General features: G+C 21.7%; 51 protein-coding genes and 5 tRNA genes (1 of these 56 cut by a window edge). 22 read left to right on the top strand and 34 right to left on the bottom strand.

Translation table 11 applies throughout. The annotated features are described in order from the left end of the window. A protein-coding gene (gene asd / locus D9V80_RS01755) for an aspartate-semialdehyde dehydrogenase (protein ID WP_158353634.1) crosses the window boundary here: on the top strand, positions 1-171 show its 3' end. The gene continues 939 nt to the left of window position 1, outside the view; the window shows 171 of its 1110 coding nt (coding positions 940-1110); its start codon lies beyond the left edge, outside the window; its stop codon occupies positions 169-171. 36 nt (positions 172-207) lie between these two features. On the opposite strand, the gene D9V80_RS01750 is transcribed toward asd, so the two are convergent. The 9 genes from D9V80_RS01750 to prfB all read right to left on the bottom strand — a co-directional run bounded on the left by D9V80_RS01750 (position 208) and on the right by prfB (position 12041). Next, positions 208-441 carry a sulfurtransferase TusA family protein gene (locus tag D9V80_RS01750; protein WP_158353632.1) on the bottom strand — a complete coding sequence of 78 codons (234 nt, stop codon included), beginning with the start codon at positions 439-441 and terminating at the stop codon, positions 208-210. Between the two features lie 254 nt (positions 442-695). Beyond that, positions 696-1694: a DNA polymerase III subunit delta gene (gene holA / locus D9V80_RS01745; RefSeq protein WP_158353630.1), complete on the bottom strand. Its 999-nt coding sequence runs from the start codon at positions 1692-1694 to the stop codon at positions 696-698. Positions 1695-1830: 136 nt separating this feature from the next. Further along, positions 1831-4437, bottom strand: a complete 2607-nt coding sequence (gene leuS / locus D9V80_RS01740; RefSeq protein WP_261978557.1) for a leucine--tRNA ligase — start codon at positions 4435-4437, stop codon at positions 1831-1833. A 107-nt stretch (positions 4438-4544) separates the two neighbouring features. Then, positions 4545-5426 carry a CNNM family magnesium/cobalt transport protein CorC gene (corC, locus tag D9V80_RS01735; RefSeq protein ID WP_158353628.1) on the bottom strand — a complete coding sequence of 294 codons (882 nt, stop codon included), beginning with the start codon at positions 5424-5426 and terminating at the stop codon, positions 4545-4547. Between the two features lie 86 nt (positions 5427-5512). After that, the gene (gene ybeY, locus D9V80_RS01730) at positions 5513-5953 is read right to left on the bottom strand and encodes an rRNA maturation RNase YbeY (RefSeq protein WP_261978556.1); all 441 of its coding nucleotides are present in this window, start codon (positions 5951-5953) and stop codon (positions 5513-5515) included. 35 nt (positions 5954-5988) lie between these two features. After that, entirely contained in the window at positions 5989-7320 is a 1332-nt protein-coding gene (miaB, locus tag D9V80_RS01725; protein ID WP_158353625.1) for a tRNA (N6-isopentenyl adenosine(37)-C2)-methylthiotransferase MiaB, read from the bottom strand. A gap of 762 nt (positions 7321-8082) precedes the next feature. Further along, on the bottom strand, positions 8083-9324 hold the full coding sequence (gene lysA, locus D9V80_RS01720; RefSeq protein ID WP_158353623.1) for a diaminopimelate decarboxylase: 1242 nt from the start codon (positions 9322-9324) through the stop codon (positions 8083-8085). Between the two features lie 96 nt (positions 9325-9420). Further along, positions 9421-10944 carry a lysine--tRNA ligase gene (lysS, locus tag D9V80_RS01715; RefSeq protein ID WP_158353620.1) on the bottom strand — a complete coding sequence of 508 codons (1524 nt, stop codon included), beginning with the start codon at positions 10942-10944 and terminating at the stop codon, positions 9421-9423. Between the two features lie 13 nt (positions 10945-10957). Next, positions 10958-12041, bottom strand: a protein-coding gene (gene prfB, locus D9V80_RS01710; RefSeq protein WP_410051797.1) for a peptide chain release factor 2 whose coding sequence is annotated in 2 segments (ribosomal slippage) — positions 10958-11968 and positions 11970-12041 — 1083 coding nt in all. Because the reading frame shifts where the segments join, the coding sequence is not laid out codon by codon here. A 163-nt stretch (positions 12042-12204) separates the two neighbouring features. On the opposite strand from prfB, the gene D9V80_RS01705 reads away from it, so the two are divergent. Together D9V80_RS01705 and gmk are read left to right on the top strand one after the other, a co-directional pair. Continuing rightward, on the top strand, positions 12205-13164 hold the full coding sequence (locus D9V80_RS01705; protein ID WP_158353618.1) for a hypothetical protein: 960 nt from the start codon (positions 12205-12207) through the stop codon (positions 13162-13164). A 73-nt stretch (positions 13165-13237) separates the two neighbouring features. Then, positions 13238-13861 (top strand): guanylate kinase, encoded by a 624-nt coding sequence (gene gmk / locus D9V80_RS01700; protein ID WP_158353911.1) that lies wholly within the window; start codon positions 13238-13240, stop codon positions 13859-13861. A gap of 113 nt (positions 13862-13974) precedes the next feature. On the opposite strand, the gene typA is transcribed toward gmk, so the two are convergent. Beyond that, positions 13975-15795, bottom strand: coding sequence for a translational GTPase TypA (gene typA / locus D9V80_RS01695; RefSeq protein WP_158353615.1), 1821 nt, complete (start codon positions 15793-15795; stop codon positions 13975-13977). 214 nt (positions 15796-16009) lie between these two features. Here typA and yihA point away from each other — a divergent pair, with 214 nt between their 5' ends. Then, complete coding sequence (gene yihA / locus D9V80_RS01690; protein ID WP_187306485.1) at positions 16010-16609, top strand: ribosome biogenesis GTP-binding protein YihA/YsxC; 600 nt, start codon at positions 16010-16012, stop codon at positions 16607-16609. Positions 16610-16625: 16 nt separating this feature from the next. Here yihA and D9V80_RS01685 read toward each other — a convergent pair whose 3' ends face one another. The 3 genes from D9V80_RS01685 to D9V80_RS01675 all read right to left on the bottom strand — a co-directional run bounded on the left by D9V80_RS01685 (position 16626) and on the right by D9V80_RS01675 (position 20059). Further along, a complete protein-coding gene (locus tag D9V80_RS01685; protein WP_158353611.1) occupies positions 16626-18179 on the bottom strand; it encodes a DNA polymerase in 1554 nt (517 codons plus the stop codon). A 241-nt stretch (positions 18180-18420) separates the two neighbouring features. Continuing rightward, positions 18421-19338, bottom strand: coding sequence for a 5'-3' exonuclease H3TH domain-containing protein (locus D9V80_RS01680; protein WP_158353609.1), 918 nt, complete (start codon positions 19336-19338; stop codon positions 18421-18423). A 79-nt stretch (positions 19339-19417) separates the two neighbouring features. Beyond that, positions 19418-20059, bottom strand: coding sequence for a DsbA family protein (locus D9V80_RS01675; protein WP_158353607.1), 642 nt, complete (start codon positions 20057-20059; stop codon positions 19418-19420). A gap of 373 nt (positions 20060-20432) precedes the next feature. Here D9V80_RS01675 and D9V80_RS01670 point away from each other — a divergent pair, with 373 nt between their 5' ends. The 7 genes from D9V80_RS01670 to cysC all read left to right on the top strand — a co-directional run bounded on the left by D9V80_RS01670 (position 20433) and on the right by cysC (position 29318). Then, complete coding sequence (locus D9V80_RS01670; RefSeq protein ID WP_158353604.1) at positions 20433-22262, top strand: assimilatory sulfite reductase (NADPH) flavoprotein subunit; 1830 nt, start codon at positions 20433-20435, stop codon at positions 22260-22262. Further along, a complete protein-coding gene (gene cysI / locus D9V80_RS01665; protein WP_158353602.1) occupies positions 22262-23986 on the top strand; it encodes an assimilatory sulfite reductase (NADPH) hemoprotein subunit in 1725 nt (574 codons plus the stop codon). Before D9V80_RS01670 ends, cysI begins: the two co-directional genes overlap by 1 nt. Positions 23987-24007: 21 nt before the next feature. Then, on the top strand, positions 24008-24745 hold the full coding sequence (locus D9V80_RS01660; RefSeq protein WP_158353600.1) for a phosphoadenylyl-sulfate reductase: 738 nt from the start codon (positions 24008-24010) through the stop codon (positions 24743-24745). Between the two features lie 178 nt (positions 24746-24923). Continuing rightward, positions 24924-26330, top strand: coding sequence for a siroheme synthase CysG (gene cysG / locus D9V80_RS01655; protein WP_158353598.1), 1407 nt, complete (start codon positions 24924-24926; stop codon positions 26328-26330). Between the two features lie 18 nt (positions 26331-26348). After that, complete coding sequence (gene cysD / locus D9V80_RS01650) at positions 26349-27260, top strand: sulfate adenylyltransferase subunit CysD (protein ID WP_158353596.1); 912 nt, start codon at positions 26349-26351, stop codon at positions 27258-27260. A gap of 12 nt (positions 27261-27272) precedes the next feature. Then, positions 27273-28685 carry a sulfate adenylyltransferase subunit CysN gene (gene cysN, locus D9V80_RS01645; protein WP_158353594.1) on the top strand — a complete coding sequence of 471 codons (1413 nt, stop codon included), beginning with the start codon at positions 27273-27275 and terminating at the stop codon, positions 28683-28685. A 30-nt stretch (positions 28686-28715) separates the two neighbouring features. Then, a complete protein-coding gene (gene cysC / locus D9V80_RS01640; RefSeq protein ID WP_158353592.1) occupies positions 28716-29318 on the top strand; it encodes an adenylyl-sulfate kinase in 603 nt (200 codons plus the stop codon). Between the two features lie 215 nt (positions 29319-29533). On the opposite strand, the gene eno is transcribed toward cysC, so the two are convergent. The 3 genes from eno to glnS all read right to left on the bottom strand — a co-directional run bounded on the left by eno (position 29534) and on the right by glnS (position 34288). Continuing rightward, on the bottom strand, positions 29534-30835 hold the full coding sequence (gene eno / locus D9V80_RS01635; RefSeq protein ID WP_158353590.1) for a phosphopyruvate hydratase: 1302 nt from the start codon (positions 30833-30835) through the stop codon (positions 29534-29536). Between the two features lie 19 nt (positions 30836-30854). Next, positions 30855-32495 carry a CTP synthase gene (locus tag D9V80_RS01630; protein ID WP_158353588.1) on the bottom strand — a complete coding sequence of 547 codons (1641 nt, stop codon included), beginning with the start codon at positions 32493-32495 and terminating at the stop codon, positions 30855-30857. A gap of 161 nt (positions 32496-32656) precedes the next feature. Next, positions 32657-34288, bottom strand: a complete 1632-nt coding sequence (gene glnS / locus D9V80_RS01625; RefSeq protein WP_158353586.1) for a glutamine--tRNA ligase — start codon at positions 34286-34288, stop codon at positions 32657-32659. Between the two features lie 263 nt (positions 34289-34551). Between glnS and D9V80_RS01620 the strand changes: the two genes are divergently transcribed. The 4 genes from D9V80_RS01620 to rpiA all read left to right on the top strand — a co-directional run bounded on the left by D9V80_RS01620 (position 34552) and on the right by rpiA (position 35568). Next, positions 34552-34626, top strand: a tRNA-Met gene (locus D9V80_RS01620). Between the two features lie 45 nt (positions 34627-34671). Continuing rightward, a tRNA-Leu gene (locus D9V80_RS01615) sits at positions 34672-34753 on the top strand. Between the two features lie 18 nt (positions 34754-34771). Beyond that, positions 34772-34843 (top strand) — tRNA-Gln (locus D9V80_RS01610). A gap of 68 nt (positions 34844-34911) precedes the next feature. After that, the gene (rpiA, locus tag D9V80_RS01605) at positions 34912-35568 is read left to right on the top strand and encodes a ribose-5-phosphate isomerase RpiA (protein ID WP_158353584.1); all 657 of its coding nucleotides are present in this window, start codon (positions 34912-34914) and stop codon (positions 35566-35568) included. A 206-nt stretch (positions 35569-35774) separates the two neighbouring features. Here the strand turns inward: rpiA and D9V80_RS01600 are convergent, their stop codons facing one another. The 7 genes from D9V80_RS01600 to alaS all read right to left on the bottom strand — a co-directional run bounded on the left by D9V80_RS01600 (position 35775) and on the right by alaS (position 42439). Continuing rightward, entirely contained in the window at positions 35775-36509 is a 735-nt protein-coding gene (locus D9V80_RS01600) for a 16S rRNA (uracil(1498)-N(3))-methyltransferase (RefSeq protein WP_158353582.1), read from the bottom strand. A gap of 5 nt (positions 36510-36514) precedes the next feature. After that, positions 36515-37267 (bottom strand): endonuclease, encoded by a 753-nt coding sequence (locus tag D9V80_RS01595; RefSeq protein WP_158353579.1) that lies wholly within the window; start codon positions 37265-37267, stop codon positions 36515-36517. A gap of 33 nt (positions 37268-37300) precedes the next feature. After that, positions 37301-38893, bottom strand: coding sequence for a glutamate--cysteine ligase (gshA, locus tag D9V80_RS01590; RefSeq protein WP_187306484.1), 1593 nt, complete (start codon positions 38891-38893; stop codon positions 37301-37303). A 130-nt stretch (positions 38894-39023) separates the two neighbouring features. Then, a tRNA-Arg gene (locus D9V80_RS01585) sits at positions 39024-39097 on the bottom strand. Positions 39098-39099: 2 nt separating this feature from the next. Continuing rightward, a tRNA-Ser gene (locus tag D9V80_RS01580) sits at positions 39100-39190 on the bottom strand. Between the two features lie 283 nt (positions 39191-39473). Then, positions 39474-39662, bottom strand: a complete 189-nt coding sequence (gene csrA / locus D9V80_RS01575) for a carbon storage regulator CsrA (RefSeq protein ID WP_158353575.1) — start codon at positions 39660-39662, stop codon at positions 39474-39476. 143 nt (positions 39663-39805) lie between these two features. Next, positions 39806-42439, bottom strand: coding sequence for an alanine--tRNA ligase (gene alaS / locus D9V80_RS01570; protein ID WP_158353573.1), 2634 nt, complete (start codon positions 42437-42439; stop codon positions 39806-39808). 254 nt (positions 42440-42693) lie between these two features. Here alaS and D9V80_RS01565 point away from each other — a divergent pair, with 254 nt between their 5' ends. Continuing rightward, entirely contained in the window at positions 42694-43593 is a 900-nt protein-coding gene (locus D9V80_RS01565) for an RluA family pseudouridine synthase (RefSeq protein WP_187306483.1), read from the top strand. Positions 43594-43674: 81 nt separating this feature from the next. Here D9V80_RS01565 and aroQ read toward each other — a convergent pair whose 3' ends face one another. Further along, positions 43675-44133 (bottom strand): type II 3-dehydroquinate dehydratase, encoded by a 459-nt coding sequence (gene aroQ, locus D9V80_RS01560; RefSeq protein WP_158353568.1) that lies wholly within the window; start codon positions 44131-44133, stop codon positions 43675-43677. A 256-nt stretch (positions 44134-44389) separates the two neighbouring features. On the opposite strand from aroQ, the gene tldD reads away from it, so the two are divergent. Next, positions 44390-45847: a metalloprotease TldD gene (gene tldD, locus D9V80_RS01555; RefSeq protein ID WP_158353566.1), complete on the top strand. Its 1458-nt coding sequence runs from the start codon at positions 44390-44392 to the stop codon at positions 45845-45847. Between the two features lie 139 nt (positions 45848-45986). Here tldD and rplS read toward each other — a convergent pair whose 3' ends face one another. From rplS to D9V80_RS01525, 6 genes are all read right to left on the bottom strand, one after another. Then, a complete protein-coding gene (rplS, locus tag D9V80_RS01550; RefSeq protein ID WP_158353564.1) occupies positions 45987-46331 on the bottom strand; it encodes a 50S ribosomal protein L19 in 345 nt (114 codons plus the stop codon). Beyond that, positions 46328-47041, bottom strand: coding sequence for a tRNA (guanosine(37)-N1)-methyltransferase TrmD (trmD, locus tag D9V80_RS01545; protein WP_158353561.1), 714 nt, complete (start codon positions 47039-47041; stop codon positions 46328-46330). The genes rplS and trmD overlap by 4 nt, the downstream gene beginning before the upstream one ends. 9 nt (positions 47042-47050) lie before the next feature. Beyond that, complete coding sequence (gene rimM / locus D9V80_RS01540) at positions 47051-47557, bottom strand: ribosome maturation factor RimM (RefSeq protein ID WP_158353559.1); 507 nt, start codon at positions 47555-47557, stop codon at positions 47051-47053. Positions 47558-47571: 14 nt separating this feature from the next. After that, positions 47572-47829 carry a 30S ribosomal protein S16 gene (gene rpsP, locus D9V80_RS01535; protein WP_158353557.1) on the bottom strand — a complete coding sequence of 86 codons (258 nt, stop codon included), beginning with the start codon at positions 47827-47829 and terminating at the stop codon, positions 47572-47574. A 29-nt stretch (positions 47830-47858) separates the two neighbouring features. Next, complete coding sequence (ffh, locus tag D9V80_RS01530; RefSeq protein WP_158353555.1) at positions 47859-49211, bottom strand: signal recognition particle protein; 1353 nt, start codon at positions 49209-49211, stop codon at positions 47859-47861. Between the two features lie 186 nt (positions 49212-49397). Further along, positions 49398-50537 carry a prephenate dehydratase domain-containing protein gene (locus D9V80_RS01525; RefSeq protein ID WP_187306482.1) on the bottom strand — a complete coding sequence of 380 codons (1140 nt, stop codon included), beginning with the start codon at positions 50535-50537 and terminating at the stop codon, positions 49398-49400. A 275-nt stretch (positions 50538-50812) separates the two neighbouring features. Between D9V80_RS01525 and rplM the strand changes: the two genes are divergently transcribed. Both rplM and rpsI read left to right on the top strand, forming a co-directional pair. Further along, a complete protein-coding gene (rplM, locus tag D9V80_RS01520) occupies positions 50813-51244 on the top strand; it encodes a 50S ribosomal protein L13 (protein WP_158353551.1) in 432 nt (143 codons plus the stop codon). Positions 51245-51264: 20 nt separating this feature from the next. Then, on the top strand, positions 51265-51651 hold the full coding sequence (gene rpsI, locus D9V80_RS01515) for a 30S ribosomal protein S9 (protein WP_158353549.1): 387 nt from the start codon (positions 51265-51267) through the stop codon (positions 51649-51651). 89 nt (positions 51652-51740) lie between these two features. Here the strand turns inward: rpsI and cgtA are convergent, their stop codons facing one another. From cgtA to D9V80_RS01495, 4 genes are all read right to left on the bottom strand, one after another. Continuing rightward, positions 51741-52763, bottom strand: a complete 1023-nt coding sequence (gene cgtA / locus D9V80_RS01510) for an Obg family GTPase CgtA (RefSeq protein WP_158353547.1) — start codon at positions 52761-52763, stop codon at positions 51741-51743. A gap of 139 nt (positions 52764-52902) precedes the next feature. Beyond that, positions 52903-53163 (bottom strand): 50S ribosomal protein L27, encoded by a 261-nt coding sequence (rpmA, locus tag D9V80_RS01505; RefSeq protein WP_158353545.1) that lies wholly within the window; start codon positions 53161-53163, stop codon positions 52903-52905. 14 nt (positions 53164-53177) lie between these two features. Further along, positions 53178-53489 (bottom strand): 50S ribosomal protein L21, encoded by a 312-nt coding sequence (gene rplU / locus D9V80_RS01500; RefSeq protein WP_158353543.1) that lies wholly within the window; start codon positions 53487-53489, stop codon positions 53178-53180. Positions 53490-53836: 347 nt separating this feature from the next. Then, positions 53837-54103, bottom strand: coding sequence for a BolA/IbaG family iron-sulfur metabolism protein (locus D9V80_RS01495; RefSeq protein ID WP_158353541.1), 267 nt, complete (start codon positions 54101-54103; stop codon positions 53837-53839). A gap of 400 nt (positions 54104-54503) precedes the next feature. On the opposite strand from D9V80_RS01495, the gene greA reads away from it, so the two are divergent. The 3 genes from greA (at position 54504) to ftsH (ending at position 57641) form a co-directional block, all read left to right on the top strand. Next, entirely contained in the window at positions 54504-54983 is a 480-nt protein-coding gene (gene greA / locus D9V80_RS01490) for a transcription elongation factor GreA (protein WP_187306481.1), read from the top strand. Between the two features lie 141 nt (positions 54984-55124). Then, positions 55125-55760 carry an RlmE family RNA methyltransferase gene (locus D9V80_RS01485; RefSeq protein ID WP_158353539.1) on the top strand — a complete coding sequence of 212 codons (636 nt, stop codon included), beginning with the start codon at positions 55125-55127 and terminating at the stop codon, positions 55758-55760. Positions 55761-55820: 60 nt separating this feature from the next. Next, positions 55821-57641 (top strand): ATP-dependent zinc metalloprotease FtsH, encoded by a 1821-nt coding sequence (ftsH, locus tag D9V80_RS01480; protein ID WP_158353907.1) that lies wholly within the window; start codon positions 55821-55823, stop codon positions 57639-57641. Positions 57642-57671 lie beyond the last annotated feature (30 nt).

The following is a 57671-nucleotide window of genomic DNA, read 5'->3' as shown; positions in this document are numbered from 1 at the left end:
ACTAAAGTAAAATTATCTCCAGTTAATGTGTCAGGAACTTTGTCAATACCTGTAGGTAGATTAAGAAAATTAAATCTTGGAAAAAAATATTTATCTATATTTTCTGTAGGAGACCAATTATTGTGGGGTGCAGCAGAACCTTTAAGAAGAATGTTACTGTTATTAATCTAATATTTTTTTCTTATTTTTTAAAATTTATTTATTTTATTATTGTCTTTCGATATAATATTTAATAATTTTTTTTTTATAAGTAATTTGAATAATATTATGACCCATACAATTACAAAATAACATGATTTCTCTTTTACTATATATATCATCAGATAATACAATTAATTTTTCTTTTTTTTTCATTGTTCTAATTTTATTTTTTAATTGCATAATAGGTATAGGGCATTTTAATCCCAATAAATTTAAAATTTTTATTTGATTTATCTTCATGTTTTACATTTATATTATGAGTAATGTTTAAATTAATTTTTTAATGTATATTTCAACTGATATAGATATGTAATAATAATTACTATTATTTTTTATGTCAGTTGAAAATGTATTTATATATTTTAAAAAGTTGATTCAAGTATTTTAAAAAAAAATATAAAATATATATTTTATATTTTTAATTTAAAAGATTTTTTTAATATTTTATTTTTATTATTAATAATATAGTTTTATAATTTAATTATAAATATTTTTTATTTTATATAATAAATAATTGATTGTAAAATTATCCATGTATAATATTGATTGTTTTTTTTTTCTGATATTTCTGCGATATATAATATTTTAATAATTTTATAAAAAATATTTATTTTATTATTTTTTATTAATCTAAAAAATAAATGATGTCTAGATTTCCATATTGTTTTTTGAAATAAAAAAGTACTATTTACATTTTTTTGTTGTTGCATTTCAATTAATATAATGATGTCTTTTTGTAACATTCTTATAATGTTTAATGGATGAATTTTACTTTGATGTAAAACATTTAAAATTTTTAAACTTTTTTTTTTATTTCCTAAAAAAAGGCAATCTATCCATTGAAATACAGTAAATTGAGAATTGAATGTTGTATTTTTTTTTAAATCATTTAATGAAATATTTTTTTTTTTTTGATATAGCAATAATATAATTTCTATTTCTTTTCTTAAAAATAAAAAATTATTATCAAAATGATTACATAAAAATTCTTTTGCTTCTTGTGTAAAGGTTACATTATTATATTTTTCTTTATTGTTAAACCAGACTAAAATTTTTTTTTGATTAAGAGTATTACAATAAATTGTAATAATATTTTTATATTTGGAATATTGAGACCATATTTTTTTAATTTTTATGTCAATTTTTGTAAAAAATGTAATTAAAATTACTTTTTCATTAAGATAAGGAAAAATATTTTCTATTTTTTTTAAAATTTTTTTATCAAAACAATTTGATTTAAAAGATATAAATAAAATTTTATTTTGATTAAAAAAATCATTAATTTGTAATATTTTAAGTATTAATTGATAATCTTGTTTTTTTTGAATAGAAATTTCAAATTTTTTAAAAAATTTATTTTTATTAATTGTATTAACAATAAAATTGATACTATCTTGTAATAAAAGAGTATCATTCCCTATAATAAAATAGCAAAAAACATTTTTTTTTTCTATATAGTAATTTTCTAATTCTTCATAAAAAATACATTTCATTAATATTTTACTCAAAATTTTTTTTAAATGTTTTTGTTAAAGTAATTAACAGTATTACATTGTATGTGTATCACATTAACAATTAGTACATTTTTATCAAAAATGTATATTAAAATATAAAAAATAAATTAATTATTTATTTTTCAGTTACTATATTAAAGATTTTAGATTTAATATAAATAATTTTTTTTATTTTTTTATTTTTTAAAAAAAGTGATATTTTAGATATTTTTGTTATTTTTTTCAAAATAATATTTTGAGGTGTATTAACGTCTGTAAGAATATTACATTTTTTTTTTCCGTTAATTTGAACAATTACAATATTTTTTTTTAAAATTAATGTTTTATCATATTGAGGCCATGATTCAAAATCAATAGTTTTTGAAGTTGAACATGATAAAAATTTTTCCCACATAAAAAAACAAATATGAGGAGAAAAAGGATACATCATTTTTACAATATTTAATAAACATATAAAAAGTATTGACTTACTTTGTTCAGTTTCAATTTTAAATTCTTCAATTTTTTTTACTAAAATAATTATAGAAGCAATTGCAGTATTATATGCATTTTTTTCATATATATCATAAGTTACTTTCATGATAGTTTCATGTAACTTTGATAATATATTTTTTTCTTGATGTGTTAAACTAACATAGTTGAAATTCTTATCATTTCTTTTATATTTTTTTTTGTCAATAACAAGATTCCATAATTTATTTAAAAAACGGGACATTCCTTTTACTCCATTTTCTTGCCATTCTAATGCATTTTCAATGGGAGCAGCAAACATCACAAATAATCTAATAGTATCAGCTCCATATTTTTCAATCATTAAATTTGGATCAATACCGTTATTTTTAGATTTGGACATTTTTATTATTCCAGCATTAATTACTTCAATTTTTTTTTTTTGATAAAAAAAAATTTTTTTTCCTTTTTTATTTTGTGTAATTTTTATGTTTTTTAAATTAACCCAATGTTTTTTTTTATATGAATCTAAATAGTAAAATGCATTAGATAATACCATACCTTGACATGTTAATTTTTGAACTGGTTCATTGGTTTTTACAAGATTTAAATCACGCAATAATTTATGAAAAAACCTAAAATATAATAGGTGCATAGTTGCATGTTCAATACCTCCAATATATTGATCTACTGGTAACCAATATTGTGCTGCTTTTTGATCGATCATTTTATCTTTTATATGTGGATTAGTATATCTAATATAATACCAAGATGATTCCATAAATGTATCAAATGTATCTGTTTCTCTTTGTACTATCTCACCATTAATGTTAATTTTTTTCCATTTACTATTGAGTTTTAATATATTGATATATTCCTGTTGAGCATTTAAATCATTATCAGGAAGTACTACTGGAAGATCACTTTCTGGTATTAATATTTTTTTTCCAGTTTTTGTAACTGCTATTGGAATTGGAGTTCCCCAATATCTTTGTCTTGAAATATTCCAATCTTTAATTTTATAAATAATTTTTTCTTTTGCTATTTTTTTTTTAAATAATATTTTTTTAATTATTTTAGTGGCTTCATCAGAATTTAAAGTATTTAAGTTATCTCCAGAATTATGAAGATATCCTTTTTTTATAATTGGTAATTGTACTGATTCTTTTTTTATTTTTTTAGATATGTTAATAACATTTTTAATATTAATATTGTATTTTAATGCGAAAGAAAAATCATGTATGTTATGAGCGGGGATAGACATTATTGCTTTAATATTGTGTTCTAAAGTAACATAATTAGTAATCCATATTGGAATTAAATTATTATTAATAGGATGAATAGCAAAATATTCAGTATTGATACCTATATAATCATATATTTTTTGATGATTATACATAACATTTTTTTCAATTTTTTCTTTTAAAAAATTTTTTATATGAATTTTTTTTTTCGCAATTTTTTTAGAAAATGGATGTTCAGGAGAAAGAGATAAAAATGTAACTCCCATAATTGTATCAATTCGAGTAGTGAATATTTTAATTGTCATTTTATCGTTGAATATTTTAAATTTTATTTCGATTCCTTTAGTTTCTCCAATCCATTGTTTTTGCATATTAACTACTTTGTTAGGCCATTGATGTAACATTTTTAAATCATGTAACAATTCTTTTGCATAATGTGTAATTTTAAGAAACCATTGAGAAATTTTTTTTATTTGTACTTCTGTTTGACATCTCCAACATGTTCCATGAATTACTTGTTCATTTGCTAATACTGTTTTGTCAATTGGGCACCAATATACAGTTTCTTTTTTTTTATATACTAATTTTTTTTTATATAGTTGAATAAATAACCATTGTTCCCATTTATAATATTCTGGATTAGATGTATTAATTTCTCTATTCCAATCATAGCTATATCCTAATTTATATAATTGTTTTTTCATTGCAATTATATTATTTTCAGTCCATTTTTTAGGATTAAGTTTATTTTTAATAGCTGCTTCTTCAGCAGGAAGTCCAAAAGCGTCCCATCCAATTGGATGTAAAACATTTTTTCCAAGCATTCTTTGACAACGAGAAATTACGTCACTTATAGTATAATTACGTACATGTCCCATATGTAAATTACCAGAAGGATAAGGTAACATAGCTAAACAATAATATTTTTTTTTTTTTGTATTTTCAGTCACACTAAATGTTTTATTTTTATACCAATATTTTTGTACATATTTTTCTATTTTTTTATAATTATATTTTTCATATATCATATTTTATTTTTTATTTTTAATATTTTAAAAGTAATGTTATTTTACATTTTAAAAAAAAATTTAAATAACTGTTATAAAGGTATTACATTTTTATACTAAATTTTTTTCTATTTTTTATGGTTATGTAATACTTTTAATTGTAATTGAACTATTCTTCTACTATTTACTATCATAATTTTAAATTGAAAATTATGAATAGTAATGATTTCATTGTTTTTTGGAAGTTTTCCAAATGCTTGCATAATTAAACCACCCACAGTGTCAATTTGTTGATTTCCAAAAGAAGTGTGAAATTTTTCATTAAATTCTTTAATTTCAGTTAATGCGCTAATATGAAATGTATTACTATTCATTGGTTTAATATTTAATTCGTTTTTTTTATCATATTCATCGTCAATTTTTCCTACTATTAATTCTAAAATGTCTTCGATAGTTATTAATCCGGATACTGCACCAAATTCATCTATTACTACTGCCATATGGTGACGTCTTAACTGAAATTCTTTTAACATACTGTCTACATTTTTACTGTCTGGTACAATGACAGCTGGTCGTAACATCTTTTCTATAAAAAAATTTTCTGTGTTGTTTCTCATAAAAGATAATAAATCTTTTGCTATTAAAAAACCTTTTACATAATTTTTATCAGCGTTCATTACTGGAAATCTAGAATGTGAAGATTGAATAATAATATCTAAACATTGATTTAAAGTATAATTTGCTTCTAATGTAATCATTTGAGATCTTGGAACCATAATTTCTTTTACACATTGTTTAGTTATATCAATAATACCTTCTAACATATCTTTAATTTCTGGATCTATATATTTGTTTTGTTGTGCATCTTTAATTAAATCAAATAAATTTTTTTTATTTTTTTTTTTATTATAAAACAGTTGTTTTATTAAAACAGAAAAAAAATTTTTTTTATCTTTTTTATTTTTTTTCTGTTTTTTATTTTTAATATTTTTTGAACGAATAACATCCATGATTTTTAAATATAAATCTCTATTTAATGTTAAAGGTATGTTTATTATATATAAACATTGTATTTTTATATATCAGTAAATTATATTTAATAAGGAGTTTGGTATCCTAATATATTTAATATTTCATTTTCTTTTTTTTTCATTTTTTCAAAGTTAATATTTGTGTTATGTGTATATCCTTGTAAATGTAGTGCTCCATGAATACTGATATATGCCCAATGAGCATCTAAGTTTTTTTTTTGTTTTTTTGCTTCATTAAAAATTTTTTCGCTACATATTATTAAATCTCCTGAAAATATTTTTTTTTTACTCATAATAATATTATATGAAAAAGATAATATATTAGTTATTTTATTTATTTTTCTATATTTTTTATTTAATGTTTTAATTTCACAAGCATTCACAATACGTATTGTAATAAAATTTTGTTTTTTATTTTTATAAGCAGGTTTAAGCCACATTAAAAATTTTTTTTTAGAAGGAATATAATAAGCAGTATAAACTTTTTGTAATGTAATATTTAACATATTTTTTATTTATTTTATTGTTTGATTATTAAACGTTAATATATGAATTGTCTGAAAATTGGTGTTCCTTCTAGTTGGTAATGACTAATTTTTGTTATTTTAACAGGGATAATTTTCCCAATCATATTATAAAAACCTGAAAAATTTACAATTCTGTTATTTTCAGTTTTACCTGATAATTTTATTGGATCTTTTTTTGAAGGTCCTTCTACTAAAACCATTGTTGTAGTATTTAACATCTTTTGACTCCATTTTAGCGTTTGTTGATTAATAATATTTTGTAACGATTGAAGTCGTTTTTTTTTTTCTTGAATACTGATATTATCTTCTAATTTTATAGCGGGTGTTCCTGGTCTAGGGGAATATAAAAAACTATAACTCATATCAAAATTAATCTCTTCAATCAACTGAATGGTTTTTTCAAAATCTTTTTGAGTTTCTCCCGGAAAACCTACTATAAAATCTGAACTAAATTGCATATCTTTTCGAACCAATAAAATTTTTTGAATAATTTCTTTATATTGCTGAATAGTATATTTTCTTTTCATTAATTTTAAAATTCTATTTGAACCACTTTGTACTGGTAAATGTAAAAAATTTACTAGTTTTTTGTTATATTTATATACTTCTATTATATCTTCTGTAAAATCAATAGGATGACTTGTAATAAATCGTATACGATGGATTTTTTTTATTTCAGAAATTAAAAATAATAATTTTGCAAAAGTAACAGTATTTTCCTTTTCTCGGTATACATAAGAATTAACATTTTGTCCTAATAAAATAACTTCTTTTGCTCCATGTTCTGCAGCTATTATAATTTCTTTTAAAATATCTTTATAAAAACGATGTATTTCACGTCCTCTAGTATAGGGAACAATACAAAAAGAACAAAATTTATTACAACCTTCCATAATAGAAATAATTTTAGTAATTTTTTTTTTGTCTTGTGGAATAATATAATCAAATTTATCTATTTTTTTTGATTTGGTATCTATAATAATTTTTTTTTTTTTGATTTGTTGTAACATAAAAGGTAATTTATGTAGTGTTAAAGGACCAAAAATTATATCAATATAATTAGCTCTTTGATACATTTTTTTTCCTTCTTGTGTAGCAACACAACCTCCTACTGCAATGACAATTTTTGGATTTTCACATTTTAATTTTTTCCATCTTCCCAGTTGATCAAATACTTTTTCTTGTGCTTTTTTTCGAATAGAACAAGTATTTAAAATTAAAATATCAGCTTCTTTTTCAGAATATACTAATAAAAAATTATTTTCTTTATTAAGTAAATTACTAATAATAGAGGTGTCATATTCATTCATTTGACAACCCCATGTTTTTATAAAAAATTTTTTCATATTTTTGACTTATATTTGTATATAATTTTAAAAAAAAGATTTGAAGAAAAAATATATTTTATCAACATTTAATACTAGATTATTTAATACAAAAAAATTTTTTTATATTTAACAAAATAATTTTTTTTATATCATATTATGATTATTGTTACACTAATAATATTTCTTTTTTTAATAAATGAAAGAATAAATTGATAATTGAATTTTTATTAATAATATTTTTTAAAATGAAATTTTGTAATTGTAATTTAATACATTTTTTTTTGTAAATAATTATATTTTAAAATATAGTTAATAAAAAGAATTTGCTTTGATTTATTATGGATATTTAAAATAATGTAAAAATATTTGTTTTTAAAAAATAAATATTAATATTTTAAAATATATTAATAATTATTCAGTGTAATAAATATTACATAAAAATATTTTTGATAATTTTTTTGTTTTTTTTAAATTTTTTAAAAAATTGTTATAATAATTAATTATGATATTTTTTAAAAATTGTATTTATTTATTAATATATATTAATGATAAATGATATATATTTTTTTAAAATAAAAGTATCAAATATTATAGAAATAAATATGTATTTTCAAAAAAAATATATTAAATATTATATATAAACAATGATGTATTATGTTGTATAATTCAATATTGAATATTATTTAAAAAAATATTTTTTGTTATGTTTGAATATAATTTTTAAAATACATATAGATGTATATCTATAATTTATAGTAATAAATATTGATTTTTTTTTCATCAATTTATTTCTAATTGGATTAAATCTTCTATTTTTTGTTTTCTTCTTATTATCATAAATTTTTTATTTTGAAATAAAAATTCAGATATTAATGGTCTACTGTTATAGTTAGATGACATAGAAGATCCATATGCTCCTACTTGATGAAATATTAAGTAATCTCCTATTTTAATTTCAGGTAATTTTCTTGTAATAATATCTCCTTTACTATTTTGAGTAAAAATATCTCCGGATTCACATAAAGGTCCTCCTATTACTGTTTCAATTAAATTATGTGTATTAATTATTCTATGATCATGTGGAATAATTGAAATTTCATGATAACTACCATATATTACTGGTCGCATAAGATCATTAAAACCTGCGTCAGTTAATACAAAAGTATGTGTATTTGTTTTTTTGATTACATATACTGTACATATTAATATTCCTGATTCAGCTACTAAAAATCTTCCAGGTTCTATTTCTAAAGTAACAGGATATTTTAAATATTTTTCAATTTTTTTTTTAGTATTACTCCATTCTTGAAAATAATGTTCAATATCGATTTGTTGGTCTTTTTTTCGATAAGGAATAGATAATCCTCCTCCTGCAGAGATATGAGAAATATTTTTTTTGATTTTTAAAACATTTTGATACATTGCTTTACATACTTTTTTTAAATGTGTATAGTTAACTCCAGATCCTATATGCATATGTATTCCGATTAATTGGAAGTTATATTTTTTTATAGCATTTAAGGCTAACAAAGGTTGTAATATTCCATGTTTACTATTATCACCTCCTGTATTAGTTTTTTTATTATGACCATCTCCAAATCCTGGATTAATTCTTAACCATATTTGATGTGTTGGAGATACTTTTCCTAATTTATGAATCATATCTATAGAGCCAATATTTACTGGAATATTAAATTTAGTTACTGTTAATAAAGTTTCATTATCAAGTATATCAGAAGTAAATACTATATCTCCATTATCAGGATGAAATCCTGAAAATAATGCTCTTTTTATTTCTCCATTAGATACAGCATCTATTTTCACATTATTTTTTTTCATTATTTTTAATATATTGATATTTGAACATGCTTTTTGAGCAAATCTAATCACATCAAATTTTTGTAACATTTGAATTTTATTTATAATAATATTATGATCATATACCCAAAAAGGTGTATTATTTTTTTTTATAAAATTATAAATATCTTGATAAGAAAAAGTATAATTGAAAGAATTAAACATAAGTTCCTATTTTTAATTAACAATATATGTTATATATAATTTTTATACATATTTATATATAAATTATATATTAAATAATATAATTTATATATAAAATTATAATTCAAAAGATCTTAATGCTGGAAATAATATGACATCACGAATATTTTTACTATTAGTTAATAACATTACTAAGCGATCAATTCCTATTCCTAAACCAGCCGTAGGAGGTAATCCATATTTAAGAGCAGTAACATATTCGTGATCATAAAAATTATGTGTCTCATAGTTTTTAGTAGTTTTATTTTTTAGTTGTTTTTTAAATCTTATTTTTTGATCTTCAAAATCATTTAATTCAGAAAATCCATTAGCTATTTCCATTCCGTGAATAAATAGTTCAAAACGTTCTGTGATTTTATGATTGTTATTAGTTTTTCTAGATAATGGAGATACATCGATAGGATATTCAGTAATGAAAGTTGGTTGTATAATTTTTTTTTCGGTGTTTTTTTCAAATATTTCTATTTGAATTTTTTCTATAGACCATGTAGGTTCTATATTTATATCTAAAGTAGATGCAATTTTTTTAATTGATTTAAGGTTATCTAATTCTGATACGTGAATTTCAGGATTAAATTTTAAAATAGCATTTTTAATGGATAATTTTTCAAATTTTTCATTAAAATTGAATGAATAATCTTGATAATTAACAACATCTGTTTTATTAATCTTCAGTGCTATATTTTTAAATAATACTTCTATGAGTCTCATCATATCTTTATATGTAGCATATGATTGATATATTTCCATCATAGTAAATTCTGGGTTATGTTTATTCGAAATCCCTTCATTTCTAAAACTTCGATTTATTTCAAAAATACGACTAAAACCTCCAATAATTAATCTTTTTAAATATAATTCTGGTGATATTCTTAAATACATTTTTTTGTTTAATACGTTATGGTAAGTTGAAAAAGGACGTGCATTAGCTCCACCTGGTATGTTATGTAACATTGGTGTTTCAACTTCTAAAAAATTTTTTTGTATCATAAATTTTCGAATAAATTGAATAATTTGAAATCTTTTTTCAAATATTTTAAATTGATCATCGTTAGCAATTAAATCGATGTATCTTTTTCTATATTTAATTTCTTTATTTATTAATCCGTGAAATTTATCAGGTAAAGGGTATATAGATTTATTTAAAAGAATTAATGTAGTACACCGAATAGTAAGTTCATTAGTATTTGTTTTAAATAAAATACCTTCTGCTCCGATAATATCTCCAATGTCCCAGTTATTAATATAATCTTGATATAAATTTAATGATATTGTTTCTTCTTTTAAATATAATTGTATGGTATATCTTATATCTTTAATTGTAAAAAAAGATGCTTTACCCATAATTCTTTTATTAATAATTCTTCCAGCAATTTTTACAAAAATTTTTATATTTTCAAGTTGTTGTTTATTTAAAAAATTATATTTTTTTTGTATAATTTTAGTAGTGAAATTAGGTTGAAAATTATTAGGAAAAATAAATCCTTTTTGTTTCATAATATTCAATTTTTTTTTTCTTTCGTTATATTCTGTTTGAACATTTTTATTTTCAGAAAAAAATGTTTTTTTTATATCACGCATTTAAATAAAGTCCTCATAATCCCATTTTTAAGCTAGCTTCAATAAAATGATCTAAATCACCATTTAATATTTCTTGAATGTTTGTTTTTTCTATTCCAGTTCTTAAATCTTTAATTCGAGCATCATCTAAAATATACGAACGTATTTGATTACCCCATCTTATTTTATGTTTTAATTGTTCTTTTTTTTTTTGTTCAGTTTTTTTTTTTTGGATTTGTAATTCATGTAATTTAGAAACTAATTGTTTTAATGCTTGATTTTTATTTTTATGTTGAGATCGATCACTTTGTGATTGTGTGACTATTCCTGTTGGAATATGAGTTACTCTCACTGCTGATTCAGTGGTATTTACATGTTGTCCTCCTGCTCCAGAAGATCGGTAAAAATCTATTCTTAAATCATTAGATTGAATTTTAATTTCATGAGATTTTTTTATTTCAGGATATACAAAAATTGAACAAAAAGATGTATGTCTTTTTTTATTATTATTAAAAGGACTTGGTCGTACTAATCTATGTATTCCCGTTTCAGTACGCAACCAACCATATGCATATTTACCGGAAACATGTACTGTAGCAGATTTAATTCCTATATTATCTCCTTCTGATTCATGTATAATCGCAACTTTAAACTCTTTTTTATGTAACCATTTTAAATACATACGTAATAACATTTTTGCCCAATTTTGTGCATCTAATCCTCCAGACCCAGATTGTATATCTATATAACAATTAAGTTTATCGTTTTTTTGAGATAACATTGTATATAAAGTAAGATTTTGAATTTTTTGTTTCAGTTCTGTTATTAAAATATGAATTGAATATATATTTTTTTTATCATTCTCTCTAAGCAATATTTTTATTTTTTTTATTTTTTTATCAATATCTTTTATTTTTAAAATAATTGTTTCAATCTCTTTGTTTTCTTTATATAATTGAGTAGTAATTAGAATATTTTTCCAATTTTGAGTGTTTGACAGTAGTAAATGAATTTCTTTTAATCTATTTTTTTTTTTGTCATATTCAAAGATTCCTCTTTAAAATGATAAATTTTTCATATAATTTTTGTATTAGTTTAAATTCTTTTTGCTCTATCATCATATATTATTCCATGAATGTAAATTTTATTTATGTTATTAATATAATATTATTAAAAAAAAAAGTATACCAATAATTATTTTATGTATTCTTTCTTTATGGTTAATAATGTATTGTTAATTATATTTTAAAAAATCATAAAATATATCAGAAAAAAATAAAAATGAAAAAAAAATTATTGTTTAATAATATTTTCTTAACAGATTGGACGTGTATTTCAGTACAAGGAGTGGATGCAGCATGTTTTTTGCAAAATATGTTCTCAATTAATATAAATAATGTCAAAAAAAATGAATATGCAATTGGTTCTCATTGTAATGTTCATGGAAAATTATTAAGTATTTTTATTATTTTTCATTATAAAACAGGTTATGCTTATATACAAAGAAGTAGCGTAACACAATATCAAATAAGTGAATTGAAAAAATGTTCAATTTTTTATAATTTAAGTATTATTGAATTAAATCAATATATATTATTAGGTATAAAAGGAAATTCTATACAACAATATTTTAATTTTAATTCAACAATGTTTTTTAAAAAAAATAATATTATTACTTCTTGTCAAGAAGGATTAATATTTAATTTAGATATAATAAAAAAAAGATTTTTGGTTTTATTAAAAAAAGAATATATAAAATATATACAAAATACATATCATTTACTAAAAAAAGTATGTTCAAATAACATATGGTTAAGTTTAGATATTCAGTCCGGAATTCCAATTATAGATCAAAACAATTATGCTAAAATTATAGCTTTAAATACTAATTTAGTAAAATTAAAAGGAATTGATTTTAAAAAAGGATGTTATTATGGACAAGAAGCTATAGCTCGATTGTATTTTAAGGGAAAAATTAAATATTCTTTATATTGGTTAATATCTACTTCTTCTGGTTCTTTTGACATAGAATTAACAAATTTTTTTCAATTTCAAGGATCTTATATAGAAATTCAAAGAGATAATGATTGGTTAATTATTGGAACAATATTATCGGTTTCTCAAACATTAAAAAAAGAAATATGGGTACAATGCATTTTGCGAAAAAACTTAGATCATTTGAATAATCTTAGAATACAAGGTGTTTCAAATATTTTTTTTAAAATAAAAAAAGAATTTTAATATTTTGTTTAAAAAAAAATTTTATTTTATAATCCATGTAAACTTTTAAAAAAATTTATATAATATCAGTATGATAAAATCTGGAATTTGTTTTATAATTTCAGCTCCTAGTGGAGCAGGAAAATCTAGTTTAATTCGATCTTTTTTATCTACAAAATATGGTTTAAATTCAACAGTATCTGTTTCGTATACTACGCGTAAAATTAGAAATGGGGAAAAAGAAGGTAAACATTATTATTTTATTTCTAAAAAAAAATTTGAAAACATGATAAAGAAAAATCTTTTTTTAGAATATGCAACAGTATTTAATCATTATTATGGAACATCACGTGTATTAACTGAAACAGTGTTAAAACAAGGAAAAGATGTTTTTTTAGATATTGATTGGCAAGGTGCTCAACAAGTAAGAAACATTTTTTCTCCAGTAGTTAGCATATTTATATTTCCTCCATCAAAAAAAGAATTATATCAACGATTAAAAAAAAGAGGTCAAAATACAACAATAGATATTGAAAATAGAATGAAAAAGTCAGTTTTGGAAATGAATCATTATAATGAATATGATTATATCATTATTAATGATGATTTTTATCAAGCTATATCAGATTTAAAAAGTATTGTTATTTCTTATCGTTTATCTTTACATTATCAACAATGGAAAAAATATCATTTTATTCAATCTTTAATTTGTAAATAACATTGATTATGTATTTTACTATTATAAAAATTATTTTTGTTTAAAAAGGATAGATATAATCTATCCAAATAATTTTTATAAATGTATTTAATTTAAATATTTTTTGATATATATTAATTTTTTATGTTTCTTCCAAATTTTTTTCTTTGTGTTTCTGTTAAATAACGTTTTCTTAATCTAATAGCTTTAGGAGTTACTTCAATTAATTCATCATCATTAATAAATCCTATTGCTTGCTCTAAACTCATTTTTAAAGGAGGTGTTAAAATAATTGCTTCGTCTGATCCTGATGCTCTCATATTTGTTAATTTTTTTCCAGTTAAACAATTAACTGTTAAATCGTTATTTCTATTGTGTATACCTATAATTTGTCCTTCATATACTTTTTCTCCATGAATTACAAATAATTTTCCTCTGTCTTGCAAATGAAATAAAGCAAATGATACTACATGTCCTTGTTTATTAGAAATTAATACTCCATTTTTTCTTTGACCAATTGTATTAGATTGCATAGTATCATAGTGACTAAAAGCTGAGAAAAATAATCCTGTTCCTGAAGTAAGAGTTAAAAAATCATTTCTGAAACCTATTAGTGAACGACTTGAAAGAATATAATTCATACGTACTCTTCCATTGTTTTCAGGAAATATATCTGTAATTTTTCCTTTTCTATTACCTAATAGTTGCATTAAAGTTCCTTGATGTTCTGATAATATGTCTAAAGTAACATTTTCATAAGGTTCTTGTTCTAATTCATTTTTTTTTTTGAAAATAACATTAGGTCTCGAAACTTCCATTTCAAATCCTTCTCTTCTCATATTTTCAATTAATATTGATAAATGTAATTCTCCTCTTCCTGATATACAAAAAGTATTTGCATTTTTTGTTTCTTCAACTTTTAAAGCAATATTATGTTTAGCTTCTTTGTGTAATCGATTATAAATTTGTCGAGAAGTGATAAATTTTCCTTCAATTCCACAAAAAGGTGATGTATTAACTGATATAAACATTTTTACTGTAGGTTTATCAATATTTAGTTTTGGTAATGCTTCAATATTTTCATTATCACAAATCGTATCAGAAATATTAATTACATCAGGTCCAGCTATTCCTACTATTTCTCCTGCTTGAGCAACAGCAGTTTCTTTACGTTCTAATCCTACATACGTTAAAATTTTATTAATTTTACCACTAGAAATTTGATTCATAGTATTTATAATTTTGACATTTTGATTAATTAAAATTTTTCCCTCTTGAATTTTACCTATCCCGATAGTTCCTAAATAGTTATCATAATCTAGTTGTGATACTTGCATTTTTAAATGCCCGTTAATGTGAACATTAGGAGCTGGAGCATACTTTATTATTGTTTCAAATAAAGGATCCATATTTTTTTTCATATCATTTATCTGGATTCCTGAAATTCCTTGAATTGCAGAAGTATATACTACTGGAAAATCTAGTTGCATATCATTAGCATCTAAACTGATAAATAAATCTAAAATTTGATCTAACACCCATTCAGGACGTGCATTTTCTCTATCAATTTTATTAATTATAACAATAGGTTGTATATTATAGTTAAATGCTTTTTGTGTCACAAAACGAGTTTGAGGCATAGGACCATCTATAGCATCCACAATTAATAATACTGAATCAACCATAGACATTACTCTTTCGACTTCTCCTCCAAAATCTGCATGTCCAGGAGTATCAATAATATTAATTTTATATTGTTTCCAAAATAAAGATGCATGTTTAGATAAAATTGTGATGCCTCTTTCTTTTTCTAAGATGTTAGAGTCCATTACTCTATTTAATTGATGTTTTTGATGTTTTAAATTTTTAGATTGTTCTAATAATTTATCTACTAATGTTGTTTTTCCATGATCTACATGAGCAATGATTGCTATATTTCTTAATTCTAAATTCATATAATAAAGCCTTATGTATTTTATTTTTTTAATAAATATTCAAAACAATTATCATTCTTAATTTGTATAAAATGATGTCATTATAATAAATATGTAATATAGTATTTAAATTATGATATTTTTTTTTGATAAATTAGATTAGTATTATTTTAATTCATTTTGTTGTAAAAATTTTTTTAATATAATGATATTACTATTAATAATAAGGATATGTATGATATTTAATAGTTATACATCAACTATTTTTTCTACAAGTATTACTTGTATGAATCAACTTAAGTGTGATAATAACATTGAAATTGCTTTTATAGGTTATTCAAATGTTGGAAAATCCAGCATGATCAATTTTTTAACGAATCAACATAAATTAGCACGAGTTAGTAAGACTCCAGGTAGTACACGTACAATTAATTTTTTTAAAATTGCTAAAAAAAAATATTTAGTAGATTTACCAGGATATGGTTACTCAAACTTTTCTCAAAATTTAAAAAATACTTTAAAAAAATTGATAATAAAATATTTAATATATAGGAAATCATTAAAAGCAGTAGTACTGTTAGTAGATATTCGACGTTCTTTTAGAAAAGAAGATTATACAATAATAAACATATTAAATAAAAAAAATCTTCCAATATTAATAACATTAACTAAATCAGATAAGTTTTCTAAATCTATACGAGAAAGAAAAATGTTTAAGATTAAAAAAGAATGTTTATTAATACATAAAAAAGTTTCTGTAATTTTATTTTCATCTACATTACATCTTGGAATATTTGATGTAAAAAATTTTTTATCGACATATTATAATACATAAATATTTATATTATCAATTATACAATTTGAGTATTATTAGCTTCATTCCAATTTTTTCCTATTCCTATATGTACTAGTAAAGGAATATCAAGTGTAGTTATATTTTCCATAATTGTACGGATGTTATTTGTTGTTGTTTTTATATGTTGTGTTTTAATTTCGAATATTAATTCATCATGTACTTGAATAATCATTTTTCCTTGTTCAAATTTATTTAAATATAAATATTTATGTATTTTAATCATGGCTTTTTTAATTATATCAGCTGTTGTTCCTTGCATTGGAGCATTTATACATGCTCTTTCTGCTGCTTTTCTAATGTTAGAATTTTTAGAATTAATGTTAGGTATATAAATTTTTCTTCCAAATAAAGTTTTTACATATCCTTTCTTGGAAGTGTAATCGAGGGTTTTTTGAATAAAATTTAAAATTCCATGATATTTTTCAAAATACATATGAATATATTGTTTTGCTTGATAAATTGTTATATTTAATTTTTTTGATAAACCAAAAGGAGTAATGCCATAAATTAAAGAAAAGTTTATTGTTTTTGCAATTTGACGTTGTTGTATAGTAACTTGATGTATTTCAATATTAAAAATATTTGATGCTGTTGCATTATGTACATCAATATTTTTTCGAAAAGATTTAATTAAATTTTGATCTTTTGAAAAATGTGCTAATATACGTAATTCAATTTGAGAATAATCTACAGTTACAATAACATGATCATGAGGAGCTATAAAAGCTTCTCTAATTTTTTCTGCTTCTAATGTTTTTTTTGGAATATTTTGAAGATTAGGGTAAAAAGAAGTTAATCTACCGGTTGTAGTAGAATGTTGATGGTAGGAAGTATGTATTCTTCCTGTTTTTTTATTAATCATTGTTATTAATTTATCAAGATAATTAGATTTTAATTTATATAATTTTCGATATTCCAAAATTATTTTTGGTAAAATATATTTTTCAGACAGTCTTTGTAATACTGCTTCATTAATAGAATTTTTACCTGTAGGAGTTTTGGTAATGGTTTTATATTTAAGTTTATTAAATAAAATAATTCTTGTTTGTTCATTAGATAAAATATTAAATTTTTCATTAGCTAATTTATAAGCGTTGTTTTTTAATATTTTTAATTTATTTTGTATATTGTGTGATTGTATTTTTAATTTTTCTTTATTTAACAGTACTCCATTATTTTCCATTATATATAATATTTTCGTTATTGGTTTTTCAATATCATATAAAATTGAATGTAATTTTATTTCTTTTTTAAAATATTTCTTATTTTCTTGATGTGTTTGAAAAATACAATGAGAAGTATCTTTAATATTTATTTTAAAATTACCAAGATGTTTTTTATTTGTTTTTAATAAAAAATGTTCATATAACATTAATTCTTGATGAATTTGTTCAATACAATGATTAATTTTGATTAATCCTTTTAATACATAGTTTTCTAATAAAATATCATGAGTATTATCTGATAATTTAATATTATATTGTTGTAAAATTTTATATTGTAATTTTACATTATAAGTAATTTTTGTTATTTTTTTATTTTCAAACACTTTTTTAAAAACTTTTAATTCTATTTTTTGACTGATCAGTTGATTAAAGTGATTATTGTCTTTTTTAAATTTAATGTAAATAGTTGTGTTTTTATTTATTGTGAAATTAATGCATGTAATTTTTTTTTTTTATTAATTTGTATAATAAATGCAATTATTTTGGCATTAAGAATAACATCTATCCAACTTTTTTTTTTTATATTAAACATATTATTGTTGATTATTCCTATAATTTTTATAGTTAAACTTTTATATTTTCTATATATCGTATTAATCCAAAATTGTTGTTTATATCTATTAACCAAGATTTAAATTGATATTGTTTGAAAAATAAATTTAATAGTTTTATATTTGGGGTTATACAATTTAATTCGTTCCATTTTTTTTCGATATTGATTTTATTGTTAATTGTAACTAATTTTAAAGATAAAAAAGCTGTTTTTTTTTGTTCTTTCAAATTTTTTATTATATTTAATGTTCCTCTAATATTCATATTTTTTATTATATTTATATTTTCATACAATATATTAATTGTATTAAATTTTTTGATTAAAATAGTAGCAATTTTTTTTCCTATTCCATAAATTCCAGGTATGTTGTCCGACTTATCTCCCATTAATGCTGATACATGTGGTAAATATTGAGGAAGTATTTCATATTTTTTTTTAATTTCTTGAATTCCAATAATTTTCATTTTGTTATTAATTCTTATAACATTTTTATTAATTAATTGGTTCATATCATTATCATTACTACATATTAATATTGTTTCATTTTTTTTGGATCCTAAATGTGTTAATGTTCCTATTATATCATCTGCTTCAACATGAGGAAGAGTAATTATTGGAATTCCCATAGCTAAAATAATTGATTTTAGAGGAATTATTTGCTGTTGTAATAATGATGGCATTTTATTTCTATTACTTTTGTAATCGCTAAATAACGTATGTCGAAAAGTTGGCAAAGGAGTATCAAATACTATAATGATTTTTTTTGGTTGAAAATTTAATATTAAGGTTTTTATTTTTTTTAAAAATCCATATATTGCACCACAATTTTCTCCTTTGTCATTTTTTAATAAAGGATAAGCATAATAAGATTGATAAAAATAAACATGACCATCAATGATTAATACTTTTTTTTTATGATTATTAATCAAAATATTTTTCCTTTTTAAAAAAAAATTATTTATAGAATATATAAAACAATATTGTTTATAATGTTAGTTTTTTATATTATTAATTAATAATTGATTTTTTTATTATTGAATTGATTTGTCGAAAATATTGATTTAATAAATCACTTTTTATAATATATGATTGAAATGGAAAATTAATTAAATATTTTTCATAAATTAATATTGCAGGAATATCTGTGATTGGTAAATTTTTTATTTCTTGTTCATTTTTTTTAATTAATATTTCTACAGTAATACTATTCCAATATGAATCATATATTTCAGAAGATATATGAGCAGATTCTATAAACACTTTTTTTAATGTTGCATAATCATAAATAGTATTTAATTCTTGTATACCTAAAAATATTGGTTTTTTTATTTTTTCTTGTATGTGTAATAATTTTGCTATTATCCAAGCTTTATTTAACATTAATCCTAATTTACTTTTGTTAAAATCAATATGATAATATTGGATTTGAATTTTATTTTTTTTAGCATTTTCTAATATTTCATTTAATATATCATTTGTTTCAAGTATATAGCAATGAGGACAAAAAAAAGAGAAAAAAATTTTTATAGAATTATTATTAATTTTTTTTTGTTGTAAGAAAATGACGTTGTTTTCTTTTTCCATCTCTTGACACATAGCATGTTGGTAAAAAAATATACATATAAATACGATTAAAAAAAATTTTTTCATAACAGTTTTTTGTTTAATTATGTAAGATGAAATAAATAAAGTGAAAAATTTTTTATTTTTTTAATTACAAAAAATTATTCTTTTTATATGTTGAATTATATTAATTATTGTAACTTTTTATATTGAACTCTTTCTTTATGAAAGGATTACTTATTGTGACACACAGATTTAAAAATGTTAATATATTTTATATATATATCAAAAAATAGTCGATTTTTTATTATTTTTTATGCAATTAATTTTTTTAATTCCACTTTTTATTTTAAAATATTTATATTATATTTTAATAAACAAAATAAATCTTATAATTATAACAGTACTTATGAAATATTTTAGATAATAATCAATATAGGATAATTAGGATGTATACGTTATGATAAAAAAAATAGATGATTTATCAGTCTATCCTTTTACTGACGAACAAATAAAATTACTGAATAGTTTTACAAATAAATTAACTAGTAATCAATGTACTTGGTTATCTGGTTTTTTTTGTGGTTTATCTCAAAAAAAAATTATATTGAAAAAAACAGGAGAAGAAAAAAAAAGTTTAATTAATAAAAAAAATAATAATCATATAACAATTATTTCTGCTTCTCAAACTGGTAATGCTAGAAGTTTATCAGAAAAACTTGAAAGAAAATGCTTACATTATAATATACCAGTAAAATTATTTAATGCTCATGAATATAAATTTAAAAAAATTAATTCAGAAAAAATTTTAATATTAATTATATCAACTCATGGAGAAGGAGAACCTCCTGAAATTGCTTTACCTATGTATCATTTTTTAACATCTAAAAAAATTACTTATTTAAAAAATTTACAATATTGTATTTTTGGTTTAGGAGATTCTTCTTATGAACATTTTTGTCAAGCTGGAAAAACATTCGACAAAATTTTTTTCGATGCAGGAGCAAAACCATTGTTAGAAAGAATTGATGCTGATGTTAATTATGAAGAGATATCAAATCAATGGTGTACAAATTTAATTCAGATTATTCAAAAAAAATTTTTTTTTGAAACATCAAATCAAACATTAGATAAGTGTACTTCTAACAATCAACAAAATCAATTAAATCATTCAATTTGGAGTAAAGTTAATCCTTATTTATCTACTTTACTAACTAATCAAAAAATTACAGGAAGATATTCTAATAAAGACGTAAGACATTTGGAATTACATATAAAAGATTCAGAAATTCAATATAATCCGGGAGATTCTGTAGGTATTTGGTATGAAAATGATGATTCATTGATTAATGAAATATTAGAGATATTGAAAATAAAAAAAAATGAAATAGTTAATATAAAAAATATACAAAAAACTATATTTCATGCTTTAAAATTTGATTATGAATTAACTACAAATAGTAGTGTAATTTTTAAAAAATATTCTTTTTTAAGTAAAGATCCACATTTAATTAATATGAATAATGATATAAAATTTTTACAATCTTACATAAAAAATATGCCTTTAGTACATATGTTTCGTCAATTTCCTACTTGTCTTTCTGCACAAAATTTAATTGAATTATTACATCCTTTAAAACCTAGATTTTATTCTATATCTTCATCTCAATTAGAAAATAATGAAGAAATACATATTACTGTAAATGTAGTACACAATATTTGTTCTGGAAAAAAATATTTGGGAGGTGCTTCAGGATATTTATCAAAAACAATTCCAGATGTTTCCAAAATAAAAATTTTTATAGAAAAAAATAATAATTTTAAGTTACCTATAAATAATAATATTCCTATTATTATGATAGGATCTGGGACTGGAATTGCTCCTTTTAGATCATTTATTCAAGAAAGAGATAATAGAAATGCATTAGGAAAAAATTGGCTTTTTTTTGGAAATCAACAATCAAGTGAAGATTTTTTATATCAACAAGAATGGCAATTATATCATAAGCAAGGATTATTAAATAATATAGATTTAGCATGGTCTCAGGATTTTGATCATAAAATATATATTCAAGAGAAAATGTTAGAAAAATCAGAAGAATTATGGAAATGGATTTATAATGATGAAGCTTATATTTATGTATGTGGCAATGCTACAAACATGGCAAAAGATGTAGAATTAGCTTTAATAAAAATAATTTGTCAATATAATGGAACAAATACAGAGCAATCGAATGATTTTTTAAATATGTTAAGAACGAGCAAACGTTATCAAAGAGATATATATTAATGAAAAAATACAAAAATAATTCATTAGTTGTACAAGGTCAGTTAAGCGATTATGAAAGAATGAAAGGTGAAAGTAATTATCTCAGGGGTACAATTTCAGATGATTTATTAGATTCATTAACAAATGGATTTAAAGGAGATAATTTTTATCTTATTCGTTTTCATGGGATGTATCAACAAGATGATCGAGATCTCCGCAAAGAAAGGATAGAACAAAAATTAGAACCAAAATATACTATGATGCTTAGATGTCGTTTGCCAGGAGGAGTAATTACTTCAAAACAATGGTTAAAAATTTATGATTTTGCATTAAATTGTACTTTTTATAAAAGTATAAGACTTACTAATCGACAAACTTTTCAATTACATGGAATTTTAAAAAATAAATTAAAAAATACACATAAAATGTTGAATGAAGTGGGTTTAGATTCTTTAGCAACTGCTAATGATGTTAATAGAAATGTGATTTGTACATCTAATCCTAATGAAACTATTATACATCATCAAATTTATGAGTTTTCAAAAAAAGTTTCAGATTTATTACTTCCAAAAACTAATGCTTATGCTGAAATTTGGTTAGATAAAAAAAAAATATTTAAAACATATGAAGAAGAACCTATATTAACAAAATTTTATTTACCAAGAAAATTTAAAATTAGTATTGTAATTCCTCCATATAATGATATAGATATTCATGCTAATGATATGAGTTTAGTTGCTATTATTGATGTTCACAATACTACTATTTTAGGATTTAATTTATTATTAGGAGGAGGGTTGTCTTTTGAACACAGTAATCATGCAACAGTTCCTGCTATTAGTAAAGATATAGGTTTTATTGATTATAAAAATATTTTTTCTGTTATTCAATCTGTTGTAACTATTCAAAGAGATTGGGGAGATAGAACTAATAGAAAACAAGCAAAAACAAGATATACAATAAAAAGAGTAGGATTACAAATTTTTAAAAAAGAAATTGAAAAAAGAGCAAATGTTTTTTTTGAAAAATCTAAACCTTATCATTTTATTTCTCGAGGAGATAGATTTGGTTGGTTAAAGGGTCAAGATCAATTATGGTATTACACTTTATTTATTCCTCAAGGAAGAATAGTTAATACCATTGATTTAAAATTAGGAGAGTGTTTACAAAAAATAGCTCAAATACATAAAGGTTCATTTCGTATCACTGCTAACCAAAATATTATTATATCTGAAATTTCTACTGAAAATAAAATAAATATTACAAAATTATTACAAAAATATAATATAGATAATTCATTCTCTAATGTAAGAAAAAATTCCATGGCTTGTGTTTCTTTTCCTACATGTCCATTAGCAATGGCAGAAGCAGAAAGAGTATTAGATAATTTTGTTAATAAATTAGAATTACTTCTAATAAAGTATAATATTAATCATGAATATATAGTATTTCGTATTACTGGTTGCCCGAATGGTTGTGCTAGAGCTTTATTAGCAGAAATTGCTTTAGTAGGTAAATCGTTTGGAAAATATAATTTATATTTAGGTGGTAATAAAATTGGAACACGAATTCCACATTTATATTTAGAAAACCTTGATGAAAATGCAATTTTTAAACATCTGGATAAGTTAATATTCTTATGGTCTTCAGAACGTCAAACAAAAGAAGATTTTGGTGATTTTGTTATTAGAAAAAAAATAGTGTTGGAAGTGATTGATTCTTTTAATGATTTTTGGAAAAAATAAAATATAATAAAAGGTTAAAACGTGATTAATTTAAATAATGTCAATAATTTAACATTAAACGAAAAAAAAAATTTTTTGTATACACAAAATATAATTTTAAAAAATATGTCAGCCAAAGAAAGAATATCTTGGGCTTTAGAAAATCTTCCAGGTGTACACATTTTAACTTCTAGTTTTGGTATTCATTCATTAGTTTCTTTACATTTAATGATACAACAAAAAAAAGACATTCCTGTTGTTATAATTGATACTGGATATTTATTTCCAGAAACTTATCATTTTATTGATAAAATATCAAAAAAATTAGAATTAAATTTGAAAATTTTTCGTCCAAAAATTTCATCTGCTTGGCAAGAGGTGCGTTATGGAAAATTATGGAAAAAAGGATTAACTGGAATTGAATTATATAACAATTTGAATAAAGTTGATCCTATGAAACGAGCTTTAAAAGATTTAAGTGTGAATACATGGTTTGCGGGATTAAGATTTAATCAATCGAATATACGTTCCTCTTTTTCTATTTTAAATTTGCATCAAAATATTTTTAAATTTTTACCAATTTTTGATTGGAATCAAAAAATGATAGATGATTATACTACATATTATCAACTTGATATACATCCTTTATATAAAAAAGGTTATATTTCTGTTGGAGATATACATACTACTATTCCTTTTCAATCTGGAATGTTAGAATCAGAAACACGTTTTTTTGGATTAAAAAGAGAATGTGGTTTACATGAAAAGAACAAATATTAATATAAACACATGCATTCAATTTGAAATATATTAATGTTTTTTATCAAAATATTATAAATTAATAAATTTATATTTAAAAGAAATTAATCAATTTGAATTTTTTATTTTTTTTAAGTATGACAAAATTTCAAAAATATTAATTATTTTACATTTTTTAGTATATTTTGTTAAGGATTGTATGAATTATTTTCCTATTTTTTTAAAATTAAAAGAAAAAAACATTTTAGTAATAGGAGGGGGAAAAATAGCTTTAAGAAAAATTAATTTATTAATGAAATCTCAGGGTAATATAAAAATAGTATCTAAAACACTTTGTGCAGATTTACAATTATTATTTGAAAAAAAAAAAATAGAATGGATTGATACTATATTTTTAAAAAAATATTTAAATAATATTTTTTTAGTTATAATTGCGACTAATAATACTATTTTAAATCAATATATTTTTAAATTAGCTACAAAAAAATGTTTATTTGTAAATTCAGTAGATGATATTGATAATTGTTCTTGTATTTTTCCTTCTATTATCGATCGTAATCCTATATTAATTTCTTTATCATCTTCTGGTACTTCGCCAGTACTACTAAAATTAATAAGAGAAAAAATTGAATCTATTATCCCTTTTGGGATTAATAAAATTGCATATTTTGCAAAAAAGTGGAGAGTAAAAATACAATATTTTTTTAAAAAAATAGAGAGGAGAAGATATTTTTGGGAAAAATTATTTAAAAGTGTTTTTTTTAATCATATATTAAATAATAATATGTGTAATGCTATGTCTGTTTTTAAAAAAATAATTTGTAACTCTAACTTTTCTCAAGGTATTATTTCTTTAGTAGGAGCTGGTCCAGGTAAGGTTGGTTTATTAACATTAGATGGATTACAAGTTTTACAAAATGCAGATATCGTATTTTATGATCGTTTAGTTGGAAAAAAAATATTAGATTTAATACGAAGAGATGCAGATCGTATTTGTATTGGAAAAGAAAGGAATAAATATATTTATACACAAAAAAAAATTCAGAAATTATTAGTATATCATGCACTACAAGGAAAAAAAGTAGTGCGTTTAAAAGGTGGGGATGCATTTATATTTGGAAGAGGAGGGGAAGAATTAGATTATATATATAAAAAAAATGTTGATTTTCAAGTAATTCCAGGAATTACTACTGCAATTGGTGCTGCAGCTTTTTCAGGAATTCCATTAACTTATCGTAATATTGCTGAAGGTATTATTTTTATTACAGGACATAAATATAATTTCGATTGTTTTAATATTTTTGAAAAAAATATTAAAAAATATACGATTGTGATTTATATGGGAAAAATGTATGCTCATTTTATTGCATTAAATTTAATAAAAAAAGGGTTATCTAAAAATACACCTGTAGCTGTAATTAGTCAAGCGACGACAACAAATCAAATTGTTTTAATTAAATCATTAAGTGTCTTAACAAATTATAATATTAAATTAAATACTCCAATTTTATTAATTATAGGAGATGTTGTGAAATTTTATGAAAAATTTCATTGGTTTAATAAAAATATTTATATTGATAAAAATAATATTTTCACTCAAATTTAGTTATATTAAGGTATATTTATGAAAAAAAAAGGGTTTACTTATTTGACTCAATTAGAATCAGAAAGTATCTCAATTATTAGAGAAGTAGCATCTGAATTTATCAATCCAGTCATGTTATATTCTCTTGGTAAAGATTCTTCTGTTATGCTACATTTAGCAAAAAAAGCTTTTTATCCTGGGAAAATTCCCTTTCCATTATTACATATTGATACTCAATGGAAATTTCGAGAAATGTATACTTTTCGAGATTTATTAATTAAAAAAATGGATATTGATTTAATAATTCATATCAATGAAGAAGGGAAAAAACATGTTTTAAATCCTTTTTACAATAAAGATGTTGCAAAGTATACTGAAATTATGAAAACAGATGCATTAAAACAAGCAATAGAAAAATACAAATTTGATGCGGCATTCGGTGGTGCAAGAAGAGATGAGGAAAAATCTCGTTCTAAAGAACGTATTTATTCTTTTCGAGATATATGGCATAAATGGGACCCTAAAAAGCAAAGACCAGAGTTATGGAATATTTATAATGGACAAATATTTCAAGGAGAAAGTATTCGAGTGTTTCCATTATCTAATTGGACTGAATTAGATATTTGGCAATATATATATTTAGAAAATATTGAAATTGTTCCTTTATATTTTTCAAAAAAGCGTCCTACTATAAAAAGAAATAAAATGCTATTAATGATAGATGATGATAGAATACAGTTAAATAAAAATGAAAAAATAAAATTAAGAAATATTCGTTTTAGAACTTTAGGATGTTGGCCTTTAACTAGTGCAATTAAATCTAATGCGACTACTTTATCCGATATTATACAAGAAATGTTATTAATGCATACTAGTGAACGTACAGGAAGAATGATTGATCATAATGCATCAGATTCCATGGAATTTAAAAAGAAAAAAGGATATTTTTAAGGATTAAAAAGTATGAGTATTAATATTTATAATCAAAAAAAACATGAAATACTTAATTTGGAATGGATGAATACTCAAAATAACAAAAAAATATTGCGTTTTTTAACTTGTGGAAGTGTTGATGATGGAAAAAGTACATTAATTGGTCGTTTATTATATGATACTAAACAAATTTATACAGATCAATTAGATTCTTTACGTCAAGATAGTAAAAAACATGGTACTCAAGGAAAAGAAATAGATTATGCTTTATTGGTAGATGGATTGCAAGCAGAAAGAGAACAAGGTATTACAATAGATGTTGCATATCGATATTTTTATACAAAAAATAGAAAATTTATTATTTCAGATACTCCTGGTCATGCACAATATACTTGTAATATGGTAACAGGTGCATCTACATGTGATGTTGCAATACTCTTAATAGATGTAAAAAAAGGATTAATGGAACAAACTTTTAGACATGCGTTTATTACAACATTATTAGGTATACGTCATATTATTGTTACAATTAATAAAATGGATTTAATTGATTATAATCAAAATATTTTTAATAAAATAAAACATGAATTTATTAATTTTAGTAAAAATTTATCTAATAATTTAATAATATATTTTATTCCCATATCTGCTTTAAATGGAGAAAATGTTGTTACTTCTCACAATTGTGCTTCTTGGTACACAGGTATGACGTTGTTACAAATATTAGAAAATATTGAAATTAAAAAAAAGAAAAAAAGTGATCATTTAATTTTACCTATTCAATATGTTAATCGTACCAATTCGGAATTTAGAGGTTATACAGGAACTGTTTCTTCAGGCAAAATATTTTCAGGAAAAAAAATAAAGGTATTACCAAACAATTTATATACTACCATTGATCAATTAATATCTTATGATAATAATATGCAACAAGCATATGAAGGTGATCCTGTTACTGTAACTATTAAAAATGACTTAGATATTACTAGAGGTGATGTTTTAGTCGATGCTGATTCCAAATTAATTCCGACAAAAAATATTTTAGCTACAATTGTTTGGATGAGTACTATTCCATTAAGTTTTTGTACTTTTTATGATATTAAAATTCATTGTAAAAAAACCAGAGGAATGATTAAAAATATTCAATATAAAATTGATATTACTAATTTACATAAAAAAAATGCTACTAGTTTATGTTTAAATGAAATAGGATTATTGGAAATTTTTTTTGACGATTTAGTTATATGTGATTCTTATGTTAATAATAAAAATTTAGGAAGTTTTATTATCATTGATCCATATACTAATGCAACAATTGGAGCTGGAATGGTTCAAAAAGTTGTATATCAAAATAAAGAGAATAATGATAGTAATCGTATGATTATGTTTGAACAAGATTTAAAAAAATTAGTAAAAATTTATTTCCCTCATTGGAAAGTATAAACGAAAATCAATATTGAGAAAATTTTAGTTATGAATATTTCTAATTTAAAAAATGTTTTTTGGCATAAACATTATATAGATAAAAAACTTAGAATTATGAGAAATCAACACAATGCTTTTGTATTATGGTTTACTGGATTATCAGGATCTGGTAAATCTACTATAGCTGGATTTTTAGAACATTTGCTATATCAAAAAAAAATAAATACATATTTATTAGATGGTGATAATATCAGAACTGGATTATGTAAAGATTTAAGTTTTAATATAGCAGATAGACAAGAAAATATTAGAAGAGTTGCAGAAGTAGCGAAGTTAATGGTCGATGCTGGTTTACTAGTTTTAGTAACTTTAATTTCCCCTTATCAAAAACATCGAGATCAAGCTAAAAATATTATAGGAAAAAAAAATTTTTTAGAAATTTTTGTAAATACTCCAATTAATATTTGTAAAGAAAGAGATCCTAAAAATTTATATTTAAAATCATTAAAAGGAGAAATTAATGATTTCACGGGAATACAAGAAGAATATGAATCTCCAGATAGTCCAGATTATAATATTGACGGAACAGAAAGTTTAGATAAAATATCAAAAAAATTATTAAAATTTTTGTATAAACGTCTTATTACCTGATTATTTTGTTCCTTTATTTATCATAATAGGTATTATATTTTTGATATTTTTTCTCTAAATAATTAATAAATTATTATATACGTTGTGAAATGTGTATTTAATCATTAAATGAATTTTTGAATTATTGTTTAATAAAATATTTATAACAATATACTAGTCAATACTAATAATATTTTTAATATTAACTAATATATTTTATGAATGATAATTTATATTTATGTTTTTTTAATTTTTTTATACCAAAAAGGAGCTTTTTCTAATCCTAAAGATTCTTCTATACGCATTAATTGGTTATATTTTGCTGTTCTATCTGTTCTACATAGTGAACCTGTTTTTATTTGTCCTGCGTTTGTTCCTACTGCTATATCAGAAATTGTTGTATCTTCTGTTTCTCCTGATCTATGAGAAATGATAACAGCATAATTATATTTTTTAGCCATTTTAATTGCTTGCAAAGTTTCTGTTAATGTTCCTATTTGATTTGGTTTAATTAATATTGCATTTGCAATGTTTTTTTCAATTCCTTTTTTAAAAATTGTAGTATTTGTAACAAATAAATCATCTCCAACTAATTGAATTTTAGATCCTAATTTTTTAGTTTGGTATGCAAATCCTTCCCAATCTAGTTCACTTTGTCCATCTTCTATAGAAGATATAGGATACATTGTTGTAAGATGTTCTAAATAATGTGTAAATTCTTTAGAATCAAAAATTTTTTTTTCTCCAGATAATGTATAAGTTTTATTTTTTTGATTATATAATTCTGATGCTGCGCAATCTATTGATAAAAATATGTCTTTTCCTAATTCATAACCAGATTTTTTTATAGATTTTTCGATTAATTCTAATGCTTCTTGATTAGATTGTAAATTAGGAGCAAATCCTCCTTCATCTCCAACAGATGTATTAAATTTATTTAATTTTAAAATTTCATATAAAGAATGAAATACATCACAACCCATTTTTATAGCTTCTTTTATACTATTTGCTGAAACAGGTTGAATCATAAATTCTTGAATATCAATATTATTGTTGGCATGTTTACCTCCATTAATAATATTCATCATAGGTAAAGGCATGGAAAATATTCCAGGAGTTGCATTTAATTCAGATATATGTTGATATAAAGGAATTTTTTTATAAGACGCAGCTGCTTTTGCATTAGCTAAAGAAACAGATAATATAGAATTTGCTCCTAATTTTGATTTATTCTTTGTTCCATCTAAATTAATCATTATTTCGTCTATATTTTTTTGATTTAAAGCATCTTGATGATATAAATTTTGATTTATATGTTTATTAACATTTTTAATTGCTTTATAAACTCCTTTTCCAGAAAAATATTTTTTATCATGATCTCTTAATTCTAATGCTTCTTTGGTTCCAGTAGATGCACCAGAAGGTACTGATGCTCTTCCTATAGATCCGTTTTCAAGATGTACTTCTGATTCTATAGTTGGATTTCCTCGTGAATCAATGATTTCTCTTGCTATAATTTTTTTTATTTTTGATGTCATAAATAATTTCCTATCTTTGTTAAGATATTTTTTTAGAGTATTGATATTTTTTTGCTGCTTGAATAAATCCAATAAATAAAGGATGACTATTTTTTGGAGTAGAAATAAATTCTGGATGAAATTGACAACCAATAAACCATGGATGATTAGTAATTTCTATAATTTCTATAAAATTTTCTTTCTTTGATTTTGCCGCAATTTTTAATCCAAAAGGGGTTATTATCTGAATTAAATTATTGTTTATTACATATTTATGACGATGTCTTTCTATTATTATATTTTTTCCATATATTTTTTTACTTAAACAATTTTCTGTTAAATTACATTCATTACTTCCTAATCGCATAGCATTTTTAATGTGATTATCATTTTTAATTAAGATAGAATGATTATTTTTTTGATTACAATGTTGAATTGTAGTAATAATTGGAAATTTGCATTTTTGATCAAATTCAATAGAATTTGCAGACTTTATTTTTGCAACATTTTTAGTAAAATCTATTAATGCAATTTGCATACCTAAACATATTCCAAAGTAAGGAATATTATTTTCTCTAGCATATTTTGCTGAAATTAATTTTCCTTTAATACCTCTAATTCCAAATCCTCCTGGTATTAATATACCATCTAAATTTTGTAAAAGAAAAACACCCTGTTTTTCAATATCTTGTGAGTTAATTAATTTTGTAATAACAGTAATTTTATTCTTAATTCCACTATGTTTAATTGCTTCAATGACTGATTTATAAGCATCGGGTAATTTTGTATATTTACCAATTATACCAATTATTATTTTTCCTGTAGACAATTTTTCATTTTTTATAATTTGATTCCATTCTGATAAATCGGCTAACGGTGCTTTTATATTAAATCGTTCACAAATTAATTGATCTATTTTTTGAACGTGTAACATTTTTGGAATTTTGTATATTGAATTTACATCTTTTAATAAAATTACTGCTTTTCGATCAACATTACAAAATAATGCTATTTTAGTACATTCTTTTTTTGACATTGAATGTTCTGATCTACAAATGAGAATATCTGGTTGTATTCCTGTTGATAATAATTGTTTTACTGAATGTTGTGTAGGTTTAGTTTTTATTTCTCCAGATGCTTTAATGTAAGGTATTAATGTTAAATGTATATAAATTATATTTTTTTTTCCAAAATCAATAGACATTTGTCTTATTGCTTCTAAAAATGGTAAAGATTCGATATCCCCTACTGTTCCTCCTACTTCTATTAATGCAATATCTGCTTTTTCTGATCCTTTAATTATTCTTTTTTTAATTTCATCAGTAATATGTGGAATAACTTGAATGGTTTCCCCTAAATATTTTCCTTGTCGTTCTTTTTTTAATACAGAAGAATAAATACTACCTGTAGTAAAATTATTTAAACGAGTCATTTTTGTATTAATGAATCGTTCATAATGTCCTAAATCTAAATCTGTTTCTGCTCCATCTTCAGTAACATATACTTCTCCATGTTGTGTTGGACTCATATTTCCAGGATCAATATTTATGTATGGATCTAATTTTATAATAGTTACTTTTATTTTTCTTGATTCTAAAAGTGTTGCTAAAGATGCTATTGCGATACCTTTACCTAAAGATGAAACTACTCCACCGGTAATGAAAATATAATGTATTGCCATGAATAAACCAGAAATTAAATGTTATTACTATAATAAAAAAGTTAATAATATTATTATTAATATAGTTTGTATGAAATTGATATATAATATACAACAATTTTTATTTTCTATAAAGAATTAACAAATTTTTTATTAATTAATTTTATAATTTTAACTATTTTTTATCTTTTATTTTTTAAACTCACTGTTTGATGAAATACTATTTTGTTTGTGTATTTTTTATCTATAAAAAAATATCCAATTCTTTCAAATTGAAAAGGATAATTATTAAAATTAATTAATGTTTCTTTATTCACAAATCCTTTTTTTTTTATTTTAGAATGTAAGTTAATAAAATTTAAAAAATTTTTTTCTATTTCTGGATTTTTTATTGTGAATAACGGAGAGTAAAAATAAAAATATGCAGGAATTGCATCATTTTTTGATATCCAATGTATAATTCCTATTTTTTTTTTTTGGTTTTTATATGTGTGTAATGTTGTGTTATCGTATGTACACAATATTTTTTTTATATTTCCTTTTTTGTCATATTTGATGTCTTTTACTTTAATTGTATAAGCATAGCGTAATCGTACAGTATTTTTTAATGTTAATCCTTTATATTTTTCATCTGCATATTCTTTAAAATCAGATTTATCAATATAAATTTCTTTACTAAAAACAATGTTTCTGATTCCCATATTAGGCATTTTAGGATGATTTAATACTGAAATATTTTCATATTTTTTTTCATTCATATTTTCAATGATTACTAAAATAGGATCAATAATTGCCATAGTTCTCATAGATTGTTTGTTTAGTTCATTTCTGATACATGATTCTAAAGAATGTAATTCTATTAAACTATCTTGTTTACTTACTCCAATTTTATTACAAAATTTTTTTAAAGATTCTGGTGTGTAACCTTTTTTTTTTAATCCAGAAATAGTAGGCATTCTAGGATCATTCCATCCTGAAACAATTTTATTTTTTACTAATATTGTTAATTTTCTTTTTGATAAAACAGTATATTCTAATTTTAATCTAGCATATTCATATTGCTTAGGATAATGAACCACACTAATATTATCTAATATCCATTCATATAATTTTTTATTTTCTTTAAATTCTAATGTACATAATGAGTGAGTTATTCCTTCAATAGAATCAGAAATACAGTGTGCAAAGTCATAAGTAGGATATATCAACCAACTATTTTTAGTTTTATGATGTTCTTTATGAATAATTCTATATAAAACTGGATCTCTCATAAGTATTGATGATGCTTTCATATTAATTTTAGCACGTAAACAAGCTTGTCCTTCAGAAAAAAATCCTTTTTTCATTTTTTTAAATAAATTTAATGATTCTTCTATTGTTTGATTTCTATAAGGGCTATTTTTACCAGGTTGTTTTAATGTTCCTCGATATTGTTTGATTTGTATTTTGTTTAATTGATCTACATATGCTAATTTTTTCTTTATAAGTTCAATAGCATATTGGTATATAATTTCAAAATATTCTGATGTAAATGTAATATTTTTATTTAAGTTAAAACCCATCCACAAAATATCTTTTTTAATTGATGTTACAAATTTATTTTTTTCTTTTTTTGGATTGGTATCATCAAATCTTAATTTACAACATCCTTTATAATATTCAGCTAGGATAAAATTTAAATGCATAGATTTAATATGACCAATATGTAGATAACCATTTGGTTCAGGAGGAAATCGTGTTCTTAATTTTGTAATAATTTTTTTTTTTATGTCTTGTTGAATGATATTATTAATAAATCCATTAATTTTATTCATATTTTTATTTGAAAATTATAGTGTGTTGATAATTAGTTATTATTTATTAATATTTTGTATATAAATTGATAAAAATATTTATAAACAAATTTTTTATTTCTCTTTATTTTTTTAATTTATTTGATATAATATATCATATTATTATATTCTATAAATATTTTTAATAAAATTTGAATATATTTTTAATATAAAATTTATTATTAAATTTAATGTATATTTTTATAAATGTTTTTAATACTATTTTTTACATTAAATTTTTATTAGGCTATGTAGCTCAGATTGGTTAGAGCACAGCACTCATAACGCTGAGGTCATGGGTTCAATTCCCATCATAGCCATGATTATATATATAATAATATTAAGTTTTATTTTTCAATAAAAATGCGGAGGTGGCGAAAATGGTAGACGCACCAGATTTAGGTTCTGGCACCGCAAGGTTTGCGAGTTCAAATCTCGCTCTCCGTATTTATATTAATTTTATTTTGGGGTATAGCCAAGAGGTTAAGGCATCGGTTTTTGATACCGACACCCCTGGTTCGAATCCAGGTACCCCAGTTATAAAAATGTGTATTTTTTAAAAAATCATTTAAATAAATTTTTAATCAAAAGTATGTTTAACAATTATGAATTTTAAACATTTAAAAAAAAAAGTAGCTATTGAAGCTATAAATTATTTACATTCAGGTATAACAATTGGCGTTGGTACTGGTAGTACTGTATTTTATCTTATAAAAGAATTAAAAAAAATCAGTCATTTAATTTATGGAGCGGTTTCAAGTTCAAAAAGTTCTACATATTTTTTAAAAAATAATAAAATTAATATAATTAATATTAATCAAATTAATTCTTTACAAATTTATATTGATAGTGCTGATGAAGTAGATGATAAAAAAAGAATGATTAAAGGTGGTGGAGGAGCTTTAACTGGTGAGAAAATTATTTCTTCCATTTCTGATATTTTTATCTGTATTGTTGATAAAAGTAAAAAAGTATCAAAAATAGGAAGTAAATTTCCTATTCCAATTGAAGTTATTCCAATGTCAACATCGTATGTTTGTCAAGAAATAAAAAAGTTAGGTGGTATACCAAAAGTACGAAAAAATTTTTTTACTGATTATGGAAATATTATTATTGATGTATATCATTTAAATATGAGTAATCCTTTAAAAACAGAATTATATATTAATTCTATAGTTGGTGTAGTTACGGTAGGTATTTTTGCAAAAAAAAAAGCAGACATAGTGTTAATTAGTTCAGAAAATGGTATAAAAATTTTATAAATTATAATATATATTTTTTTACAATATAAAAAAATGAATTTTTTATATTTTTTTAACTTTTTTTTAAAATACTTTCTTTTTATTTAATAAATAAAATATTTTAACTAAATTTTTAATTGTTAATTATAAATATTTTAATTAATAAAAACATTTTTTAAATTGAAAGATAAAAAACTTTAATTTTATATTAAAATAATAACTTTTTTTTAAATGTCTCCGTATTTTGATTGCAAAATTGAAATAGCAGCTATTGTTGCTGTTTCCATTTTTAATATTCTTTCTCCAAGAGAAAAAACATGAAAATTATTTTTCATAGCACTTTGTATTTCTTCATTCGAAAAACCTTTTTCATAACCCATCAGAATAATTATATTTTTAATTTTACATGTTATGTCTTTTATTTTTTTATTAGCATTTGTATGAAAAATGATTTTTTTTTCTTTTTTATTTTTTATATCAATAAACCAATTATTTAATTCAGTTGGTTGATTAATAATTGGCAAATTATTTCGACGACATTGTTGACATGCAGAAATAATGATTTTTTTCCATTTTTCTATTATTTTATTTTTAATAAAATTTATTTTTGTATTTTTATTCAATAAATAAATCGGTGTAATTTCTTTTACCCCTAGTTCAGTACTTTTTTGTATAATCAGATTCATTTTTTTTTTATTAAGAGATATAACTTGTGCTAAATGTATATATAAAGGAGATATGTTATTATTATTTTTTAGTTTAATTACTTTTAAAGTAATAATAGAATTAATTTTGATCACTTTAGTATAAAAATCTATGGGTTCATTATTAAAAATGATTATGATGTCTTTATATTTTATTCTTAAAACATTTTTTAAATAATGGCAATTAAAAGTATCTGTAATTTCTATATTAGAAAATATATTAATTTTTTTTTTATAATAAATTCTTGGATAATTCATGTATTTTATTTTTCTGTTTCGTTAGAAACATAATGAAAGTTTTTTTTTTCACAATTTTTTTTAACATAATCATTATGTATATGTTGAACTTGATAAATTAAAGCTTCTCTTTCACATTCCCAACAACTCACTGGATTTTCTTTGTCCCATTTGGTAAATAATTGCATCTGTGATTCAGAAATAGTAATATGATATTGGTTTATCATATAAAAATATGTTCTTGCAATTATACCTTTCGTTTCATTTGTTGGTTCAATTTGTTTTTTTTTAAAATCTATTTTTACAGTACAATTTCCATATTGATAATTTTCAAACTGTAATTCATTAAAAGAAAAATTAGAACGATCTCCATTAATTTCTCCGATTACTGGTTGAATATTATGTAAATCAGATTCTATTTTTTTAAATAATTGATCGTCATGTTCACAATATTTTCTTCCTCCTTTTTTCCAACATATTTTGTTATGTCCAAATTCCCACGCGGGTACAACATGATCCCATTCAATACGTTGAGCTCGATTTTTATTTTTTCTGATATTGTAATGACAACTATTTAAATTAGGAATACCTTTTTTTTCATTCCAATTAATTGTACATCCACAATAAAAAGATCCTGGAGCATTTTTATGTATTTTAATTGCCCATAATTTTGCTTGATAAAAATTGTTTTGATGAAATGTATTTGCATATATTTGAGAAGAGTAAAATAAAAAAAAAGTACAAATAATATATATATATTTTTTTTTAAAAATATTCATAATTAATTTTTAATCATTAATTTAATAATCAAATTATTTTTTTGCATCATTTTTGTTTAAAACTGTATATTCTTTTAAATATAAATGAAATGGAATTTGTTCTTTTTTTTCTATATTTTTTTGCTTTTTTTGAGAATTAATAGCTTCGTTTACAAAATCATCATTACTTAATTTTTGAAATTTTTTATTTATATTTTTTTTATAATAAAAGTTTGCAAAATTTAATCCAGTTTGTAATATTCCTTTTTTTTTCATTTTTTTTAGTACACGAGCAGAATATGTAAATTGTGGATATTTTATTAGATTTTCTAAATATAAACAAGTATTTTCATATAATTTTTCTTTGGAAGAAATATCTAATATTTTGGCAATTTTTTTCAGTTCACAAAAAATTGAAATTCCTATTTTTTTCAAAGTAATTGTTGTATTGCTATTTATATCAAAAATTTTCTGATTAGGTTTTCTTCCATATATTGCAACAGTTTCCCAATTTTGTTGAATTTTTTTCCATTCTGTATTAGAAATAGAAGGAGATTCTAAAAAAGTACATAAAATAAGTAATAAATCTAAAAAAAGTATTTGTTTTTTTTCAATTCCAATTTCACTAAATGGATTGATATCTAATGAACGTATTTCAATATATTCAATTCCTTTTTTTTTCATTGAATCAATAATTTTTTCATTATTTTTTACAGATGATTTTGGTCTTATTTGAGTATATAATTCGTTTTCTAATTGAATTATATTAGTATTTAATTGATTTAATTTTCCTTTTTTATCTTTTTCTTTTATTTTTTTAAAACTTTTTGAATTTGTAGATAAAATTTTTATTACACTATTAATATAATCGTTTATGTTATTATAAGATATTTTAAATTTTTTATTATATTTGTTTTGATGACCAAATTTACTAATTCTTATTGAAGTACCCCACGGAAAATATAAAAAATTTTTTTTTTTGTTTTTAGTTAATTTTCTTTTAATTTTTGGATCATCATAAGAATTATTAGAAACAGCTGGTGATGCTCCAAATAAATAAGGGATAATCCAACCAATACGATAATAATTTCTAATTGTACCTAAATAACCATTAGAAATAATTTCTGTTTCACAATCATTATTTTTTATTTTTTTCCATTTTTTCCAAAATATTATAGGAAAAGAAAAATTATAATGAATTCCAGAAATTATATTCATAAAATTACCATATCTCTTTTGTAAACCTTTTCTATATAGTTCTTTAACTTTACCTATATTAGAATTTCCAAATTTAGCTAATTTTACTTTATCTTTTTTTATATTATATAAAGGAATACTTAAAGGCCACATTCTTTCTTTTGGATAAATATTTTTAGTAGCATATATATATAAGTCTTGTAAAAATTGTATAGAATTTTTTAATTTATCTGTTTTTGGTGTAATAAATTCTAATAAATTTTCAGAATAATCTGTTGTTATCCATTGATGTGTTAAAGATTTCCCCATTTGTTTAGGGTGTGTCGTACTAACAATTTTTCCTTTAGAATTAACTCTAAGAGTTTCTCTTTCTATACCTCTAAAAATTTTTGTAAATATTTCTTTATTTTTTTTAATCCAATTTAATTCTTTTAGTTTTATAAAAATCAAATAAAAATTTCCTATATTTAATTAAATTTTTGAAAAAATATATTATATATATAAATATTTTTTAAATGTTTATATGTTATTTATTTATATAAAAAGTATTGTTAAATATAAAATTTTTATTAACAATTTTTGCATCCGGAAGGATTCGAACCTCCGACCGCTCGGTTCGTAGCCGAGTACTCTATCCAACTGAGCTACGGATGCATTGGTGGTGAGAGAGGGATTCGAACCCTCGATACAAAAATTTTGTATACTCCCTTAGCAGGGGAGAGCCTTCAGCCTCTCGGCCATCTCACCGTAATATGTTTAATATGTTTGATAATTTTTATGAATACTTTATAGTATAATATAAAATTATATGGTATTTTTTAATATATTACGTGTTTTAAATAATAAGTCAAATATATTTTTAATATTTATGTATTGAATAATTTTAATTAAATAAATATTTATGATTTGATAAATATCACATTTTTAATATTTATTTTTATTTTTTTATATAACAATATTTTGATGTAAAATCATTATAATGATTTTATTTGTTATATTTATATATTAATAAATGATAGACATTTGATGTTTATCGTTTATATTGTTTTTGATGTTTATTAAATTTAATTTTTTCATATATTTCTTCTCTATGAATAGAAATATTTTTAGGAGCATTTACACCTATACGTGTTTGATTGCCTTTCACACCTAGTACTGTGATAGTTATATTATCACCAATAATTAATGTTTCTCCTACTCTACGTGCTAAAATCAACATTTAGTGTATCCCTTTCATAATTTTTAAAAAAAAATAAAAGTAAATCATCTGTAAATTAATTTAATTAAAATTAAATAATTTAAAAATATAAATAGTATTGATTTAAAAAAAATATTATATATAAATTTTGTTGATTATTTATATTAACTTTTATTTTTCATTTTTTTCCATTTATGTATATTTAATATAACTTTTTCTATATCTTGAATATTTTTTCCTCCTCCAGATGCAGTACAATTATTTCCTCCTCCTTTTATATTAGTATTGATAATAATTTTTTGAAATATTTGATATGCATGTTCTTTTTGAATATAGTCATTACTGACTGAAACTATAATGGATATTTTATTTTTTGTACAATTAGTAAATATAATTATTAATTGTTTAGTACAATTTCGTATATCGTTAATCATAGTTTTAATAATTGAATGATTTTTTTCTTTAAAATGTTGAATTAATAAATTAATTGTTGAAGTGGTTATAATCTTGTTAATAATTTTTTCTTTTAATTTTTTTTGTTGAATTAATTCAAATTGTTTTAATTTTTTTTCTAGTATAGCATTTTTATTTAAAATAGATTTTATATTTTTAATGATGTTTTCATCATTGGTTAATAAAACTTTTTTTATTGAGTATAATAAATTTTCTTGTTTTTGATTGTATTTCACTGCTTGATTTTTTGTGATAGCTTCAATTCTGAAAATTTCTGATGCTATTTTTTTTCCTAAAATAATTTTAAAATATCCAATATCGCCTGTTTTTTTTACATGAGTACCACTACATAATTCTTGTGAAATATTTCCAATAGAAAGCACTCTTACTTTATTTCCATACTTTTCTTCAAAAAATGATAAAATATTCATTTTTTTTGCTTCTTGTAAAGTTGTAATAAAATTTGTTACTACAATATTTTTTTGAATGTAATAATTAACTAATTTTTCAATTTTAAAGATATCTTTTAATTGAATTTTTTTATAATAAGAAAAATCAAATCTTAAATAATTATGATTAATAAAAGAACCTTTTTGTTGGATAGAATTATCTATAAGAGATTTTAAAGCAGAATGTAATAAGTGAGTTGCTGTGTGATTAGCTTGAATTTGTTTACGATTTTTTTTATTAACTTCTGTTGTTACTACATCATTTATTTGTAAATAACCTTTTATTATTTTTCCAATATGTATAATACAAGAAGATATTTTTTTTGATTCACATACTTCAAAAATACCGTGTTTATTATATATTGTTCCACTATCTCCAATTTGACCTGCAGATTCTCCAAAAAAAGTAGTTTCATTTAAAATAATTGATGCTTTATCACCTATTTTAATTATTTTTTTTTGTTTACCTTCTATATTAATATGTATAATGGTACTTTTTATAATTAATTGATTATATCCTTGAAAAGTAGAATATATGTTTAATGGAAGATTTTCAGAATTTTTAACAAAAAATTTTTTGTTTTTTTTACTTTTTTCTTGTTGAATTTTCATTTTTTTTTGAAAAACTTGAAAATCGCATTTAATATTTTTTTCTTTACATATTTCTTTTGTTAATTCTTTTGGAAATCCAAAAGTATCATATAATTGAAAGATTACTGCACCATTTAATGTATTATTTTTAATTTTTTTTAATTCTTTATTAAGAATTTTAATACCAATATCTAAAGTTTCTAAAAATTTTGTTTCTTCTTGATATATTATTTTTTTAATTTTGTTTTCTTGTTCTATTAAAAGAATATTGTTATTTTTCATTACATGTATAACTATAGACACTAATTTATAAAAAAATAAACCATTTGCTCCTATTTTATGTCCATGTAAAATAGCTCTTCTTATAATTTTTCTTAAAATATATCCTCTACCTTCATTTGAAGGTAATATTTCACTAGCAAGGATAAATACTGCAGCACGAATGTGATCCGCAATAATTTTAATAGATGTAGTATTTTTTTTTTCTTTAATATGAATTATATCAATAATTTTTTGGATAATTTTTTGAAAGATATCAGTATCATAGCTAGATTTTACATTTTGTAAAACAGCACCAATTCTTTCTAAACCCATTCCAGTATCTATAGAATGTACAGATAAAGGAATAAAAGAATTTTTCAGAGACTGATAAAATTCCATAAATACAATATTCCAAATTTCTACACATGATTTTTGAATAAAGTGTATAATATTTTCATAATTTTTATTATAATCGGTGTATTGATAAAATATTTCTGTGCAAAAACCACAAGGACCAATTTTTCCCATTTGCCAAAAATTTTCATCATTTTCTTGTATCTTTTTTTTGTTTCCAAAAATAAAAATTTGATTTTTTGATTTAGGAAGAATTTTCTTCCAAATTTCATAAGATTTTTTATCGGCAGCATGTACAGATATCCATATTTTTTCAGGATTTAAATTTAACCATTTAATACTTGTAATAAATTCCCAAGCATAAATGATAGCTTGTTCTTTACAATAATCATTAAAACTAAAATTTCCTAACATTTCGAAAAAAGTATGATGATAATTTGTGTATCCAACATTTTCTAAATCGTTATGTTTTCCCCCTGTTCTTAAACAATTTTGAGTAGTAGCTATACGTTTAAACATCGATGTTTCATTACCTAAAAAAACATTTTTAAATTGATTCATTCCTGCATTTACAAACAATAATGAATTATCATTTTTAGGTACAATACTACTACCTGGTAGTATTTGATGTTTTTTTTGTTTAAAAAAATCTAAAAACATTGTTCTAATTTCGTGAATTTTGAGAAACATAATACTCCAATTAAATTAAAATTTTCTAATTTTAAATATTAAATTTTTTATGATAATTATTAATAATACAATTTCTATTTCAAATAGATAGCATATAATCAGTATATTAATGTAAATAAAATTTATTATATAATTTTTTATATATCCAATATATATTAATAAAATTGTTAAAGTAAATTATTTTTAGGTACAATTATGTTAAAAAAAAAATCTTAAAATTTACTATTTCTAATATTGTTTATAATTGTTATAGGTTGGATCAAATTTTAAATATTTATGACCAAACATATTCTCGTTCTTTTTTTAAGCAATGTATTAAAAATAATCAAGTATTAGTAAATAATAAAATTTGTACTAAACCTAGTAAAAAAGTGTTTTATGGAGATAAAATTTTATTAATTCATATAATTCAAAATATTAATAAATATAAGCTAAATCAATTGCAATTAAATATTGTGTATGAAGATGATTATATGCTGATTATTAATAAACAATCAGGTTTAGTAGTACATCCAGGAATTAAAAATTTATATGGTACTTTATTGGATATGCTAATTCAAAAATATCCGGATCTTCAATATATACCAAGAGGAGGAATTATTCATCGTTTAGATAAAAATACAACTGGATTAATGATTATTGCAAAAAAATTAGAATCTTATTTTTGGTTTAATTCACATATGAGAAGAAGAAAAATTTTCAGAGAATATGAAACTATTGTGTATGGTATATTATTAAAAAATAATACTATTATTAATAATATAATAAGACATCCTATTTATAAAACAAAAATGAGTGTTGGTATTATAGGAAAAAAAGCAGTAACTCATTATAAAATACTTAATAATTTTTTTTGTTTTACACATCTCAGAATAAATTTAGAAACAGGTAGAACTCATCAAATACGATTACATATGGAAAATATTGGGCATCCAATTTTAGGAGATCCTATATATTATAATAAAAAAAAAAAATCTTATTTTATAAAAAAATTAAATGTTAAAAAATTAATTCAAAATATTGAGAGACCATTACTACATGCTAAAAAAATTGTTTTTTTTCATCCATTAACAAAAAAAATAGTAAAAATAGAAATACCTCTTCCTGAGGATATGTGTGATTGTATAAAAAATATAATAAATTTTAAATTATAATATTGAAAGTTATAAATATTTTTTATTAGCACTTTTCTTTTAAAAAGAAAAGCGCATTATAATATTCATGTCAAAAACATTTTATTTTTTATTATTAGTTATTCTATTTATAATTGTTTTTAATGCCCACAGATATCCATCTATTCCAAATCCAGAAATTACTCCTTGAGAAATATCTGAAAACCAAGAATGAGATCTAAAATTATCACGTGCATAAATATTAGAGATGTGTACTTCAATAAATGGAATATCTATCGCTAATAAAGCATCCCTTAATGCAATACTAGAATGTGTAAATGCAGCAGGATTAAAAATAATATATCTAATTAGTTTTTCTTTAGCTGTATGTATTTTTTCAATTAGTAAATGTTCAGAATTAGATTGAAAATCTAAAAGATTAATATCATTTTTTTTTGCTTGTTTTTTTAAAATTTTAATAAGATCAATTAAAGTATATTTACCATAAATTTCAGGTTGTCGTGTTCCCAATAAATTTAGATTTGGTCCATTTATTAATAAAATGTTATTTTTTTTTTTCATATATATTCTCTTTTTAAAAAAATTTTATAATATATGTATAATATTTACATCAAAAGAAAATTATTTTTAATAATATTAATGAAATATCTACATATTCATATGATTTTATTATAAAATAAGCATTTGTAAATAAATTATTCTTATATTTTTATGTAAAATTGTTACACAAATAATTCATATTAGTTATTAATGTTATAAAAAATCATTTTGTAACATTATTTAATTTTTTTCTATAAACATATTTAAGTAGGTATCAATGAATAAAAGTAAAGTAATTAATTGTTTATTAACTAAAAATAATATTTGTGAAAATGATATTTTTTCAATATTAAATGACGCATATACCAAATATGTTGATTATTCTGATTTATATTTTCAAAATTCTGAGTCAGAAACTTGGGTTTTAGAAAATAAAATTGTAAAAGAAGGTATATATAATATTGATATAGGATTTGGAATGCGATCTATTTCTAATATTACTACTTCTTTTTCTTATTCTAATATTATTTCTTTAAATGCTTTACATAAAACTTTACAAATATTAAAGCAAAATAATACTACAAATACAATTAATCATATTAATAAAAAAAAAATAGATTCAATTTGTTCATACTATAGAAATAGTAATCCTTATAAAAGTTTAACAGAACCAGAAAAAATAAAAATATTATATGATATTGATCGAATTGCTCGTTCTACTGATTCTAGAGTATCTCAAGTGAATGCTGTTTTATCAAGTTTTTATGAAAATATTTTAGTTGCTTCTACTGATGGTAATTTAGCTACAGATGTTCGTCCTTTAATTAGTTTATCTATTCAAGTTGTAGTAGAATCAAATGGAAAGAGAGAAATGGGAAGAATGGGAGGAGGTAGGCGTGATAACTATACTTTTTTATTAAAAAAAAGTTCTTTATCCGGAGAGTTATTATTTGAAGAATGGACTAAAGAAGCAGTTCGCATTGCTTTAACACAATTATCATCTAAAGATGCTCCTTCAGGAATGATTCCTGTAGTTCTTGGATCTGGTTGGCCTGGTGTATTATTACATGAAGCAGTTGGTCATGGATTAGAAGGAGATTTTAATAGAAAAAAAATTTCTGTTTTTAGTAATAAAATTGGAAAAAAAGTAGCTTCGAGTTTATGTACTGTAGTTGATGATGGAACAATTTACTCTCGTAGAGGAACATTAAATATTGATGATGAAGGAGTATCTACAAAATATAATGTATTAATTGAAAATGGAATTTTAAAGTCTTATATGCAAGATAAATTTAATGCGCGATTAATGGGAGATTCAATTTCTACTGGTAATGCTCGTCGTCAATCTTATGCTTATCTTCCTATGCCAAGGATGACTAATACTTATATGCTTCCAGGTAACACTAATGTTTTAGATATTATAAATAGTGTTGATTATGGTATTTATGCTAAAAATTTTTCTGGAGGTCAAGTGGATATTACATCTGGAGATTTTGTTTTTTCCACATCTGAAGCATATTTAATATTACATGGAAAAATTATGTCTCCTATAAAAAAAACAATGTTAATAGGTTCAGGAATTGAAGTTATGAATAAAATTTCTATGGTAGGAAATGATTTAGCTTTAGATGAAGGTGTGGGAACATGTGTTAAAGAAGGTCAGAGTATTCCAGTAGGAGTGGGACAACCTACTTTAAAAATAGATGCACTTACTGTGGGAGGTACTAAAAAATAATCTTTTTAAAAAACTATGATTTAATAAAAATCTTAAGGAATATAAATATTGATTTATATAATAAAATAATTATGCAGTTAAATAAACTGCATGATTATTTAATAATTTTTTGAATATTATTTTTGAATATTATTTTTAATTACATTTTTTCTTTAATTCTTGCTGCTTTTCCTTTTCTATTTCTTAGAAAATATAGTTTAGCTTTTCTTACTGATCCTCTTCTGATAATATTAATGGTATCAATAACTGGAGAATACATTTGAAATACTCGTTCAATACCTTCTCCATTTGATATTTTTCTTACAGTAAAAGAAGAATTTAATTGTCTTTTTTTAATACTAATAACAATTCCTATAAATTTTTGAGTTCTTTTTTTATCTCCTTCTACAATCCATACATTAACTTCTATTGTATCTCCTGTATTAAAATGTGGAATTTTAATGTTCATTTGTTTTTTTTCAATTTTTTTTAAAATTAAATTCATAATTTACTCTTTGTTATTTTTTTATAATTTATATTTTTTAATAAATCAGGTCTTTTTTTTAATGTATTTTTGATTGCTGTTTGTATTTTCCATTCACAAATTTTTTTATGATTTCCAGATAATAGTATTTTAGGAACATGGATACCAGATATTTTTTTCGGTCGAGTATAATGAGGACAATCTAATATTCCATGAAAAAATGATTCTTCAATTAAAGATTGTTTTTTTTTAATTACTCCAGGAATAAATCTTGTAATAACATCAATTAGAACCATTGCTGCAAGTTCCCCTCCGCTTAATACATAATCTCCAATTGACCATTCTTCGTCAATTTCAGTTAATATTATTCGTTCATCAATGCCTTCATATCTTCCACATATTAAAATAAGTGTGTGGTTTTTCATTAACTCATCAATATTTTTTTGGTTAATTTTTTTTCCTTGTGGAGATAAATAAATAACTTTTATAGGTGTTTTACTTTTTAATTTTGAAAAATGTATTGCTCTTTTTAATGGAGGTGCTGTGAATATCATTCCAGCTCCTCCTCCATAAGGTCTATCATCTATATTTTTTCTTTTATTATTGGAAAAATTTCTTAATTGAATTAATTGTATTTGTAATTTTTTTTTATTTATTGCTTGTTTTGTTATGCCATAATTTATAATAGGATAAAACATTTCTGGGAAAATACTAATAATTTTTATATGCATTATTTTAATTTAATTATAATTTATTTTAATAATAATTTCTTTTTTATCTATATTAACTTTTTTTATTATTTTCTTATATATAAATGGAATATATATTTGTTTTGATTGTTTATTTTTTATAATTAAAAGATCATAAAATTTATTATTAACAATGTTTATTACTTCTCCAATGTATATACTAAATTCGTCGTAAACATTACATTTTATAATGTCTTTATAATAATATTCATCATTGGTTAATAATGGAAAACAATTATTTTGAACATATATTTCTTTTTTTTGAAAAAAAAAAGCTTGATTTCTATCGTTTATATTTTTTATTTTAATAATAAATTTTTTGTTATGTTTTTTCCAACTTTCTATGGAAATATCAACATATTGATGTTTTGTTTTTATAAACCAAGGTTGATAAAAAAATATATTTTTTTTGTTTTCTGTAAAAGATAAAAAATGCATCCAACCTAAAATTCCATAAGGAACAGTAATTTTTCCAGCAATAGTAAAATGATTGTTCATTATTTTGTTTAATTTTATATTATAATATTATTTTTTTTTGTTTTTTTAATTAAATATTTAGTACGATCTGAAAGTTGTGCTCCTTTTTGTATCCAATATTCTAATCTTTTTAAATTAATATGAATTTTTTCTTTTTCATTTTTACTAAATGGATTAAAAAAACCAATTTTTTCAATAAATTTTCCATCTCTAGGAGATTTACTATCAGCTATAATTATTTTATAAAATGGTTTTTTTTTGACTCCATGACGTGCTAATCTTATTTTAATCATTTTTACCTTTTAATTGTTCTATTAATAAATTATCGTTTACCTGAAAAAATATTTTTTATATTTTCAAAGATACTTTTTATATTTCCGGTTTTAACTTTTTTCATAATATTTTGTAAATATAAAAATTGTTTTAACATTATATTAATATCTTGAACTTTAGTACCAGAACCTAAAGCAATTCTTTTTTTTCTAGAAGATTTAATAATGTCTGGATCCATTTTTTCTGTATGATTCATAGATTGAATGATAGCAGAAAACTTTTTCAAAATGTTATTATTCATAGAATTCGGTGATTGATTTTTTAATACATCATTTTGAGGTAATCTATTTATTAAATTTACTATTCCTCCTGATTTGTTGATTTCTGTAATATGAATTAAAAAATCATTTAATGTAAATTTTTTTCCAGAATTAATTTTTTTTTTTAAATTATGGGATTGTTTTTTAGTAATTTTTCTTTCTATTTCTTCAATTATTGATATTGTATCACCCATTCCTAATATTCTATTTGCTATTTTTTCTGGATTAAACGCTTCGATGTCATCGACTTTTTCGCCTATTCCCATAAATTTAATTGGTTTTCCAGTCATTTCTTTTATAGAAAGTGCTACTCCTGCTCTAGCATTACCATCGATTTTTGTGATAACAATTCCAGTAATATTAATATTTTTACTAAACTGATTAATAATATTATGTGCATCTTGTCCAATCATAGCATCTATAGTTAATAATGTTTCAATTGGAGATATAGAATTATAAATTTGATTTAATTCTTTCATCATATTTTCATTAACATGCAAACGACCAGCAGTATCAAAAATGATTACTTCATACATTTTGTTTTTTACATATGATAAAGCATCTTGTGCTATTTGTAATGGATTATGTATTGTTAAAGGAGAAAAAAAATCCACTTGAATTTGCTCTGATAATACTTTTAATTGTTCTATTGCCGCAGGACGATGTATATCTAAAGATACTAAAAGTACTTTTTTTTTCTTATTTTTTTGAATATATTTTCCTAATTTTGCTGTTGTTGTTGTTTTTCCCATTCCTTGTAATCCTACCATTAATATTATTGCTGGAGGAATAGTGGAAAAATTTAAATGTTCATTTGTATTTTTCATACAATTAATAAGTTCTTGTTTTACTACTTTAATTAATTCTTGTCCAGGTGTTAATTCTTTGTTAAATTTTTTTCCTATAGATTGTAATTTTACTTTTTCTATGAAATTTTTTATTACTTCTAATGATACGTCAGCTTCTAGTAAAGCTGTGCGTACTTCTCTTAAAGTATTTTGAATATTTTGTTCTGTTAATCTTCCTGTATTAGAAATTTTATTTAAAATTTTATTTAAATGTTCAGTTAAAGTATTAAACATTTTTTTCTCAATTTTTTAAAATAAGAGGATAGTGTTAAATTTTTTTTATTTATTAAATATATTAATAAAATAGAATAAAAAATGTGATGTCTAAAATAAATAAATTTTTTATTTTTATGTTATTAATAATTTTAACTTAAAAAGTTATAAAGTATTATACTGATTTTTTTTGTTTGTGAAAACTTTTTATATATTATTAATTGGATAACAACCTAATATTTTTATAAAATCAACTATTTTTTTTATTTCTTTTATGAATTTAATGGTATTATTAGAATATAGATCATTTGTAATTTCTAAATAAAAAAATTTTTTTGTTGGTTTATGAATATTTATATGCGTTTGGAGTTTATGTATTACAATTGAATAACTTTTAAAAATTTTTAAGATTTCTAAAAAATTATTTATATTTTTATCTAATTTTAACACTATTGAAGTTTTCAGTGGAATATTTTTATGATTTTTTTTTAATTTTTTGGAAATGATTATAAATCGTGTTATATTTTTTTTTTGATTAGAAATATTTTTTTTAATTATTTGTAAACCATATAATTTTGCTCCTTCTTCACTTCCAATAACAGCGTTTGTAATGCAATTAGATTGCATAATTTTTTGCATACCATAAGAACTACTTGAAATTTTTTTAATATTCCAATGTGGAAATAATTGGATAAATTTATTACATTGTTTTAAAGGTTGATAATGTGAATATACATTTTTTATTTTATGAATATCAGATGTTTTTATAGATAATAAACAATGTTCTATTTTTAAATAGAATTCATTTATTATAAAAATATCATGTTCAAATAATAAATTAAATACTTCTTCAATGTCTCCTGAACTAGTATTTTCTAAAGGTAATATACCATAATGAGATTGATTTAATTCTACTGCACATACTATTTCTTTAAAGTTAGATAACATATTTAATTCATAATTTTTCAATTTATATTTATTATATTTTAATGCTGCAATATAAGAATATGATCCTTTTGGACCTAAAAGAGAAATTGTTTTATCATTTATTTTTTTATTAGATATAATTTTTAAAAATTTTTTTTGTTCTAAAACAGAATTTAAAATGATTAATTTGAATATTTTTAAAATTAATTGGGTATTTAATTTTTTTTGTTTTGAGATTTTTTCAATAAAACATAATAATTCTTTTTCTCTTTTTTCATCTCTTATTTTTAATTTTTTTTCAATTTTTTCTTTTGCTATCTCTTTTATAAGAGATTGTCTTTTAGACAACAATTCTATTATAGACTCATCTACTAAATTAATTTTTTTTCTTAATGATTTTAATATATTTGTTGTATTCATGGCCATAAACCCCTTAATTATAGTAAACATAATAAATATAACAATACATATGACATTAATGATGTTTATGTATTTATAATAATTTTTATTACAAGTTTAATTTTTATAATGTGTTCATTACGTGATAAATATAAATGTACTTTAATTATTTAATTGATCATGCTATTATTTTTAATAGTTTTGTACTATCTCTTTTCTTATTTTATAATAATTAGTTAATATAAATTTGATTATTTTAGTGTAATTATTTTTTTCAAAAAAAAGGTTGTGGATTAATGAAAACTTTTTCGGCTAAAAAAAATACCATAAAAAAAAAATGGTACTGTATAGATGCTCAAAACAAAATATTAGGAAGGTTAGCGACTACCATATCTATATATTTAAGAGGAAAACATAAACCAGAATATACGAAACATATAGATACTGGAGATTATGTTATTGTTGTTAATGCAAAAAAAATATTGTTGACAGGAAAAAAAAATATAAATAAAAAATATTATCACCATACTGGTTATATTGGTGGTATTAAACAAATTAGTTTTAAAGATATGTTAATCACGAACCCTGAAAGAATTATTTATCTTGCAGTCAAAGGCATGCTTCCTAAAAATTCTTTAGGAAGAGAAATGTTAAAAAAATTAAAAATTTTTTCTGATCATCAACATATACATTTTGCTCAAAATCCTCATGATTTATACATCACTTAAATATATATTAGGTAAATAATATGATAAAGCATTATGGAACAGGAAGAAGGAAAAGTTCTTCTGCTCGAGTATTTTTAGAAAAAGGAAATGGTAAAATTTTAATAAATAAACGTACTATTGAAACATATTTTCAAAAAGAAACTGCTCGAATGATTATTTTACAACCCCTTTTAGTTGTTGATATGATTAAAAATATTAATTTGTATATTACTGTAACAGGAGGAGGTATTTCAGGTCAAGCTGGGGCTGTGCGTCAAGGAATTGCACGAGCTTTAATTCAATATGATAGTGCTTTTCGAATTAAATTAAGAAAAGCAGGACTTGTGACACGTGATTCACGTCAAGTAGAAAGAAAAAAAGTTGGTTTAAGAAAAGCACGAAAAAAACCACAATTTTCAAAACGTTAATAAATAATATTTTTTTCAACACGAGATACATTTTTATCCGAGTTGAAAAAAATAAAAGTTATAAAAATATATGTATTTTTCAATGTTTTTTATATTTTTTGATTTAAAAAATTCCATAAATGATTACATAAATTTTTTATTCCAATTTGTTCTTTTGCAGAAATAAAAAAATATTTTTCTTTAATTTGATATTTTTTTAACATATTTTCAAATTGTATTTTTTGTTTTGTATTTGTAAATAAATCAATTTTATTAAAAACTAACCATCTAGGTTTTTTATATAAACTTAAACTATGTTTGTGAATTTCATTAGTTATCATTTCTATATTATTTATCGGATTAGAAAAATCTGTAGGAAATAAATCAACAATATGAATAAGAATTTTACATCTTTCGAGATGTTGTAGAAATTGTATTCCTAAACCCATTCCTTTATGAGCATTTTTAATTAGACCTGGAATATCTGCAATGACAAATTTTTTATTGTTTTTTTTTGGGCCAATATATACGACACCTAATGATGGAAATAAAGTAGTAAAGGGATAATCAGCAATTTTCGTATTAGATTTAGTAATACTTTGAATTAAAGTAGATTTTCCAACATTTGGCATACCTAATGTACCAACATCAGCTAAAAGTATTAATTTTAATTTAATTTTTTTACTTTCTCCTTTTTTTCCTAATGTTTTTTTATATGGGGTACGATTAGTAGAAGATTTAAATCGAACATTTCCTAAACCATGCCATCCTCCTTTAGCAATTAATAATTTTTCTTTTTTATTTTCTATTAAATCAGCGATTAAAATATTACTAGAATATTCTATAATTTGAGTACCAATTGGTACAGTAAGAATTAAATCTTTTCCTGTTTTTCCAGTACATTTTTTTGGTTGTCCTGGTTGACCATGTTGTGCTTGAAATTTTTTTTTGAATTTATATTCAATTAATGTGTTAATATTTTTATCTATTTTTATCCAAATATTTCCTCCATTTCCTCCATTTCCTCCATCTGGACCTCCTTTTGGAATATATTTTTCTCTTCTGAAACTAATACATCCGTCTCCTCCATTTCCGGCAGAAATGTCAATATCAACTTCGTCAATAAAATTCATTTGATTCCTTAATAAAAATTTTAAATTAATAAATTTTTGTTGTATATTAAAAAATTTTTTTAGTTCAATGTAAGATTTATATACTTAAATAAATACATTTATTGAGTGTAGTGATATTAATTAATGTTTAATTGGAGTATTATTTTGATTGAATTACATTTACGTAAGTGCGATATTTAACTCCTTTTTTTTTAAATTGAACAATTCCATTTTTTACTGCAAATAGTGTATGATCTTTTCCACATTGTACATTTAATCCTGGGTGAAATTTAGTTCCTCTTTGTTTCACTAATATATTGCCTGATATAACAAATTCCCCTCCAAATTTTTTTACTCCTAATTTTTTGGGGTTAGAATCTCTCCCATTTCGAGTAGATCCTCCAGCTTTTTTTTGTGCCATGTTGATTCCTTTTTTTAACCGTGAATTTTTGTAATACGTATTTTAGTAAATAATTGTCTATGACCTTGTTTTTTTTTATAATGTTTTCTTCTTTTAAATTTAATAATATTGATTTTTTTTGATTTACCATGTTCATCAATTATAGCATGTATATATGATTTTTTTAAAAATGGAGTTCCTATTTTTTTGTTTGTTTCATCATTTATCATTAATATTTTTTTTATTTTAATGGTTGAACCTATTCTTATATTTAATTTTTCTATTTTTATTATTGATCCTTCAGATACTTTATATTGTTTTCCACCACTTGTAAAAACAGCGTACATAATTTTTTATTCCTTTTTTAATAAAAAATAGCAATAATTTATTTATTTTGATTTATATATATTATTGTTAAATAATTTTAAGATAATGATTTTCAAAATTGTATATAAATAAAAAAAATCATATACTCTATATGATTTTTTTTAAATAAATATTTTATTTTTTATTAATTTTATTGTAGTTAAAAGTACAAAATTTTTGTAATTATTTTTATATATTTCATAAAATAAATTTTTTATTAAAAATAATAATTTTATTATAACAATTACTTTTTAATATTTAAATATATAATAAAATTTAATGAAAATATTGTGTATTTTCATTATAGAATATATTTATAAATATTATTTTATTTTTTATGTTTATTCGCATTATTTATATAATTATTTTTCCATTCTATAAGAGAATATGCATTGATACTAACAGCATGTATGGTTTGATTAATTATATATGGAGTTAAAATATTATATATGGTTTTTTCTCTTTGCATAGTATTCATATTGTTAAATATATCACCGATTGCGATAATTTTTATATGTTGATTATTTCCTTCAATATAGATGTCACTTAATGGTATTTTTTTTTTTAATAATATTTTAATATCTTTAATTTTCATTTTGTAATATAAACTTAAATTGTGGATGGAAATAAAAAATTTTTAATTAAAAATTATATATCTTTTTTAGCTATACATTATAATAATCATAATTCTGATATTTTTAACAATATATAATTGTTTATATAGTATAAATCAAAAAAAAGTTATTAGGTATTATCTTAATTATTTTATTTATGTTTGTAAAATAAAAAATTTTTTTATATATTTAATTAAATATAATCTATACATAATTTTTTTGAAAAATATATTAACGAAGTTAATAACTTTATTATATTTAAATATGAAAATTCCATTTTTTAATAAAATAAATTGTATTAATAACATTGAAATTGTTATTATTAATATAGTTAATTTGAATTATTCTATATTTAATAGAATAGATTAAGGAGAATATAGTATGATAGAACACATTCCTATTACAATTTCTGGAGAAATAAAACTGTTAAATGAATTATATGAATTAAAAAAGAATCAAAGACCTAAAATTATTAATGCAATTCAAGAAGCAAGAAAACATGGCGATTTAAAAGAAAATGCAGAATATCATGCTGCTCGTGAAGAACAAGGATTTTGTGAAAGTCGTATTAGATATATTGAAACAATTTTATCTAAAGCTCATATTATAGACATAAAAAAAATTAGTAATACAGGAAGAGTAATTTTTGGTTCTACAGTTACAATTTATAATATTGATGAAAAAAAAAAATTTGTATACCGTATTGTAGGGGATGATGAATCTAATTTCAAAAAAAAATTAATTTCTATTAATTCTCCTGTTGCTCGAGCGTTAATAGGGAAAGAAATTGATGATATCGTTTTAGTAAAAACTCCTAGAGGAATAGTAAAATATCAAATTTTAATGATACAACATGTTTAATCATTTCAAAAAATTTTTTATACATAAAAATGTTTATCATTCTTATGTTTATTTTACAATGTAAACATATTTATCTTAAAATATTTTATTAAAAATCTTTTTAATGATATTAGTATTTTTATTTATAAAAAAATTAGTAAAATTATGAAAAAAAAACGTTCTAAAAGTTCTAAAAAATGGTTAAAAAAACATTTTAATGATATATATGTTCAAAATTCTCATAAAAATCAATTACGTTCTAGAGCATGGTTTAAGTTAGATGAAATAAATAAAATGACAAATTTATTATATAATAAAAAATGTGTAGTAGATTTAGGAGCTGCTCCTGGGGGATGGTCTCAATATGTTTCACATCAATTTTTAAATAAAAAAAATAGTGAAATTATAGCTTGCGATAGAATAAATATGAAAAAAATAGATAAGGTAATTTTTATGCAAGGAGATCTGACAAATCATCTCTTTTTGAAACAATTTTTAAATTATGTATGTAATAAAAAAGTAGATTTATTAATTTCTGATATGGCTCCTAATATAACAGGAATATCATCTATAGATATACCAAATTCTATTTTTTTAGCTGAACTAGCATTGAAAATTACAAAATTAATTCTTATTAAAGAAGGTTTATTTTTAGTAAAAATATTTCAGGGTACAGGCGTTAATCAATATTTAAATTTGATGCGTGAACATTTTTTTCATGTAAAAATATGTAAACCGAAATCTTCTAGTGCTTGTTCTCGTGAATTTTTTATTATTGCAGGTAATAAAAAAAAATAATTTTTTTTATCTGTTTTTATTTACATCATTAATAATAATGAGGTTACTTTTTTGAATGATATAACTAAAAGTTTAGTTTTTTGGTTATTAGTTTCAGTATTTTTAATATCTATTGTTCATACTTTTAATTTAAATAATTTACCCGTTAAGACAGTAAATTACTCTAATTTTATATCAGATATTGATCAAAATAAAATTTATCAAGTTTTTATTAATAAACATGCAATTCAAGTAATGAAAAAAGATAGAAGTCAATATAATACATTTGTTCCTATAAATAATTCAAAATTATTAGATACTTTATTATATAAAAAAATTAAAATAGTTGGCATGACTCCAGAACATTCTCATTGGTTATCTGAATTGTTTATGTCGTGGTTTCCTATGTTATTATTAATAGGATTTTGGTTCTTTTTTATGAAACAATTACAAATAGGAAGTGGAGGAAAAGGAGCATTTTCTTTTGGAAGAAGCAAAGCAAAAATGTTACAAGAAAATGCAATTAAAATTACTTTTAAAGATGTTGCGGGTTGTGATGAAGCAAAAGAAGAAGTACAAGAATTAGTTGAATATTTAAAATATCCTGAAAAATTTCAAAAATTAGGAGGAAAAATACCTAAAGGAATTTTAATGATTGGTTCTCCAGGAACAGGTAAAACACTATTAGCAAAAGCAATTGCAGGAGAAGCTAAAGTTCCTTTTTTTACAATTTCTGGAGCTGATTTTGTGGAAATGTTTGTTGGAGTAGGTGCTTCAAGAGTACGAGATATGTTTGAACAAGCTAGAAAAAAAGCACCTTGTATTATTTTTATTGATGAAATAGATGCTGTGGGAAGAAAAAGAGGTACGGGTTTAGGAGGAGGAAATGATGAACGAGAACAAACATTAAATCAAATGTTAGTAGAAATGGATGGTTTTGAAAAAAATGAAGGAGTAATTTTAATTGCAGCTACCAATAGACCTGATGTTTTAGATACTGCTTTATTAAGACCAGGTAGATTTGATAGACAAGTTATGGTATCTCTTCCTGATATCAAAGGAAGAAAAAATATTTTAGATTTACATACTAAAAAAGTTCCTTTACATAGTGATGTAGATTCTATGATTATTGCTCGAGGAACTCCTGGATTTTCTGGAGCTGATTTAGCTAATTTAGTTAATGAAGCAGCTTTATTATCTGCTCGTTCTAATGCCATAGTTGTTTCTATGTCTGCTTTTGAAAAAGCAAAAGACAAATTGTTATTGGGAACTGAAAGAAAATCGATGGTAATGAGTGAATTACAAAAAGAAGCTACAGCATATCATGAAGCAGGACATGCTATTGTAGGAAAATTAGTTCCTGAACATGATCCTACACATAAAGTAACTATTATTCCAAGAGGAAAAGCATTAGGGGTAACATTTTTTCTTCCTAAAGAAGATTCTTTAAGTATTAACAGAAGGAAGTTAGAAAGTCAAATTTCTACATTATATGGTGGCAGATTGGCTGAAGAAATTATTTATGGAAAAGAATGTATATCAACTGGTGCTTCAAATGATATAAAAATAGCAACTAACTTAGCTCGTGATATGGTGATGAAATGGGGGTTTTCAGAAACATTAGGACCTCTTTTATATTTAAAAGAAGAAGAAGATTTTTTTTTAGGTAAAGATGTTTCTAGAGTACAGTATATATCTGAAAAAACATTAAGAATTGTTGATGAAGAAATTAGATTAATTATACAAAAAAATTATGAAAGGGCAAAAAATATTTTATTTGAAAATATTGATATATTACATGCTATGAAAGATGCTTTATTAAAATATGAAACTATTGAATCTATACAAATTGAAGAATTAATGAATAGAAAACCACTTACTCCTCCTTTTGAAATACAGTAATGAGTTTATTAAACAAATTTAATTTGAATT

The sequence above is a fragment of the Buchnera aphidicola (Thelaxes californica) genome (genome assembly GCF_005080825.1).
In the GTDB taxonomy this organism is placed as follows: Bacteria; Pseudomonadota; Gammaproteobacteria; order Enterobacterales; family Enterobacteriaceae; genus Buchnera_I; species Buchnera_I aphidicola_V.
Note: the sequence above shows the minus strand (reverse complement) of the source record. Positions and strands in the feature narration are given on the sequence as shown.

Bases quoted from the DNA above. Each gene is read 5' to 3' on its own strand.
- D9V80_RS01750 (WP_158353632.1), bottom strand. From the start codon at position 441: ATGAAGATAAATCAAATAAAAATTTTAAATTTATTGGGATTAAAATGC.
- holA (WP_158353630.1), bottom strand. From the start codon at position 1,694: ATGAAATGTATTTTTTATGAAGAATTAGAAAATTACTATATAGAAAAA.
- leuS (WP_261978557.1), bottom strand. From the start codon at position 4,437: ATGATATATGAAAAATATAATTATAAAAAAATAGAAAAATATGTACAA.
- corC (WP_158353628.1), bottom strand. From the start codon at position 5,426: ATGGATGTTATTCGTTCAAAAAATATTAAAAATAAAAAACAGAAAAAA.
- ybeY (WP_261978556.1), bottom strand. From the start codon at position 5,953: ATGTTAAATATTACATTACAAAAAGTTTATACTGCTTATTATATTCCT.
- miaB (WP_158353625.1), bottom strand. From the start codon at position 7,320: ATGAAAAAATTTTTTATAAAAACATGGGGTTGTCAAATGAATGAATAT.
- lysA (WP_158353623.1), bottom strand. From the start codon at position 9,324: ATGTTTAATTCTTTCAATTATACTTTTTCTTATCAAGATATTTATAAT.
- lysS (WP_158353620.1), bottom strand. From the start codon at position 10,944: ATGCGTGATATAAAAAAAACATTTTTTTCTGAAAATAAAAATGTTCAA.
- D9V80_RS01705 (WP_158353618.1), top strand. From the start codon at position 12,205: ATGAAAAAAAAATTATTGTTTAATAATATTTTCTTAACAGATTGGACG.
- typA (WP_158353615.1), bottom strand. From the start codon at position 15,795: ATGAATTTAGAATTAAGAAATATAGCAATCATTGCTCATGTAGATCAT.
- yihA (WP_187306485.1), top strand. From the start codon at position 16,010: ATGATATTTAATAGTTATACATCAACTATTTTTTCTACAAGTATTACT.
- D9V80_RS01675 (WP_158353607.1), bottom strand. From the start codon at position 20,059: ATGAAAAAATTTTTTTTAATCGTATTTATATGTATATTTTTTTACCAA.
- D9V80_RS01670 (WP_158353604.1), top strand. From the start codon at position 20,433: ATGATAAAAAAAATAGATGATTTATCAGTCTATCCTTTTACTGACGAA.
- cysI (WP_158353602.1), top strand. From the start codon at position 22,262: ATGAAAAAATACAAAAATAATTCATTAGTTGTACAAGGTCAGTTAAGC.
- cysG (WP_158353598.1), top strand. From the start codon at position 24,924: ATGAATTATTTTCCTATTTTTTTAAAATTAAAAGAAAAAAACATTTTA.
- cysD (WP_158353596.1), top strand. From the start codon at position 26,349: ATGAAAAAAAAAGGGTTTACTTATTTGACTCAATTAGAATCAGAAAGT.
- cysN (WP_158353594.1), top strand. From the start codon at position 27,273: ATGAGTATTAATATTTATAATCAAAAAAAACATGAAATACTTAATTTG.
- cysC (WP_158353592.1), top strand. From the start codon at position 28,716: ATGAATATTTCTAATTTAAAAAATGTTTTTTGGCATAAACATTATATA.
- eno (WP_158353590.1), bottom strand. From the start codon at position 30,835: ATGACATCAAAAATAAAAAAAATTATAGCAAGAGAAATCATTGATTCA.
- D9V80_RS01630 (WP_158353588.1), bottom strand. From the start codon at position 32,495: ATGGCAATACATTATATTTTCATTACCGGTGGAGTAGTTTCATCTTTA.
- glnS (WP_158353586.1), bottom strand. From the start codon at position 34,288: ATGAATAAAATTAATGGATTTATTAATAATATCATTCAACAAGACATA.
- rpiA (WP_158353584.1), top strand. From the start codon at position 34,912: ATGAATTTTAAACATTTAAAAAAAAAAGTAGCTATTGAAGCTATAAAT.
- D9V80_RS01600 (WP_158353582.1), bottom strand. From the start codon at position 36,509: ATGAATTATCCAAGAATTTATTATAAAAAAAAAATTAATATATTTTCT.
- D9V80_RS01595 (WP_158353579.1), bottom strand. From the start codon at position 37,267: ATGAATATTTTTAAAAAAAAATATATATATATTATTTGTACTTTTTTT.
- csrA (WP_158353575.1), bottom strand. From the start codon at position 39,662: ATGTTGATTTTAGCACGTAGAGTAGGAGAAACATTAATTATTGGTGAT.
- alaS (WP_158353573.1), bottom strand. From the start codon at position 42,439: ATGTTTCTCAAAATTCACGAAATTAGAACAATGTTTTTAGATTTTTTT.
- aroQ (WP_158353568.1), bottom strand. From the start codon at position 44,133: ATGAAAAAAAAAAATAACATTTTATTAATAAATGGACCAAATCTAAAT.
- tldD (WP_158353566.1), top strand. From the start codon at position 44,390: ATGAATAAAAGTAAAGTAATTAATTGTTTATTAACTAAAAATAATATT.
- rplS (WP_158353564.1), bottom strand. From the start codon at position 46,331: ATGAATTTAATTTTAAAAAAAATTGAAAAAAAACAAATGAACATTAAA.
- trmD (WP_158353561.1), bottom strand. From the start codon at position 47,041: ATGCATATAAAAATTATTAGTATTTTCCCAGAAATGTTTTATCCTATT.
- rimM (WP_158353559.1), bottom strand. From the start codon at position 47,557: ATGAACAATCATTTTACTATTGCTGGAAAAATTACTGTTCCTTATGGA.
- rpsP (WP_158353557.1), bottom strand. From the start codon at position 47,829: ATGATTAAAATAAGATTAGCACGTCATGGAGTCAAAAAAAAACCATTT.
- ffh (WP_158353555.1), bottom strand. From the start codon at position 49,211: ATGTTTAATACTTTAACTGAACATTTAAATAAAATTTTAAATAAAATT.
- D9V80_RS01525 (WP_187306482.1), bottom strand. From the start codon at position 50,537: ATGAATACAACAAATATATTAAAATCATTAAGAAAAAAAATTAATTTA.
- rplM (WP_158353551.1), top strand. From the start codon at position 50,813: ATGAAAACTTTTTCGGCTAAAAAAAATACCATAAAAAAAAAATGGTAC.
- rpsI (WP_158353549.1), top strand. From the start codon at position 51,265: ATGATAAAGCATTATGGAACAGGAAGAAGGAAAAGTTCTTCTGCTCGA.
- cgtA (WP_158353547.1), bottom strand. From the start codon at position 52,763: ATGAATTTTATTGACGAAGTTGATATTGACATTTCTGCCGGAAATGGA.
- rpmA (WP_158353545.1), bottom strand. From the start codon at position 53,163: ATGGCACAAAAAAAAGCTGGAGGATCTACTCGAAATGGGAGAGATTCT.
- rplU (WP_158353543.1), bottom strand. From the start codon at position 53,489: ATGTACGCTGTTTTTACAAGTGGTGGAAAACAATATAAAGTATCTGAA.
- D9V80_RS01495 (WP_158353541.1), bottom strand. From the start codon at position 54,103: ATGAAAATTAAAGATATTAAAATATTATTAAAAAAAAAAATACCATTA.
- greA (WP_187306481.1), top strand. From the start codon at position 54,504: ATGATAGAACACATTCCTATTACAATTTCTGGAGAAATAAAACTGTTA.